Here is a 53,218-nt window from a genome sequence, read left to right on the forward strand (position 1 = left end):
GCTCAGAAGGGCTCTCTCGTTCTACGCCACGCTCATCTCGGCCACACGCCCCGGTGGATCAGGGCTCAGAAGAACGTGACGGAGTGGGACGAAGTTTTCGGCTCACCGTCTTCGATCCACCTGTAGGTGATAGTTGCTGAGCTCGACACCCCGGCGTACATCAACAGCGGAACGACGGCTTCCCCGCCGTTCGCAGCCAGGGTGAACGGCGGCGGCTTCTGCAGCGGCTGCGGCGCCGACGACCCTTCGCCATCGTCGGGTGCCTCTAAGGTAAAGGTCACGTCGACGGCGTCAGTGTCTCCGGTGTTGGTGATTGTCAGCCGCTGACGCTTCGACACCATCCGGCCCTTGTTGTTCATCTCGCGGTCCTTGGCGTAGTGAGCCTGGAGGGCCGCGCCTGACCGCTTCGGCACGCCACCAATAGCCGGTGCAGCAAGGTCTAGCGCGATGATGTCGGCCTCGATGGCCCGCCGGACCTGCTCGGTCAGCGACTCTGTCGTGTCGAATGACCCGTAGAGGCTGAGCTTCTCGATCTCGTCCTTGAACGCCTGCAGGGTGGCCAGCGCCTCAGGGTCGATGTGCGCGCGGTCGATCGGCATGGCGGAGAAGAAGACGTGGACCCGTTTGCCAGCTTCCTTGGCCTCGTGCAGCTCCTCGGCGGTTCCCGACGCATACCGCGGTGTCGCCTTTCCGAGCTTGGAATGGAAGATGCCGATAACCACGTCTGCGTCCTCGACCAGCTGACGGTTGATGACCGACTGGCCATCTTCGCCGGTGAACTCGGCGACGGCGTTCGTCTCCCAGCGACGAGGAAGAAGGATGACGGAAGACGCGGCTGCACGTTCGCCGTTCCAGACGTGGAGGGTTCGCTCGACGGCGTCACGCATCTCTGCGGTGTCCGACGGCGATGCGATCAGCACACGGACGACGTTGGCGGCGAAGGTCACTCTCCGACGCTACCGTCTCGGACCGACCGAATCCGGGAACGCTTCTCCATCACAGGATCGTGTACCTGCCCGAGCACCGGTTGAGTTGTTGCGCGGGGTTGACGTAGCGACTGGGCGGATCTGCCGCGATGCGGGCTGACGTAGGTGCGTCTAACCGCCGCGGTTCGGCATGCCATCCGGCTCGCGCTGCGGCACCGCCGTCACGAACTCACTATGCGCGGACAGGCATATGCGCGGGCCCAGATCGTTAGGCTGTACGCACAACCCGCCGCGCTTCAACATCAGGCTTGGGGTGTGTGCCTCCTGCAAGGTCACCCTCCCGGCCTCGCGAGCAACGACGTCGGCTAAGAAGTCGAAGAGCAAGGCGCCCAAGGCGGTCACGAAGTGGAAGTGCCCTAACTGTCTCCAGCGAATTCCACTCGATAAGGCCGGCTCCGCATTGGTGGAGCACCTCAATGGGCAACGTCAAAACTGTCGTGGATCCGGCTATCTCGTGCCCGCGAGAAGCAAAGATGCTCTCGACCACCGTCTGCCCGGCAGTTTCGGAAGCGGAAGTCACTGACTACAAGAGGCGCTTGGATCACGTTGTGAGAGGCGCCAGCGCCATCACCGGAACCGCCATGGAGTCGACGGCGGCGCGCGTCAATCCGCCGCGTACCGACCGATCGCGACAGCCACGTGTTGTCATCAGCCAGAATCGCATTCGCGAGTCGCCCTCGCCGCACTCTCCGCGCCAGATCGAGCTACTGATCACTCGGAGAGCGCCGTGGAGGCGCCGTCGTAGCGCTCTCTGAGTAACTCCAGTCCGCCAGCAGCATCCCCAACAGCGCGTGTCCACTGGTGACGGGCCGGGTGCGGCACTTCCAGCAGCGCGCACGTCGGCGCTGACTGGAGGGAACGCCAGAACATCTGGGCGAACTTCCCCGCTGCCGCCACCGTCGTTGCAGGCCTGATGCCCAACAGGGCGACGCGACGGCCAAGGTCAGCGAGGAGGTATTCAGCGTATTGCCTTCGGGGTGCCCTCAGCGTTTGGATCTCCCTCGCCCGGGATCGGCGTAGGCCTTCGATTGAAATCCATTGCTTGTCATCCAGAGGAGTTGCCGTCGTGATGGCCTGGCGCTGCAGTGGAACCTGGCTGACGTTGACGATTGCCACACGAAAGTCACCGCCCTTCTGTCGGCGGGCAATTTCCTCGCCAAGAGATCTATCCGCGTCAACATTCCCCGCCAAGAATGCGAGGGCGTCCCTTCCGGCGCGACCGGCGAGTGGGTGCTTTGCGTGCAGCTCGTCGACGTGAGGAGACTCAAAGAGCATCACCAGGTCGACCGGCGACCCGTGTCCACCAGTGAGATCGGGAACGAAGAAATTCGCGTAGGCACCGACTCCGGTCTCCTGCAGGTACGCCTCGACTGTCACGCGCAAAGGCTAGCCGTGGTGGGCGATGTCGAGTCGGTGAGTCGTCGCCGGACGATCCGCGCCTTACAGCTGCGACAATCGCGCGTCATAGCGCCGCGAACTACCGCGCTCCCTCGTCGGCCCTCTTCTTGCCGGACAAGCCGCACATCCAGCTCAGCTTTGGAATGCGAGGCGACGTACTGCCTTCGCCGCATGTCATGTGACGGGACCTGTCGGACACGTGTGTCAGGACTGTTCGGACAGTAGCGCTTTGGGTGGGCGGCCTCGTTTGAGGCCGCTCACCTGGTTCTTGCGGGTGGGGTCGATGGTGAGGCGTTTGATGACTTGGCCGTCGTGAAGGATGGCGACCTCGAGGTCGTCGCGGACCACGGTGACCAGGGCGTCGGTCCACTCGTGCCCGATGCGGATGCGGAACCGGTTGCCGAGGTCGACGGTGCCACCGACTCGGACGCGGCGTTCGGTGTGGCTGACCGGTGCCGGCAGCGGTCCTGGTGGCGGGGCCGCCTTGGTGGTTGCTGCGTACCGTTCGGCCGGGGTGGCGCCCTCGAGTGCCTGGTGGGGCCGGTCGGTGTTGAACAGGACGTCGTAGGCGTCGAGCAGTCGCTGGAGCTGGTCGAGGTCTTCGGCGGCGGGGTGCGCGGCCAGCCAGCGCTTGAGGGGCTGCCAGTCGCGTTCCTTCTTGCCGCAGGTCTGCGGGTGACGCGGTGAGGACACCACGGGGTTGATGCCGTGGTCGCGTAGACGTTGTTCGAAGACGCTGACGCCGCCGGTGGTTCGCCGGGAGGTGAACGCGGAACCGCCGTCGCTGAGGAGCATCACGGGGCGGCCGTGACGGGCCAGTGCGGTTTCCATCAACGCCCATGCCTCGGCAGTGTTCTCAGCCGGCGCGGCACGGCTGGCCAGGATGAGGCGGGAGTGGTCGTCGATCAGCCGCAGGATGCACACTGCGGTGCGGTCGGCCAAGACCCATTCGGTCCCGTCGAGCTGCCAGCACCCGTTGGGCGAGGGGTTCTGGAACCGTTTGAACGACGAGCGTGGGCGTTTGGCCGGCGCGGGCTCGATGAGCCCTTCACGCACCAGGACCCGGTGCACCGTCCTCGCCGAGGGGACCGGGACCCCGGCTCGCTGCAGACGGGCGTGGATCGAGCGGGCGCCGTGGTCCCACCCCTCCTTCAGCAGTTTGGCTCGCTGCTCCAGGATCGCCTGTACCACCTCGTCCGCGGTCTGGTTCGGGCTGCTCCGCGGTCGGGTCGAATGCGGGAGCAGCCCCGAGAAGCCCTCCTCCTCCAGCCGGGCCCGGTACCGGTAGTAGGTGTCGCGGGAGATGCCGAGCCGTCGGCACACCTGCGAGATGTTGTCCGAGCCATCATCGACCGCCTCGAACGCCGCGATCGCGATCCGGATATCCATAGGGACCACCTGTCTGGCCATGGCTGATCAGATCAGCCATGGCCATCGGGTGTCCGACAGGTCCCGTCACACAGGTGTCAGATAAGTCCCGTCACTTCACACTGCCTTCGCCGCACTGGACGAGTCGCTTTGATGAGCCTCGCGGACGTGGTCACGGCAGATGGGCACTCCGTGCAGCGACGTAGTCGCTGGTGCGACTGACTTCAGGGTGTTCAGGACTTCGCACACGGCACAACGCGGGGCCCAAGGCTCTGACATGTTGCTCCCCCTTCGATAACGACGTGGTCTGCACCATCTTCGCAGAGTCCCTCCAGAGGGGCGGAGCGCCGAGTGCGTCCAACCGCCGACAGTTGGCGTGGGAACTAAGCGGATTGGCCGACTACTCGGCCTCGCTGGGCCGGGTGCCCGCAGGAGGTCAACTTCCTTGCGGTCGAGTTCAACGTCTTGCGACCGCTGGCGCGATGCCTTCGGGCAAGGTCCGGAGGTCCCCTGTCGCGATTGGACCGGTGAAGGCCAACTGAGGCCGTGGCTTGTTGGTAGAGGGTCAGCCAATTCAACGAGTCGGTCAATGCCACGGGTCGCGCTGCCCGTGAGAGACGCGGCCGCGGCGGGCGCCCTCAATTCATCTTGATCGATCCGAACTCGCGCCATCTCTTGACCATTTCTCGGGCAGCCTGTTTCGCCGCCGCACGCTTTAGGCCCTGACCGCGAAACTCCCGCGTGAGGGATGCCGGAAACAGACGTTCCCACTCCTCCTCGAAACCTGTCGGTGGAAGCTCGATCACAAGTCTCGCGTTGCCCATTGTCGTAGACATCGTGTCGCCCTCGACGCCGTGTTGCAGGCAAATCGCCCTGGCCGAAATGACCTGGTCCACCAAGCCAGCCTGTCGAGGAAGTTCGAACGCCAGGCCAATGGCCAGTTCGATCGGCCGCTCGAAGCGCAGGCGCAGCACCAAACGGTTGCCCGTCTGTGCCCACTGCGAGAAGCAGTCGCCCATGCCCAGATGCTCGTGAACGCGCACCAGCTCCGCCACGTCAGGACGAGCTGTCATGTCGACCATGACGACGGGGACCAACCGCCCTCCGACTTGCCCCCTGATTGCCAGCGCACCGTCAGCCACGACTGGCATGACGATGCTGAGCGGGATGCGCTCCTTCCGCTTCTCAGTCACCTGTCTCCTCTACGTGGGATATGCGCTCCTGAACGAACTCTGACGGCAGGGTAAAGGCGGTCCCGAAGGTGTCTGTAAGGACGAGCTGCAGCCGCTCAATGGAGCGTCCCTCGACCAATGCCTGCGCCACGGTGATCTGCAAGGAACCCGCCTCGGATCCGTTCGCGGCGAGAGCAATCGGCAGAATCAACTGGCCGGAGGGCGGAGCAGATCGGCTCGGAAGCCAGGGCGCTTTGACGTTCAGCACAGAGCCACCGACGTTGTACTCAAGCCACAACTCAGCCTCGGCAATTGAGTTTGCCCTGTCCGACGGATTCCGTATCACAAGGTCGTATACGTAGGTCCGCTCATCGTCGTTGATCTCGCAGGTGGCGGAGATTAGCCGTATGTCCAGGAGCGCCTCTCGCCGTGCCTCCTGACGCTCCGCCAACGCTAAGGAACGGCGCGACGTCTTGGCACCACGACGATTCACGAGGTAGCCGAGCACGGCAAGGATGGCCACGCCGACGGGGATCAGCGCCAACTTCGGACTCGCAGCTGCGCCATCGAGGAAGTCACCCACCTGATTCAAGAGGTCGCCCATGCCACGGGATCATTGCAGGAACTAGCCTCTGACGACCGCTCCGCCCGTCGACCGAAGTCGTCGAGGGCCACGCATCGTCTAGTAGCCGCCTGTGAACTGCGAACTGACGAGGGTCAGTCGCTTCGCACCGAGCCGCCATCGCGACGGTCCAGCACATCACTCGATCGCGGTCCAAGGTCGACTGGCGCCCCACCGTCGTCGGCCCTGGCGAAGACCTCTCGGTCCAAGAACGCATCAGCCTGGTCGTCCTGGCCCAGCGCCTTCATCACCGCGGCGAGATCGAGCTTGGGCTTCTCCTCAGCAGGCGCTGCCAGCATGGCCGTCTCTGCCGCCCACCGTGCCGTTTCGACATCGCCTCCGGCCAGTGCATCGGTCGCGACGATATGAGCGACGTCGACGACGGCTGCTGCGAGCTGGTGGTCAACCGGTGTCTCGGCAAGCCAGCCGTATCCGCGCTTCCTGAGCTGGTCGAATGGTCGTCCCCGGACAAGGCGCAACGCGGCGACCAAGTCCTCCATCCCGTCCTCTCCCCGGGCCTGCGCCCGGACGCGCAGCCGACGAAAGAGATCCTCATCCGAGAGGATGCCCTCCACCTGGTAGACGCCCATCCCTCGCTTCCGAGCGGCTTCGGTCTTCGTGCAGTCCGGGATGTACGACACCCCGGTCGTGGGGTTGGTCCCCACCCACTTTCGTGCTGCCGTCACGTAGTTGTGGACGACGTTCTCCTTGACGTCGAACGCGCAGGCCAACTGCTCGGTAGTGGTGCCCTGCGGGTGGGTGGCGAGGTACACGACGACTTCTGCCGCGTACGCCCGACGGTTGCGCGCGTCCCCAGTCGGCTCCTCGGCGACCAGTAGCTCCACGGGACCGAGCACACCGATGCGCGGCCGGGTGGTCTCAGGGTCATGCCAGGCAGCCAGTTCGTCGTCCAGTGTCGGATCGAGCGCGAGGATCTGCTCTCCCACCCTTCGCGGGAGCGTAGGCGCCAGCGCGGCAAGGTCCTCCGTAGTCGTAGCTGCCACGGCCAGGTACGCCTCGTCCGGCCGCGGTAGCAGGGACTCCCCGGCCGCGTCGGGCGCGCGCTCGTCCACGACGCTCGCTCGTAGCGCACCAGCGGAATCGCTGACTTGCTCATAGGGCCGGTCGCCGGTCGCAGGCGGCATCGGTTCGTCCTCAGCTTCCCGGTGATGGCTGATGAGGGCGGCGATCTGCCCGGCACGCTCCGCGGTGAGCCGGTTGGCCTGCACCTTCACTCCCAGCGGCTCGATGCTCATCCACCCGTCTTGGTGAACAACCATCTCGAGGGAGGCTGGCACGGCCGGCTCGTCTCCGCCCACGACAACGAGGGCCACCGCCTTGCGGCCGGGCGGCCACCGCAGGGCGTCCTGGAGCCGGTCCATCTCCTGGCCGGTGAACCGCTCCTGGCCCACGACAGCGACCCTCGGCATCCACGCCTCGGCCGCCCGGCCGTCCAGTCGACCCGTGAGCACGTCCTGACCGGTGACCTGGCTGCTGTCGACCACGTCCTGCGCAGCCCGGATCAGGGCATCCGCCAACCCGTGCTCCACCCCACCGATGCGCTCAGGGTCCAGGCCTGTGAGAGCGGACGCCACACCGTCAACCTCCAGGAGCACGTCGTCGGACCAGGCGTTCACGGCCATCTCCGCCACCAGGAACCGGACCACCTCGGCCACGAGCTCTGGTTCCCCTCGAAGACGAGTGATAGCCGCGGCCTCGAGGTCGAGCAGCCACCTCGCCCCGGACTCGTCGGTACCGACGGTTACCAGCGTCGGGTAAGGCGCAAGCGAGTCACTCTCCATCACCGGAACGTTGCGGCTCCGGACCAGGACGCGACCGGAATCGTCCTCTCGCCATGGCTCTGGTGACCGAGTGGTGAACGGCGACACGAGATGCAGCTCGATGGTTTCATCGGACAGTCTGACTGCGGCGACGTCCGGAAGGCCGCTCACGCCATCCCGCTCTCCTACCAGGTCGACGAGCTCTCGCAAGGCACCGTCGAGGAACTCAGAGTCGTCCAAGCCGTCATCCGCGGCGCGGACCGCAGCCTCCACTGGCGCCAACTCGGCCGGCGTCTGCGGGACGACGCGTCCGGACCTGCGGTTTCGGTACTGCATTCGGCGCCGCACGGCGAGGAGTCCGAAGAGACCCGCTCCGAGCAGCGCGCCCCCACCACTGAGAAGGGCCGCCAAGCTCGAGCCGTCTGAGCCCTGGCCGGATACATCCTCATGGAGCTTCTCCGCAGGGTCAGCGACCACCGAGGTTTCGTCCGTCCCTGCCTGCGCTCCGTCGCGCGCCGCCTCGGGTACGCGTTCGGGCGGCGAGTGCGTGACTTCTGGCGCCGGCTCGTGAGCCGGTTCTGGCTCAACGGCCTGTCGGTCAGGCGGCTGACGGTCGGTGCGTCGCCCCGGCAGATCGAGGATCTGGCCGGGATGGATCACATCCGGATCAGCGACCTGCGCACGGTTCGCCGCGTACAGCCGACGCCACCGCTCCCCATCGCCGTACTCCTCCTCCGCGATGCTCCACAAGGTGTCACCGGGTTCGACCTCAACCCTGCGCGCACCAGCTGGCACCGGCGCCTGACCGCTCTCGCCTGGAACAAGCAGCCGCCAGCCGGGGATGATCACGCCTGCAGCGGAGAACCTCTGACCATCCGGCATCCGTCGGTCGGCGTTCAGCTCTGCTATCACCCTCCAGCGTTCGCCCGATCCGAGGTGTCGTTCGGCAAGCCCCCAGAGGGTGTCGCCCTTGGCGACGGTGATCTCCACCGGCTCCGCAGCACGAGAAGGAGTCGCTGACGCCGCCTGCCCGAAGGGAGCAGGTGCAGACTTGCTTGGCCCCGCAGCGGTTGCCGACACCTGCGTGGTCGCCGCTGACGCAAAACCTGTCACGGGAGCAGCGGTGACGCCGGCCCCCACGACCGCCGTCACGACGGCCTGTACGAGAGTCCGCGCCAACTGCTGCTGGCCGTCGAACGTTCCGGGGACTCGAGTCAGCCACGCCCCGGACTTACCGACGGCGAGCCGGATCTCGGCGCCTACCTCCACGACGACACAGAGCATCAACTGCGCCCAGACGACCCAGGCGGCGACGGCGATGACTCCCATCAGCGCACTGTCGGTGAGTCGCCCCGAGAGCGTCAGGCCCTCAGCGGGATAGGGATTGCCCACCGTGGTGACGAGCAACCACGGCAAACCAACCATGAGCGCGGCCAAGGTGAGCAGTGCTATGAGGCCGCGGAAAACCGCCAAGAACCTGCGCATCAGGGGCTCTCCTCTCCTGTGATGCCCTGGGCGGTCTCCGACTCCTCGATGGGGAAGCCGTCGATGCCGATGACGCTGAGGATGCGGGCAGGACTGGTGCCGGTCACGGTGACCGTGACGCGGTCGCCGGTGACCTGGACGGAACCGACCTGGCCGGCAGCTGCGAGGTACTCGCGTACGCGGTCAGACGCGGACTGCGCGTTCACTGCGTCACCACCGGATCGGACGCTGCTCGCGGAAAGCTGGTCGGCACCCAGGCGTGCCGCTTGCGCTGCCACCCGTGAGGCCTCGAGGCGGGCGTCGATCACCCGCCCGCCGTCCACGACGAGCCCGAGCAGCACGGTGAACGCCCCGGAGGTCAACAGGAGTGCCCAGATCGAGGCTGAGCCGCGGGCGTCATGGTCGGATCTCACGAGATCACCCGGTGGGCTTCGAGAGGCACGACGGAGGTCGCGGTGAAGCTCCTGCTGCCCGGCAGTCCGAAGCCGGTCAGATCGGAGAGGTCGGCGCGGCAGGTCACGGTGGCGCGGACGACGCCACCCGCCTCGAAGGCGCCGGGGTCAACGTGAACCGTGAGGTCCGCACAGGAACGACCTCGCTCGACGAGGGATCGCTGCGCCGCGGATCGGCCGGCGGCACCCGCCGCGGCAGCGCTCCCCTCGAGCGAGGCGGCTCGGGCTGCAACGGCAGCAGCTGCATCGACCTGGTCCGCAGCCTCCACGAAGCGGGCACCCGCGGCGATGGCGAGGATGCACCCGACGAGGACGGGCGTGAGCACGACCAGCTCCACCGACATCGCTCCGCGCTCAATGCGGCGACGCGACCTCATGGCGCTTCCTCCACGAACCGTTCTACGGGCCCCTCCACCTCGGCCGAGACCTCGACCGTGAGGAACGGAACGAACTCCTCGACCTCACCCCTGACTGTGACGCGCGCCGTCTCCGCCGACCTGGAAGCGGTAACCACGGCGTTCTCGACACCCTGCCCCAGATCATCGACGAACCGCTTCGCGGTGCGGCGTCCTTCCTCGGCGGAGCCGTCGTACGCCGCAGCGGCCGCGAGGCCCTCCTCGGCCGCGGCCGTAACGATCCGGTGGGCATGCGCGCGGACGGCGTACTGCAGCATCACGAGGAATACCACGATCAACATGCTGAGGATCAGCATGAACTCGATCCCGATCGCACCTCGCTCGCTGCGACGCCTCATGCCGCCCATAGCCTCGCCTCAGGGTGAGCCGAGCTTGTTGGTCTGGGACGTCACGTAGGCCTGCACCGCGGCAACCGCGATGCCGGCGATAGCGATGACGCCGAGGGCCACCAGCAGCCACTCGACCGCGGTGAAGCCGCGTTCCTCACGCCGGTCGAGCCTGGCTCGCAGCCAGCTCACGAGAACGGACAGCTCTTGCATGTTCTTCACTTCCTTCCCCCGCGGGTTACCCCGCGAACAACCGCACAATCGAGGGGTAGAGCTCGTAGCCGAGGAACGCGAACACCATGACGATGAGGGCGAACTTCATCGACTCCGTCGCCTGGTTCGCCTCGGCCTCGGCGTCCGCGACGCGGGCAGCCCGCAACGTGCCCGCCCTCGCGATGAGCGTGGCTTTGATCTTGGCGCCGTCCTCGTTGGCCAGCCGCAAGGAGGCATCGAGATCCACAAGTTCGGGAAGCCCGAGTCGGCGGCCAAGCGCACCGAGCGACTCCCAGGCGCTGATTCCGGAAAACCGGGCTCCGTCGATCGCGTCCTGCAGGTGGGCGAAGGTCCATCCGGTACCGATATTGGCCGCCGCCGGCAGAGCCTCGGCGTGACCGCGGCCTGCGTCGAGTGCCATCGCTACCAGGTCCAGGTAGATCGACAATGAACGCCGGAACTCCGCCCGCATCTCGGCCGCCTTGGTCTGCACCTCGCGCTGCGCGACAACCACCATCGCCCCGGCGAGCCCTACGCCGAGCAGGAGACCGATCGAGATCGGCAGGCTCAGCCCCGCAAGAGCCAAGGCACTGAGGATGAGGGGCGGCCCGAGAAACGCCACGGCGGCTAAGCCCAGGACCTTGGTGAGATGTTGTTCGAGCGTCGTCCCGGTGATGGTCAGGTCGCTCTGCAGCGACTGGCCAGCCCGCCGCTCGACCTGTTCGGCGATCCGGGTGGTCAGTCGGCCGACCCAAGACGTGCCGGCCACATCCGGGCTATCGCGTCGCTTGGTGGCTCGCGCGCGTTCGTCGTACCAGCGACCTGCGAGGACCACGTGGTCCGTCCGTGGGGGTACCGCGAGGCGCATGATCTGGATGCACCCGAGAGCAACGCACGCTGCCGCGAACAGGAACGCGATCACTGACCCCACCTCGCGGATCCGGCGACGGGCTTATAGGACGCCACCTCAGTGACCGCGTCCGCGCTGGTGAGGAATCGCGCTGGGGGTTGGGTGTTCGCCAACGAGCGCATCCGCATGAACGCGGCCAGGAAGATCGCGATGAAGACCGAGAGCGCCAGTTGTCCGGCCGGAGAGGAGTAGGGCTCGACCCAGCTGCGGGCGAAGACGGCCTGCAGGACGACGAAGCCGACCACGAGTCCGGCGATCTTTTGGGCCTGCCCTCGAAGCGCCCGGCGTTCGTGCTCGACCTTGCGACGCATCTCCAGCTCTGAGCGTGCCGACGTCGCCAGCGCGGTCAGGATCCGCTGCAGCCCACCTGCGCGCTGACGTGCATTGAGACTCAACGCCGCGACGACCATGTCTCCGGCTGGATCGTCGAGGTCGTCGGCGAAGCGAGCGAGGGCCTCCGGTAGCGGCACGCGGCCGGCCAGTCTCGCGGAGAGGTCGCGCAGCGGTTTGCGGAGCAGGTCAGGCGCCGACTGCACCGTGGCCGGTATGGCTTGCTCCAGACCCGAAGCAGCGGCGGAGGTGTCCCGCAGCGACTCAGTCCACACGGCGATGGCCTCGATCTTGCGCAGCTCTCGTCGCCCTGCGGCAGCGCCGCCGAAGACCCGCGGCCAGAGCACTGCAAGGGCACCAGCGGCGACCGCGGCGGCCGGCCAACGGGTCACAAGCAGGATGGCAAGACCCACGGCTAGACCCGTCGCGAGCCGGCGAACCTGGGCCGGATCCCGCCGAGGGCTTGCCGGCCGCGGGTCGACCGGAAGCAGCGAGCCACCGCGACCCAGGTGAAGAAGCGCCACCAGACTCGCCGCAGCGCCAGCGACGGACAGGATGAAGACCAGCATCACGCCCACTCACCTCCCGCCGGCCGCCATCCGGCCGCGACCAGGTCGTCGTGGCACTGCACCTGCACCTCTGCACGGCGGCGGACGGCGCCTGCCGCGTCTGGACCCCACAGTTCGTTGGTCGCCAGGTCGCCGTGCTCGCTGACTCCGGCAACTTCGCGAACCGACTCGATGACCCGCTCCTGCCCCTCGCCAGTTCGCAGCCTCCTCAGGAAGACGATGAAGTCGAGCCCCGTGGCCACCAGCCGCACCGTGGCCTCCCACGGGAGCCGTTCAGGCGCCTGGATCGCGTAGGTGGCGATCTTGTGCACGACGTCCCCGGAGGAGTTCGCGTGGATTGTCGACAGCGACCCGTCGTTGCCCTGGGTCATCGCGTTCAGCATGGTGACGACCTCGTCGCCGAGGACCTCGCCGACGATGACTCTCGAGGGGTTCAAGCGCAGGGTGTCGCGCACGAGCTCGGCCATGGACACGGCACCGGCCCCCTCGGAGTTCGGCAGGCGCTCCTCCAAGGCGATCGCGTTCGGGTGTGCCTCGACGTCCTCATCGAGACCGAGCTCGAGTGAGCGCTCGACGGTGAGGATGCGCTCGTCCGCGGGGATCTCCGACGCCAGAGCCCGGAGCAAGGTCGTCTTCCCGGCGCCGGTAGCCCCGGCAACCATGATGTTCCTCCGTGCGCGGACCGCGGCGGCCAAGAAGTCGGCCAGGTCCTCGTCGAGCGTCCCCAGCCGGATCAGGTCCTTGAGGCGCACCTGGGTGTGGCGGTGCTTGCGGATCGAGATCACGGGCTCACGAGAGACCGACTGCACGGCATAGAGTCGGGAGCCGTCCGGAAGTCGCAGGTTCACCCGCACGTTGGCGACGTCGAAGGCCCTGGCGGACAGCCCCTCGTGAGCGGCGAGGATCTGGACGGTCTCGATGAGCTCCTCGTTCGATGCGGCAACCGGACGCACGCGAGCGGTGCTTCCATCGGCGTACTCGACGAAGACGTTGCGGTAGCCGTTGATGTCGATGTTCTCCACGGACTCGTCATCCAGGAGGACCTGGAGGCTGCCGGCCCCGAACAACCGAGACTCGAGCGCCTCGACGAGGTCCTGCCTCTCCTCCCACGACAGTTCCTCAGCCCCGGACTCAGCGAGCATCGATTCGTGCTCGGTGACGACTCGTTGCACCAAGGTCTTGCCATGCTGCCGGGCGTCCTCTCCGGTGAGTGGCGGTAGGCCCTGCGCCCGCCGTGCGTCGATCGCGTCCTGCCGCAGCCGACCGAGCTCCGCCTGGAGTCTCTTGATGAGGGTGTAGTCGAGATCCATCGTCAACTCACCGCCTCTGACTGACGTGGCGTGACGACGTCTATCAGCTCATCTGCCGTGCGACGCGCGCTGCGCAGCAGCCTGCTCCGCGCCAACCTGCCCGTGGCCGACTGCCCATCCAGCATGTGCCCTACGCCGGTGAGGTCGTACGCGATGTGGCCGACCCCTGAGACGAGCGGCCCGGCGCTGGTTTCGTCGAGCAGTTGCCGAAGATCCCTCAGGTCACCGTCGCGGTGCCGCTCGATGCCTACGAGCACCGGGAAGAGCTGAGGTGGGTTCTCGCGGTACGACGCCAGGGCGGGCACCAACCTGGCCGCACGTTCGCGCAACCGAATCATCGACTCCGTGTCCGCACGCGCGATTGGCAGTACGACGTCCGCGCGAGCCGCCAGAGGAAGCAGCGGTGACGCTGCGTGCAGCCGTCCAACATCCACCAGGACCGGTCTTCCTGTGTCGGCGAGGCGGGCGGCCAGCGAATGCCAATCCGCTACGCCGGCCGTCTGCTCGGCCATCAACGGGCCGGGGGTGACCGACACCTGGTCGTTGATCCGATGCGTGAACCGCTCGACGAGCTCGACGCCATCCGTCGACCGCGCGGCAGCCGCAAGGGTAAGGACGGTCGGGGTCTCAGGAAGAACTCCGCCGCTGCCAGTGCGGAGTCGGATCGCCAGATCACCGCCGTACGGGTCCGCCTCCACCACCGTCGCCGGCGCAGACCAGGCCGATGCCAGAGCCAGGGCCGTGGTCGTCGTGCCGGGCGACCCCTTGTCTGAGCAGAGCGCTATCAACATCTCAGCGACCCGCCCCGGCCGGCCCCTGCACCACAGCCACGCGACCAGCCGCTCCGAACGCAGCCACCAGGTTCGCCTCTTCCTCTCGAACGACGATCGACAGCTGAGTCCCGCCGCCCTCCACGCGTCCCACCTGGAAGACCTCGGCTGTTGCAGCAAGCACCGTCGGCGACTCCAGTTCGGCTGGGTCACTCGCATCACCGGATGGTGGGACGGCGAGGACCGTGACCGCGTCCCCGGCCCTCAGGCCGAGCGGAACTCGGGTGGGTTCGAGATCGAGACCTACGACGCGCTGACCATCGGCCGGCACGGGCTGGGTGGTCAGCAGCTGATCGGTGAGCACCTGACCCGGTAGGAGGCCCACGGCCGCAGTCGACCCGACTACCCGTTCGGCCTCGTCCACGGGAATCGCTCCGTCGACGCCGGCGACGGATGCCGTGGTGAGATCGCTCCGCTCGACAACATGCCCGGCCGGCACCTGCTTCCCCACGACCAGCACTTCGACGCGGTCACCCTGCTGCTGCCACACCCACGCGGCCAGGAGCATGCTCGTCAAGACGAACAGCACGGTCGCCGCCCACTGGCCGAGCCGACGCGGACGAGTCGGCAGCCTGACCTCACGAGGCCTCGGGATCGCGCCGTTCGCCTGCGCCGTCCGTTGGGCGCGCGGCTTCGCCTGCGGTTGGGCGGTCATCGGACCACCACCGTCTGTCGCTGAACGACCCGCACTGTCGCCGACCCCGCCGGCGCGTCCACCAGCCCGAGCGAGCCAGCCGTCGACGTGCAGACGCCCGAGCAAGTCCAGTCGACGGCGTACCGGATCGTGGCGGTGACGTCGAATGCCCCGTTCGGTGGGCCCTCGGAGGTCTTGTCGTAGGTGTAGCCGCACCCGGTCATCGCATCGTCACCCATTCCGTTCGTCCACGGCCGCCCCGCGTCGAAGCAGGTCGTCTCGCCAGGTCCCATGTCCCAGACCACGCGGTCCGGTTTCGCAACGACGGTCACTGCCGTTCCACCGGCGCGGACGGTCTTCGTCAAGGGCTGCCACTGTGGCTCCGGCAGCCAGAGCCAGTTCTCGATGCCGACCACGGCCGGGTCGGGGTACGACGGCGCCATCTGCAGATCGGCGATGGCCAAGGGCAGCTGTCCCAGCGCCGACTGAGCGAGCGTCCCAGGGTCTGGTGGCCCACCGGCGGGACCACCTGGCGGGACCCAGAACAGGACTTCCGGCGAGGAGTCGTCGATGAGGGCACACATCCAGACCTCCCCGTCTGTGCGCCCTTCCCAGGCCGGATCGTCGGGCGGGACGTTGACCGGGTGAGCCCAGCACTGGTGGGCGTCCACCCAGACGCCCCAGTCGCTCACGCAGGCGACGGGCGATCCGTCCGTACGGCGGCACCCGCCGCCGTCACTGCCGCCTCCGCCGTCCGACTCACCGCCGCCCAGGCCTGGGGGCGAGCCGGGCTCCGTGACCTCGATGCAGATGACGCCTCCACCCGGCACGGGGGTAGGCCCTGTGCCGGGCGGGCAATCGCCCGATGCGCCGGTGGCCGGAGCCGCGATCGAGACCCCCGTGACGACGAGGCCCAGGAGGATCGCGGCTCGGATCAGCACTTCGCGCCAACCCTCTCCGAAAGCACCCGCCAATCGGGTTCGTCGGGCAGCTTCACCATCTGTACGCGAACGATGGTCGGCCTGGGCGACGGCTGGCTCACTGGCTCGCCGTCCTGCAGGACCTTGACGCCTTCGGAGATCCCGCAGACCCGGAGGGCAACCCGTCCACCGCCGTCTGGGTCGACACGGACGTCTGCCGGCCGCGTGTGCAGCGTCCGCCCCATACCGATGATCTGGATTCCACGGCGCTCGTTCGTTCGCAGCCGCGCCCAGTAGGTCTGCCAGGCCGCGGTTTGTTGCCTGAAGAAGGCCTTGGCCCCAGGAGTCGCCCGCCCGGCCTCGTTTATCGCGGCCAGCCGCCGCGAGAACGCGGCATAGTCATCGACCGCTTCCCTGTAGGCCTTCTGCTCCTTCTCGGAGTACTCCCTGAGGTACGCCGGCACGGTCTCCGTCGGCGACGTTGACGGGCTTGGAGACGCGCTTGTCGGGGAGCTGCTCTCTGCCGGCGGTGATGCCTCGGTCGGCTCGTTCGTGCTGCACGCCGTCACCGAGAACAGGCAGACGAAAGCTGCAAGCGACGCCACTGCGGTCCGACGCATGTCAGCTCCCCCGAGCTTCCGCACACGAATGGGACTCACCATAGGGAGCCAGCCGAGATGCCACAAGATGTGACTATGCGGACTTTGACAGACACGTCGCATCACCAGTGCTCCTCTCTGGCCGCATAGGCACCCGGCTCGCACACTTGTGGACAGCGCACCCATGACTGCAGCCAGGAGACACAGGACACCTCACCAGACCTCTCACCAGGTTCCTCACCAGTCGATCCGGAGCGCAGATCCGGGGATGTCGTTCAGCTGTCCACTTCTCCTCACGTCGTGGTGGAGCGCCGAGACGTTGTCCATGAGACGACGCAAGGCCCGCCTACTGGGGAGCAGTGTCACGCACACCAGCGAAGGACCGACTCATGAGCACGACAGCAAGTAAGGAGCCGACGGACCCTCTTCTCACCATCGACGAGGCGGCCAACTACCTGGCCATTCCCAAGGCGACGCTTTACACGTGGCGGACCCGGCGCGCCGGCTTCGGTCCGAGGGCCATCAAGATGGGCGGCTGCCTGAGGTTTCGGAGATCAGACCTGGACGACTGGATCCTGGCCCACCAGGAAGCGGTGGTTGCCTCAACCACCCCAGACGAGGGGGTGCCCGCCGGCAAGGAGCTCCAGCCAGCAGGTCACGCGCCTTCGGACGGCGAGATTCAGACCGACTCGGTCCGTGGAAGATCCCGGGATCCCCGTGCCGGTGTGGCCATGACACGCCGTCGACGGTCCTGAGCTTCCATGGCCAGACCGCCCCTTCCGCTCGGCTCTTGGGGCGCCATCTCGACCGACCGCGTGCGTCCCGGTGTCTACCGCGCCATGGCCAGGTTCCGGGACTTCGACGGTCATACGAGGCGGGTGACCGCCACGGCCAGCAGCAAGGCAGCCGCCGAGCGCGCTCTGCGTGGACTGTTGGCGGAGCGTGCGCGACCGGGAGGAGAGGAGATCACTCCAGACACCCGGCTTCACGAGCTGGCCCGCTACTGGCTCGCCCATCTCGACAGTGAGCAGCGCATCGAGGCCAGCACGATCAACGAGTACCGCCGCATACTCGAGAAGGTCGTCCTCCCCGCGCTGGGCGGCCTGCGCCTGCGGGAAGTCACGACCGGGCGACTCGACCGTTTCCTGCTGAAGACGAGGGAGCGGAGCGTCAACCGTCAACGCAAGGCGAAGCTCGTACTTGGTGCCATGCTCGACCTGGCGGTTCGCCACGACGTCCTGCCGGTCAACCCGGCGCGCTCCACGAGCAAGGTCCATAGACCGAAGAGAGAGACCAAGGCCCTACGACCGGAGCAGCTTGGCGAGATCAGAGCTGCGGTTCGACTCTGGGCGACCAGCGACCGTCCCGGTCCCAAGCCCTCGAGCGACATGGCCGACATCATCGACCTGATGCTCGCCACCGGCTGTCGGATCGGAGAAGTCCTGGCACTGCGCTGGTCCGACATCTCGCTTGATGGGACCCGTCCGACGCTCACGGTGACCGGAACGATCAAGACCGAGCGCGGAAAGGGCACCTACCGCAAGCCGACCCCGAAGTCCGACGCGAGCGTCCGGACCATCGTCCTTCCTGAGTTCGCAGTCACGATGCTGGGGCGGCGCCGCGCCGAGTCTGAGCCCAACGCGCTTGACGCGGTGTTCGTCACGAGGAACGGCACGTGGCACCAGGTAGTCAACATCGAGCGGCGCTGGCGGGCCATCCGCAGGGACACAGGCTTCGAGTGGGTCACTCCTCACACGTTCCGCAAGACGGTGGCGACCTTGATCTCCGAGCAGGTCGGTAGCGAGGAAGCCTCCCGGCAGCTCGGCCACTCTTCGAGCCAGATCACTCTCGAGCACTACATCGCCAGGCCATCGGTGGCGGCTGACCACGCAGAGCTCCTGCAGGCCTTCGCCGACGGATCCGACGGCCGACCAGAGTCCCGCCAGACAGACCGTTGAAGGCCCCAACCCACACGAAACCGAGAACGTTTACGACCAGTAAACGTCCAACAAGCCAAGAACAGGCAGAAATGGCAACCGGCCCTGACTAGCGTTTCCGCAGGTCAGAGCCGGTTTTTTGGTCGGGCTGACAGGATTTGAACCTGCGACCCCTTGACCCCTGGTAAGCGTTTGAAGACTTCTGCACTCTTTTGCGATCTTGGTCTCTCTTGGGCTTCCGCCCAGGTCAGAGGCCATTTTTGTTTGTCCGCCTCGGATCCCTTAGTACGGCTTTTGCGGTCATTTCCGTGGGGTAACCGTGGGGAGGTTCAAATCTCCCGGCCGCCCCACGCTTACGACGCGAGGTTCGCGGAGTCCACACCTACGCATGTCTCCGGTCACCACCAGCCACATGCGAAGAGGACTCTCCAGACCGTGAGCAGCATCGAGCGGGTCACCATCAAACTGCCCCAGGGCTTCAACCCTGCGAAGCACCAGCGCGCCCTGCTGAAGTTGATCACCGAGAAGTACGGGGACGGGTTCGAGGTCGACACGATCGACCCCGCCGGTGGTACCGCCACGGCGTCCCGGCAGGCCGCGGTCACCGAGGTCACCCAGAACAAGACCACCGACTCCTTCGAGGTGCGGCTCGCCCGCGGCACCAAGCCGTCGGACGGCGACAAGGTGGCGATCAAGTTGGCCGACCAGTACGACGGCTACGAGATGACCCGCTTCGAGCCGTTCCTCGGCAAGGCCACCCTGACCCGGCTCACCGAAGACGAGGCACGCTGCCGCGGCGCTGTCGCAGTGGCCCTTGGCGTCAAGCCCTGGGAGGTCCAGGTGAAGTCCTCCTCTGACGGTGGCTTCGACCTGCAACTGCCACGCACCTACGTGCCGTCGAAGCACGACGACAAGTTGGACGAGGTGGCCTCCCAGGTCGTCGGCCGCGACGGCTGGTACGTCTCGGCGAACGCCCAGCGGCTCACCGCCCGGATCATCCCGTCCGAGCCGCCGACCTTCCCCGGCGTCCTGACCTACCCCTTCAAGAAGCCGGTCCCGAAGTTCTCACTGAAGAACGCGGACTGGGCCAAGATCCCGCTCGGCATGAAGTTGCCCGAGCCCGGGCAGACCAAGGGTCCGGAGTTCTACCTCGATCTGCTCGCCGGTGCTCACGCTCAGGTCGGAGGTATCTCCGGAGGCGGCAAGACGGTCCTGATCAACGACTACATCGCGGGGTGCCTGGCCCGCGGCGCCGAACTCGTCGTTGTCGACCTGCCCAGCAAGTCCGTCGACTTCCTCTGGTGCAAGCCGTTCTGCCGTCCCGGCGGATGGGGCTGCGACAACCTCGCGGCCGCGGTCACCTCCCTGGCCCTGGTGATGGAGGAGGGCGAGCGTCGCGCCAAGGTGCTCGCCAAGCACAACGTCGTGAAGTGGACCGACTTGCCCGAGTCCATGTCGGACCAGTTCCGGCCGATCGTGGTGGTGGTCGACGAGTTGACCGGACTCTTCTTCCCCGAGAAGGTCCCGAAGTTGCCCAAGGACCACCCGCTGGTGATCGAGGCCAACGAGATCAACCTCCAGAAGGCGCTGCTGGAGAAGTACATCAAGCGAATCGCGGCCGAACTGCGCTTCGTTGGCGTGCACCTGCTGATCTCCAGCCAGGTCGCCTCGGTCGCCACCGGCATCGACCCGGCGATGCGGACCAACCTGCACCACAAGGTGCTGATGGGCTCCAAGCCGACCGAGAACAACCGGCGACTGGTGCTCTCGGACCCGCAGCGGGTCCCGAAGGTTCCCGGCAACGTGGCCTCCGACCCCGCGGCCGGTCGCGGCACCGGCGCGGCCGAGCCCGAAGGCCAGGAGCCGTGCGTCTTCAAGTCCTTCTTCGCGGCCACCGGGGAGATGGAGTCCTGGCTGCGCAGCCGCGGAGTGTCTGAGACGAAGGACCCGGCACCGACGCCATCCCAGATCGCCCGGCACACCCCCACGCTCGACGAGTACACCGACAGCGGTTCCGGTGGCAGGCAGCAGGGCGGTGGGGATCGGTCCCCGGTCAGCGGACGGTCGCTGGCCGAGATCGGGCGCGAGATGGGCGACCCCAACGTCGGCTGGGACCGTGACGAGAACGGGCAGCGGCTCACCGGCTTCGAGCGGGCCAACGCTGCCCGGCACGCCGTGGCTAACCCGGGCAAGGCGACCGGCAAGCAGAGGCGCGAGGCGGCTGAGGAGTCCGAGTGGGCGGCTCGGTCCGGCGACGTCACGGTCCGCACCGGAGGCCCCGACAGGGACGACTGGTGACCTCCGCCCCGCTGCACGCCCTGCACACCGCGCCTCGCCAGCGGCCCACCTCCACGCCCAAGGGGATCGCCACCGCCCACTTCGGGGAACTGCGCCAACCACTGCTTCGGTTCATCAACGGCTCCGACATCATCGTCGGCTGCGTCGCCTGGGTCACCGAACGAACGATCCTCGAAGCACTCGCCAAGCGCCCGGTCTGCCTGGTCGTGCAGAAGGAGAACTGGTGGAAGAAGGCCGACGTCCGCGGCCAGGCGCTCGCCAGGCGGTACGCCGCGCTGCGAGGCGGACTCCCGGCGGTCATGCTGCCCGAGCCGCTGTCGGACCTCGGTGACCTCAACCTCGCCCCCATCTCCTGCGTCGGCTACGGCGCCGGGGCTCACCATCAGCCGCTGATGCACCACAAGTTCGTCGTCCGCTGCTCGGTCATCGACGGTGTGCTCGTACCGCTGGCGGTGTGGACCGGATCGTTCAACTTCTCGGGCAACGCCAACGACTCCTTCGAGAACGCGGTCGAGATCCACGACCCGTCGATCGCCGAGGCCTACCTGGCCGAGTTCGCCCTCGTCGCCTCGGTAGCCGAGCCGATGAACTGGCGTCTCGCCAGGCCGACCCCGAAGGGCGCCGTCGCCACGAGCAGCACCCTCGTCGCCTCGCCCCGCCGCACGGCCACGAGGACGGGCAGCCGCACCGGGACCGCGAAGACGACCAAGACGAGTAAGAAGGCGGCGACCCGGAAGACGAAGGCGGCGACGAGGAAGACCGCCAACCCTGCCCGCCCCAAGAAGGCAGCGGCTCCTCTGGCCACCCGGCGGAAGGCGTCCGCGACGACTGGCCGCCCTCGCCGGGCCCGCAAGGCGGCCTGACCGCCTGCCAGGAGGGGAACGACGCACCGCGTTCCTACGCATGTCACCGCGCAAACCAACCGCGTGGAAGGGACATCGCATGGACGCAACCGAGACCGATGCTCGCCGGGGGCGCCGCCGGGCGGTCGTGGTGCCCGTGCTGATCGCCGGAGTGATGCTTTCGGGGCTGGGCGTGCTAACCAGTGGGGCGCTGTTCTCCACGGCGGACGAGAACACCGGCTCCTACACGGACGGCGTGGTCATCGTCGACGCAGAGCGACGCACCGAGTTCACCCTGGACAACAACCACATCGACCCCGGGGACACCGTCACCGGCACCGTGTCGGTGGAGAACCGGGGATCGTTGCGCCAGCGGTACACCATCACCTCACGACTGGCTGACCCCGAGCACGCCGACCGGCGCTACGCGCGTGCGCTCCAGGCGGTCCTCTCCGACGAGGCTGGCGAGGTGCTCTACACCGGACGGCTGGCGGACCTGAAGACGCTCCCCCGCCATCTCGACCCGCTGGAGGGAGAGGAACTGGCGATCGCGGTGTCGATGCCGCTGACCGCTGACGACTCCTTGCAGGGTGGTACCTCCGACTGGGTGCTGCGCTTCGACGCGGTCCAGGTCCGCGAGTAGCCCCACGCGCCGATTCCACAGCCCGGGTGACGTTTGCCGCCCGGGCTGTTGCGCGTCTGTGGGCCGTGCGTTGCCCGAGCGCAGCCGAATCTTTACCAACTTCCTCTGAGGCTGGGGGAGAAACCCGCGCGGCCTACGCATGTCCAAGTTCGGAGCCACCCAGAGCGGCAAGCCGAGGGAGCCCCACCAGCACGACCCACCTGCGGAGGCGGGTCACCCCGATAACACATCCCCGGAAGGGAATACCGTCATGGGAGCAACCCCCACCAAGGCCGACCGTCGTCGCCGCGCCATCGCACTCCCCATCGCTGTCGCTGCGATCGCCGCTGGCGGTCTCACCACGCTGACCTCGGGTGCGATCTTCACCGACGCTGACACGGTGGAGAACAACACCTTCACCAGCGGCACCATCGACCTGGTCGCGGACAAGACCGTCGACTTCGTCGCCCCGAACATGGCCCCCGGCGACGTGGTGACCGGCACCATCAACGTCAAGAACGCGGGCACGCTGGAGCAGCGCTACGCCGTGACCAGCACCTACGTCGGTGACAAGATCCTCGCCGACGCCCTGGTCGTCGACGTCACCTCCGGCGGCAAGAGCGTCTACAACGGCCCGCTGTCGGCGTTCAAGTTCGGCGACCCGACGCAGGGCGCTCAGGCCGGTGACCGGGTCCTGGCGGCTGCTGCGGCCGAGAACCTGGAGTTCAAGGTCACTCTGCCGATCGCGGCCGACAACGCCCTCCAGGGCAAGACCGTCACCGCCACGTTCGACTTCGCTGCGGAGCAGACGAAGAACAACTGAGGCACCAAGATCGGGTGGCGTCTCGGCGACCGAGGCGCCACCCGATCTGCACCAGCACGCCTCGAACTAGCGCTACGGCGCTCTCCCGGTGTGCCACCGGCGCGCCTCTCGTTGCGCGCCGCCACCAACCTCACCTCGTAGGACCGGAGGGACACCATGCGGCTCGTCAAGCCCGTACTCACCGCCACGGCTTACATCCTTCTCGCGGTCCAGTTGCTCTTCGCAGCCGGTCTGCTCCTGGCCCAGCACAACGACTACCGCCTCCTCACCATCGCTGGTGGGTCGATGGCGCCGAAGTACGCCGTCGGTGACGCCGTACTTCTCGACGTGACCAACCGGGAGAACCCGCAGTCGGGCGACATCATCACGTTCTGGACCAGCCCTGGGGAGATGACCACGCACCGGGTGGTCTCCCAGCACGACATCAAGGGCGACCTGTACCTGCGCACCCAAGGTGACGCCAACAACGCGCCGGACCCGGACCTCGTCGCCGCGTCCAATGTGGTCGGTCAGCCGACCACGCACTTCCCCAAGGGCGGCTACATCGCGCAGTTCCTGCTGTCGCCACTGGGCATGCTGGTCACCTACGGACCGACCCTCGCGCTGATCCTGGTCTCGCAGATCAACAGCGTGCGCGCCAGCCTGGCCGCACGCCGCAGCGAGGACCTTGACGACGCCTCGGAGCGTGACGCCGCCGCCGACCAGTCCGAGTCGGAGATGGACGCGGTCGCAGTCGCAGCCTGACTGTGCACGGAGGGGGACCAACGATGAAGCGCATCCGGATGGCTCGCCTCGGCTCGGTCGCGGCAGCCCTCACAGCAGCAGGCACCACGTTTGCGGCCGCGTCCGCTTCGGGTCAGGTGCCCAGCACAGCCGCGACGTTCACCGACCGCGCCGGGGCTCAGGGAGCATTCGTCGCCGACGTCCTCGCTGCGCCGACCGGCCTGGTCACGTCGCGCTCCGAGACATCGAACGTCCTCGCCTGGCAGCCCTCCCCCTCGTCCTACACCACCGGATACGCCATCCAGCGCGGCCCGTCCGCCGACGGACCGTGGACCACGATCGCGACCGTCCAGGGGCGCAGCACCCTCGCCTACTCCGACACCGAACCGGAGGCCGGAGAGACGTACTACTACCGGGTGCAGGCGATTGCCTACAACTGGGTCAGCGGCGCCACGACCCCCGGCCAGGCCACCGTTCCGGTGCCATCCCAGCCCGACCAGGCTCCTGAGGACCTGCCTCCTCCGGAGGAGCAGATCAAGACCATCGTCGTCGGCGAGGGCACCCGTGGGCTGTACCAGATCGCTTCGGACGGCGACAACTTCTACGCCGCTTCCCGCGACTACAAGCCAGCACCAGGCATCTACAAGGCCACCGTGGACCTGAAGCGGTGGACGCTGCTGGCGCAGATCCCGAAGGTGACGAGCGTCCTCTACTACGAGGGCTGGCTGTACGCGGCCAACCAAAGCACCGGCCAGTTGTATCGCGTGAACCCCGACACAGGCGCCTACCAGCAGATCGGCGACTTCGGCAGCGCGACGGGACACCTGGCCACCGACGGCCACTTTCTCTACCTCGCCCAGCCGCACCTCAACGCCATCCGCAAGATCGAGTTGAACTCGTCCGCGACCGTCGCCTACGACCGCGGTCTTATCTGGACTGGGCTCAGCGACTCCTACGCGATCATGGTCGACGCGATCGGCAACATGTACGCGGGCAACGGCTACGACGTGATGCACCGGGCACCAAACGGCACGGTGCGCAGGCTCGCCCGGCTCAACGGCCGACCCTGGGGCATGATCTCCAGCGGCACGTCGCTCTACGTCGCCGAGGAGACCGGCAACGCCAGCGCCAAGGGGCGGATCGTCAAGATCAACCTCACCACCGGCGCCGCCGAGACCGCGGTCGCGGACCTGGACACCCCGATCGGGCTCAACACCGACGGCCGCACCCTCTACTACACGCTCTGGTCCGGCAACGGCGGGCTCTGGCGGATCGAACGTCCCTGACGCGGAAGGCACCGCCGCCTTGTGGGGCGCGGAGCCACACCGTCTACGCATGTCGCAGGGTGCCCGAGCACCCGGCAGATAGGAGCGAGCAGATGCGGCTGCCACCCAGCAGCGAGTCGCCGCGCACCCCCGCGCCCCGGCACAAGAAGGCCGCGGTCAGCGCTGGCCGAAGGCCGACCGGGTCACGCCGCGCCGTTGCGCTCGCCGCCAGCGCCATCTGCACGCTGGCCATCACCGCCACACTCGGCACCAGCACCTCCCAGGCGCTGTTCACCGCCGGTGCCGTCGTCGGCAACAACTCGGTCGCCGCCGACGTCCTGGCAGCGCCGGGCAACCTCGCAGTCGAGCGCGTCGGGAAGGGACTGTCGCTGTCGTGGCAGCCGACTCCGTCGCAGTACGCGGACGGCTACAAGATCTTCCGCGCCACCGCTTCAGGCGGACCCTGGACCGAGATCGCGACCGTCACCGGCCGGAACACCACCGCCTGGTCTGACGACGCCGCACCGCAGGGCACCTCGTACTACCAGGTCAAGGCCTTCCGAGTGAACTGGATCTCCGGGACCACCAACGTCGGCGAGGGCACCAACATCGTCTCCATCTCCGACACCTTCTCCGGCACCGGTGGGCTGGGGCCAGTCGAGTCCGGCGGCTACGCGTGGACCGACGTCAACGGCACCTGGAGCCGCACCGACGGCGACGCGGCCACCACCACGGCAGCCATCTCGAACCCAATGTCGGTGGTCGAGACGGGGGTTTCCGACGTCGCCATCGACCTGGAGACCCCGGTCGGCTCAGGCGAGTCGATCTACTTCCGGGTGGCCGACGGCAACGACTGGCTGCGCGCTCGCGCACGCCGCGCCACCGAGACCTACGAGGACCCGATCTACGGCACCGAGTACCAGTGGCAGCACGCCAACTATCAGACCGAGTACCAGTACCAGCAGGCCAACTATCAGACCGAGTACCAGATCGCTGGGTACACATCCACCTACGGCATCACCGGCTACACCCCCGGCCCCTGGGGTGCCTATGGGGACGGTTACGTGTGCTTCAGCAGCACGCCGGTTGACAGGTACGAACATGGCTATCTGGTCTTCGACGTTCAGGGCCGCGGTTCGAGTTGCTCCAACCGAGGAGGGCCGGGGGCATACAACTACTACGTCCGGTCACGCTCGCTCACCGCCAACTACGGCTACACCAACACGTTCACGGGCTACTACTGGTCCACATCCTCTTACGCCCCCAGCCCCTCGTACTGGACCGGCTCCACCCGTTCGTCCTTCTCGGGCTACTCCTACTACTGGTCGACCAGCCCTTATGGGAGCGGCTGGACCGGCAGCACCCGCCAGTCCTTCACCGGCTATGACTACTACTGGGGCGCCTCGGCACAGAACTCCGGCGACACCAAGACCGGGTCGACCCGCACCGGCGTGGTCGGGTCGGAGACGAAGACCCGCACCGTCTTCGAGGTCCGGCTGGAGCAGATGGTCAACGGAGCGCTTTCCACACTGAAGTCGTTTGCCTCAGCGCAGTCGACCAGCCTGCGCGTCAACGCGAAGGGCACCACGATCAGCGTCTCGGCCAACGGCGAGGTCCTCGGCACGGCCACCACGAGCACGCATCAGGGCGCGACCAAGCACGGCGTCGGCCTGGGTGGCCCGAGCGAGGCCGCCAGCGACCGGGTCGGAGACTTCAGCCTCGTCGAGCAGTAGGCCCCGCCGCCGGGTGACCGGGGCCTACGCATGTCTCCAGGAGACTGAAGACCGCGCGAGGAAGCGACCAGATGACCCATCGACCCACCCGGCTGCGCCGGGCCCTGGCGACCCTGATCGTTATCCTCACCGCCGTCGCTGCGACCCTGGCCGGAACCGGCGCGGGGGTGTCGCAGGCGCTGTTCACCGACCACGACCTGCTGGCCGCGACCGGGCTCACCGCGACCGTCCTGGATCCGCCGAGCGACCTCGGCCTGGCTCCTGACGCCGAGGCCCGCGACATCTCGATCCGGCTGGACTGGAAGCCCTCCCCCAGCGAATGGGTCGACGGCTACCAGATCTACCGGGCCGGATCGCTCGCCGGTCCCTACACCGTGGTGCACACCGCGACCGGTCGCGCGAACGTGTCCTGGACCGACACCCGACCGCTGGCGGGGACGAACCACTACACGGTCCGGGCGTACCGGCGGCAGTGGCTGGACACGACCAGCCCGACCGCGATCCCGGACCCGACCGTGGGCACCAACTCGGCCTCCGCCGAGGCGATCCGATCCCCTCGCGTGGTCGTGATCCGCGACGCCCGCGAGAGCCAGGGCATGGGCACCGGGTTCACTGGGCAGCAGTTGGCGGCGCTCGGGTTCACCGACGTCACCTACGCGCTCGACGCGACCACGCTCGCTGACCTGGAGCCCTACGACATCGTCGTGGCTGACCAGGCCGTGTGGGCGATCACCGCCGGTGACGCGGCTCTCCTGCAACAGGCCTACGACGCTGGTAAGCGAGTGTTCACCGCGGGAAACGACTCGACCAACGCGGTCCCACTGATCACCTCCACCGGGTACATCAACAACGACGGCGGGGCCTGGGGCTACACCAGCCTCAACGCCGACACCGACCCTGAGTTCCCGAGCATCGACTCCGGTAGCACTGGCTCGTGGGACTCGATGTCGGCGATCACCGGCATCGCCCCCGACGTGATCCCGGTCGCGACCTGGCGCTACCCCAGCGGTCTGGACGCCTACATGGCGCTGACCCGGATCGACCGTGCCGGGGGCCGCTGGTTCCACATGCACCACCTCACTGCGGGCGGCGTCGAGGGCACCGTGGCCCGGGCCGGGATGATCTGGCTGACCCGCGACGGAGGCCCCGTCCCGATTGCACCGAGCGCACCGACCGGTGTCACCGCAGGGCTCAACGGCACGTCGGCCGTGGTCTCGTTCACCACCCCCGACGACGACGGCGGCAAGCCGATCAGCGGGTACACCGTGGCGTCAACCGACGGCACCCTTCAGGTCAGCGGCACCAGCAGCCCGATCACCGTGCCGGGGCTGCGGCAGGGCGTCTCCTACCGGTTCACCGTGACCGCCACGAACGAGATCGGCACGAGCGTGGAGTCGGCACCGTCGAACGCGGTCGCGCTCCCCTCGGAACCGCAGTCCTTCGGCGCCACGAGCAGCGGCCCCTCCGGGACCCTCCAGCACTACACGATCCCGGTCACCGGCTCCTACAAGATCGAGACGTGGGGCGCCCAGGGCGGCGCCGACGGCTCCCGGTTGGGCGGCAAGGGTGCCTACGCCAGCGGCACGTTCCAGTTCGACGCCGGAACGGTCCTGGCCATCCTGGTTGGCCAGCAGGGCACCGACCGGAGCACCGGTGGCGGTGGCGGTGGCGGCACGTTCGTCGTCGGCCCCGGGAACACCCCTCTGGTCATCGCAGGCGGCGGTGGCGGCGGATTCAACTCCTACACCGGTGACCCCGGCCAGGCCGGTACCAGCGGCACGAGGCCGAGCGGTGGCGGCGGGTCCGGGGGCACCAACGGCTACGGCGGTGGCTCCGTCAGTAGTGGCCAGGCGGGCTCGGGAGGCGGGTTCTACAGCGCAGGCGGAAGCGGCAGCAGCGCACCCGGCGGTGGCGCCTACCCCGGCAACGGAGGAAACGGCTCCTACGCAGACGGCGGCTACGGCGGCGGCGGTTCCGGCCGCGACGCAGACGCCGGTGGTGGTGGCGGCTACTCCGGCGGTGGCGGTGGTGAGAACAACGGTGGCGGTGGCGGTTCGTTCGTCGCGACGACCGCCTCGGGCCGGTCCACCAGCACGGGTGTGTGGAGCGGACACGGCAAGGTCGTCATCACCCCGCTGGGCTGAGCAGGGCGCTGCTCGGTGAGGCCGCGTACGGTCGCCGGACACGTGATAGACAGCAGGCACACCACCACAGCACCGGAGAGCCGATGAGCACCGAGCAGCAGCGCCACGACCCCGCCTTCGACGAGGACGCGGCTGCCGACGCCTACGACGACCTCGGAGAATACCCGGAGTCCAGGCCGCCCTTCCGCGACGGCCGCGTGCACGTGCTCCGCGAGCGATGCTCAACATGCGTGTTCCGGGCCGGGAACCTGATGCACCTGGCGCCCGGACGGCTGAAGGACATGGTCGAGTCCAGTCGGGAAGCCGACACCGCGTTCTCCTGCCACCAGACCCTCCCGTACGCCCCCGACGGTGGCGACATGGCGATCTGCCGCGGCTACCACGACGCCTACGGAGACGAGATCACACCGCTGAGGATGGCGACCGCCTTCGGCATCATCGCCGAGGTGGACCCGCCCCAGCACCACTGACCCAACGGGGACGCCACCATCTGCTGGGTTACCGGCGGGTACCGGTGAGATCGAGCGTTCTCGCCGCACACCTAGATGGCATGACCACCCATGTACTGCCACCGCTGGGCACCCAGGAACCTGCCCACACCCCCGGCCCCACCGACCTGGAGGTCTACCTCGCGCTGGTGACCCGTCCCGTCGACTCCGGCAGCACCCCCGCCCAGGTCAGCGCCACCGCCGCAGCCGTACGGATCCTCGACGCCCTCGGGAGCCACGAGGCCGCCGTCCTGTGCGACCTCGGGCACTACCCGGGCGCACGGCGCCGCAGCAGCCTCTGGCTGGAGATCGACCGGGCCGCCGCGTCCGCCTCGCCCTCGGTGCGGATGGTTGCTCGCATGGTGACCGGACACCTGGCCAGCCACGAACGGTCGCTGATGGGAACCGACCAGACGGTGCCTGCGATCGAGGTGCTGACCGGTGGTGGCGACGACACCACCCCGGACAGCCACGACGACCTCACCGCGATCCTCGACGTCGTGAGTGGCACCCGGACCTTCTTCCTCGGCGGGGACCCCGAACCGGCCTGAACCGCACCACCGGCGCTGCCCCTCTCCCCCGCGCACCCCACCGATGATCGACCCGACGAGCCGTGGGAGGCACCGATGAGCAACTACGAGTGGGAACGCGGGGAGTTCAAGTTGCCGTCCGCGGAGTTTGCCTCCTTCCGCCAGGAGATCCAGGAGGTTGACCGGGCGCACAAGGAGAAGGTCTTCAACCTCACCCAGGAGTGTTGGAAGGGCCTAACCCGCAAGCAGCAGACGGACCCGGACGCCTATCGGAAGGGCGTCTTCGAGTTCCTGGACAAGAAGCGCCGGGCGCACTCGTCGCGGGCCTTCGGCTACTACGACGAGCGGAACGCCGACGAGGCCGCCTTCGAGGACGTCCAGTGGGCGCTGGAGCGCAAGGTCTCCTCCCGGTGGGACCCCGCTGCGGGCCGTTCCATGGCTGTCGGGAGGCCGTCGCGGGTCCTCCAGTCCGAGATGGGCTACCCGACCAACCGGACCACGACCTTCCACAGCACCGACTGCTCGGTCCGGTTCGACAAGGACACCAAGACGGTCGTGTGGGAGGTCGACGAGAACAACCATGCCGTCGACCATGCCCGCGCCTCGTCACTGGGCAAGGCGTTCTTCGCCCGGCTTGACAAGGTCCGCTGGACCCACGGCACCGGCGGGGCGATCTATGGCAACAACGAGTACAACCGCGAGGACCGCTACGACGGCGGAGGCAACTACTGCTCCGGCGCCTACGGCTACCTCGGCATAGAGCAGGAACCTGCGAACTCCCGGCCGTTCACCAACGCCAAGGGTGAGCGGATCGAGGTGCAGATCAAGCAGGGCCGTCACGGGTTCGTCGGCAAGGCCGTGAAGGCGGGGGGCGGCCAACGGCGGGTCTCCCGAGGCGTCCCCACCGGGGGCCAGTTCACCTCCCGCTACCGAGGCGAGTCCGGGATCCGGCTGTGAGCGCCGCCGTCCGCGTCCCCCGGGGCACTCCCGCTGGCGGCCAGTTCGCCGCGACCGCACGGGCCGAGGCGCCCTTGGGGCTGCCTGGTTGGCAGCCGGTGGTCCGCCCCGGGGAGCCGCAGTACGGGCACCGGGTCGTCGAAGGCCTCATCAACGGGCAACTGGCCGGATGCGTCACCTACGACGTCGACGTTGACGATCCCGACGGTCCGACGATCCGGGTCGACTACATCTCCACCAGGCCGTCGTTCCGTGGACGTGGCGTGGCCGCGTCGATGCTGCGCTCGCTGGCCGAGGAGCACCCAGGGGCATGCTTCGAGACCGCCTACTTCGAGACTCCGGTGGCTCGCCGGGTCTGGGACAGGGCGCTCGGCGACAGGTCGTTGATGGGCGCCGAGTACCGGTGCGTCCAGTGCGGCCTCGACATCGACGGCGCTGCTGAGCGGTGCCGTGCGTGCGTCGGCTACCTGAGCGCACACGATCTCGGTGAGCACGCCGCGGAGCCGGTGCGCCGGTGCTGGCGATGCAACACGCCATGAGCCAGCCCAGGATCGCCGCGGGCGTCCCCCGTGGCGGACAGTTCGCACCGTCGTCCCACGCGGAGGCCGACCTGATGCTGCCCGAGCATCCGGTCGAGGTCCTCGACTCCTCCGGCAACCCCGTCGAGGTGACACCGGGCGTGCTCGACGACAACGCCGACTGGGTCTACCACAACGGACAGTGCCTCGCGCTCGCGGTCGCGATCTCCGAGCGCACCGGCTGGCCCGTACACCTGCGCACCCTCGCCGACGGCCCCACCGACCCGGCAGGCACCTACACCAGCCTGCGGCACGCCTACGTGCAAGCCCCCGACGGCAGCCTGATCGACGTGCGCGGCCAGCACGACGCCGACATCGTCGACGAGGAGTGCCGCGACCTCGACGGAGACCTTTACCAGCCAGCCCGCATCGTGCCCGCAGAGCGGGTCGCAGCGCTGCTGTCCGAGTTCGACGGCTTCCTGGAGCACCAGGACGTCGACGTGGCGCGCTCGTTCGTCGAACCGGTGCTCGCCCAGGTCGAGCCGACATCGCCGCCAGTCGGGCCACCGCCCTCCTACGACCAAGCCGCCGAATGGGCCGAGGACTACTTCGGCAGCGAGGACGGAGAGCCGTACGCCGCGTGCTGCCAGGTCTCCGAGTGGGCGTCGGGCATGTGCTGTGAGGTCTCGGAGTCGTTCGCCGACTACCTGCACTCGATCGGTGAGACCGACGCCCGCACCGTGGACCTGGACGCCACCGACGAGCACCTCTACGTCGCCGCGGGCGCTCCGCACACCGTGGTCGAGGTCCGCGGCATGGTCATCGACCTGACCCACCGGCAGTTCGACCCCGACGCCTCGGTCCCGCACGCCGTCCCGAGCGAGGAGTTCCTGGCAGGCTGGCGGGTCATCTCCTACGACTGACAAGGGCCGAGCCACTGCTGCACCGGTGCTGGTCTCGGTAAAGGAGTCGGTGGTACGGCGTCTCGGATACGAGATCGGGCGTACCGTGCCATGAATGAGGGTGTTTGTCCTGGTAGCGCTGCTGCTGTTCGTACTCGTGTCGGCCCTTCGCCACCGCCGCGCCGGAGTGCACGCGTCCCGGCTGCTCATCGCAGCGTCTCTGATCGCCGCAGGGACCGGCTTCGCTGAGGCGAAGTGGCAGATGCACCAGTGGCAGTACGCCCGCGTCGCCTCCGACCTGCTCGGACGCGATGACGTCGGGGTGCGCTGCCAGCGCTGGAGCGAGGCGCTGTTCGACGACTCAGGGACGAAGGGTGTCGTGGCCATGCCGGTCGACGGGTCGCTGCCGCATGTGGCGCACCTGTCCTACGACACCTGCAAGTCGCTGGCGTCCTACGTCATCGGCAGCAAGGCGGAACCGGCCAACGACGAGACCGTGGCGGTGCAGGTCTTCACCCACGAGATCATGCACCTGACCGGGATCCGTGACGAGGCAGCCGCCGAGTGCGCCGCGATCCAGCACTCGGCGTCGGTCGCAGCGCTGCTGGGCGCCCGGAAGGAGGAGGCGATGGGCCTCTCGCAGCACTACTACGCTGCGGGATACCCGAACATCGACCCCGCCTATGCCTCCGCGGAATGCGGCCCCGGCGGCAAACTCGATCAGGGAGTCCTGACCGCGCCCTGGTGACCTGGCCACCCGCCCGGGCTGCTCAACAGCGGACAGCAAGAAACGACGTGGCTCCCCGAGCAGGGCTCGAACCTGCGGCCTCCGCATCCAAAGTGCGGCGTGCAGCCAACTACACCGTCGGGGACCAGCCCGAACATCCAACGAAACGGCCCGTTCTGTTGGATGTTCGAGGCGAGGTGCCAAGTCTGCTTTGAGGTGCTGCCGGGACTCGAACCCGGATCTCTCGCTTTGCAGGCGAGCGCCTTGAAGACCATCTCGGCCACAGCACCGAAGGCGGGCCCGGACCACGTGGTCCGGGCCCGCCGGTGGTTCAGGACATCGCCAGCAACTGCGCCAGCGTGGGCGTCCACGGCCGGTAGCGCAACGGCATCCCGGCCTGTTCCGGGGTACGGCAGTCCTTGCGGTTGTTGCACGGGGAGCAGGCGGTCACCAGGTTGGCCCAGGTGTTCGGCCCGCCCATCGCCTGCGGCACGACGTGGTCGATCGTCTCGCCGCGCTTGCCGCAGTAGGCGCACCGGCGCCGGTCCCGGCGGAGCACGCCGGACTTCGTGCACGCAGCCGGGCGGTGCAGCCACTTCGCGGCCACGTACCGCACCAGCCGGAGTACCCGAGGCCACGGGTAGGGGCCGATGGACCGGCCCTCCTCGTGCTCCTCGACCTCGGCGACCTTGCGCACCAGCATGTTGATCGCGTGCTTGACCGAGGTCGCACCGAGCCTCTCGTAGGAGGCGTTGAGGATGATCACTTGGGTCACCGCACACACCTCCTCTCGGTCATCTAGGTGCGCGGTCGCCGCCGACCGGCGGTTCCGGTGCGGCGTATGGTGCTCTTGGCTCGCATCTGCCTGCCCAGAGCGGAGACGACGCGGGCGAGCCGCATCTTCTCCTCGGCGGTGAGGGTGTCCCGGTCGTGTCCGAGGAGGACGTGCCGGTCCGCGGTCGACAGGCCGGACCAGATCCGTTCCAGCCGGTCAGCGGGCTTGGGGGTCGTGCGTGCGCTCAGGATGCTCATGGACGTCCTCCTTCCAGGACTTTTCGGTGTCTTCTTGCTGCGTGACGTGGGCGGGAGTCGAACCCGCGTCGCTGGTCCCGGGTGAAAGCCGGGCGGCCCCTGCCGTCAGAGCAACCACGCCAGTGTGGAACGGCAGAGCCCCGGCCAGGCGACCTGACCGGGGCTCTGCTCGATGGGTGTGGGGTTTCAGCCCTTCACGCACAGCAGCGTGGTGAGCCGCGCCTCGACCTCGACGAGGTCGACCTGGGCGTCGATCACGCTCTGGAGGTCCTTGTAGGCGCCGGGGATCTCGTCGACCACGCCGGAGTCCTTGCGGCACTCCACGCCCGCGGTCTGTGCGGCGAGGTCCTCGACGGTGAAGGCCTTCTTCGCCTTCGAGCGGCTCATCTTCCGGCCCGCACCGTGCGAGGCCGAGCAGTAACCGGTCTCGTTCCCGAGGCCCTTGACCACGAACGAGCCGGTGCCCATCGAGCCGGGGATCAGCCCGTACTCGTCCCGCTTCGCGCTGATCGCTCCCTTGCGGGTGACGATCAGGTCCTCGCCGTCGTACGTCTCCTCCGAGACGTAGTTGTGGTGCGCGTTGACCTCCCGCTCCCAGGCCACCTTCGTGTCGGGGAAGAAGTCGGCGAACACCCGCTTGACGGTGGCCATCATGATCCGCCGGTTCAGCATCGCGTAGTCCTGCGCCCAGTACAGGTCGTGCAGGTAGTCGGCCATGCCGTCGGTGCCCGCGAGGAACACCGCCAGGTCCCGGTCGGGCAGGTCGAGGTTGTGGTCGAGACCCTTCGCCTTCGCGATGTGCCGCTCGGCCAGTTCCTTGCCGATGTTCCGGCTGCCCGAGTGCAGCATCAGCCACACGTTCTCGTTGTCGTCGACGGTGACTTCGATGAAGTGGTTGCCGCCGCCGAGCGAGCCGCACTGGCTGACCGCCCGGCCCTCACGGTCCGCGATCTTGTCCGCGCGCAGGTCGGTGAACCCCGCGAACAACCGGTCGAAGGCCGCGGCGAGCCGCTGGTCACGCTTGATGACCGGGGCGGTGCCGTCGTGGGCGTTGAAGCCGACCGGGACGGCCGCCTCGATCGCGGACCGCATCGGACCGAGGTCGTCGGGCAGGTCCGTCAGGGTCAGGTTGGTCTTGACCGCCATCATCCCGCAGCCGATGTCGACACCCACCGCGGATGGGGACACCGCCTGCTTCATCGCCACCACGCTGCCGACGACAGCACCCTTGCCGCTGTGGCAGTCCGGCATGATCTTGATGCCGTGGACCCAGGGCAGGGCAGCCATGTTGCGGATCTGCAACTGGGCGCTTGCCTCCACCTCGTGTTCGGGCAGCCACATGTCGACTGGGGCGACGGTGCCCCGCATGGTGTAGGGCATCATCGCCCTCCTTCCGTTTCGGCGACCCGATCCACGATGGCTCGGGCGAGATCTTCGACGCTGTCGCCATATCGGTGCGACAACTGGACGAGCCGCTCGTGGACGAGGGGCAGGTCCGACAGCGCATGGTTGCTCTGCTCGCGGACTCGCACGACGACAAACCCGGCGTTGAGCAGCGCACGGGTCTTGGCGGCGTCTCGTTCCAGAGCGTCAGCACCCCGGTGGAAGTAACTCCCGTCGTACTCGACGACGAGATCGCGGTGCCGGATGTCGACCTCGAACGGCCTGACCCGCTCTGGCACACGAACTCGGACTCGATGCTCCGCCTCGGGCCAGCGCACAAGCAGGGCCTCGTGAAGGCTCTGCTCGGTCCTGGACGTACCTGCCAGCGCGCATTCGGGACATCCGCGCGTCTTGCGACTGTGGACCGACGCCACCCAACGATGCCCCTTCGAGCAGCGCCAGGGGGCCCGGTAGTTCGATCCCGCGGTCACCTGCTGCGGCGATTTGCCAGCCACGGTCGTGTCCCACTCTGCTGCCAGGTCAGGATCTACCGTGGCGAGGTCGTTGTATCCGGCCAGCACCTTGACGCCCGAGCAATAAGGGCAGCCGGTGCCCGAGACACGGGTCTTCGTCGATGCCTTCCATCGGTGACCGAGGGAGCACTCCCACGTGCGACGACGATGGTTCCCGGCAGGAATCGTGCTCGGGTCAGCGTCGACGAGTTGCGACGCGAGTCTCGGATGAACCGTTGCGAGGTCGGTTACGCCCGAGAGAACGGTGTACCCGGAGCAGACTGTGCAGCCCAGTCCACGTCTGCGTCGACGGACCTCCATCGCGTAGGGGTGCCCGGCCGGGCAGATCCATGAGGCTCTGTAACTGGACCACTCCGTGACCTCGGACGGAGTCTTGTCGTTCGCAGTTGGGTCCCACTCGGACGCGATAGTTGGCTGGCGTGACGCCAGGTCGTTGAACCCGGCCAACACTCGAACGCTCGCGCAGAACGGGCAGCCCTGCCCGCGCGACCGCTTCGCCGCAGGCATGTCGTACGAGTGGCCCAGGGGACACCGCCACCAGAATGTCTTGTTGGACCAGCGGGCGATGCTTGCCGGACAGACCGAGGGGCCGTTGCGGGCGACATCGAACTCCGCCACCAGGGCGGTGTCGAGTCGCGGTGAGCCCTTCACTGTCACAGGTGACAGGTGTGCGGCGGGTTACCAACCACTCCCCGGCTAGTCGAAGTAGCGGACGCTGATGACCTTCTCGGCGTCAATGTGGATTTGCGAATAGACGGTCTGAGCGACGAACCGGCGCCGACCACGTTCGTCTAGGGACTCCAGGATTGCGATGATGAACTTGCGGTCCGAGGTGAGTTCTCCGACGCACTGGCGGTAGTTCGTGCCGTTGTGGTGGCTAACCACTTCGTGGACGCGCTTCGCGGTGAAGGACGACGCTGGCCAATAGGACAGGTCGATGGCCCCGGGACGGAGCCATTCTTCGTATTGCGCGACGGGGATGCAGCCGCCGTCGCCATCTGGCAGGAAGAACTGAGTCATCGGGTCGCCATTGAAACGAGACATGACTCAGCGCCCAGTGCGGCGGCGTACCCGGCACGGCGGGAACGGGCGATAGCAGTGATGTCGCAGGTGGTCATGCCTGTCCTATGCCGTCATTACGCCGGTCGGCGCACCCGCAGGATCTTGTCGGCGCGAACCACCCAGCGCTTCGGCCTCGGTCCACGACGTCGGTTGCAGAAGAAGAGGTCGACGGTGCCGGTGCTCCACGGTGACTCGCGGGCGACCACGACCGCGAGGTAGCCGTCGCGGTCCTCGTCGTAGACCCACATGCCCGCCCTCACGTCGCGAGCCGGGATCTCCTCGTCTGGAGTGTCCGGTGGCCGGTGCGCGGGGTTCTTGGTGCTCACCGGTGCCAGCCGTTCGGCCCGTGGTGCCGGTCCAGGACCGCCAGGTCGCCGCAGAGGCATTCGTCGTGCAGGTCGTCGCGGTCGGGGGCCGCCAGCGGGCAGCGCAGGTCGTGGTCGAGCAGCAGCGGGTTGCCCACAGGGTCAGCCGTTGTTCGGGCCGACGACCAGCGACTTGCGACGGACCCCGATCAGCCGCGGCCGGTCCCCGTACGGGTACCCGGTCAGCGCGATGTCGTAGCGGGTCTGCCCGTCGACCTCGTAGGACCGCTCGACCCAGCCGTAGACGCCGCGGAACTCGGCGATCGAGCCCTCGTAGCGGACCGTGGTCAGGTCGGGGATGATCTCGACGCTGTTGGGGTCGGTGGCGGTGTCGACGGCTGCGGCGGGGGCCTGGCTGGCGATGTTCTCGGTCATGCCACCCAGGTGTGCGGACATCGCCGGTTCGCTCCCCGTCCCATGCCTACAGCGCCTTCACCGCCTGGATCCACTTCGACAGCCGGGTGCGGGTGGTCCGGCGCTCGCGTTCCCCGCGGCTGTTGCGGACCCACACGAAGTCGGGGGTGAGGGCCGACTCGCCCAGGCCCACTACGCGGGAGGCCACGTGGGTCTGGCCGGACTCGTAGACGCCGACGATCTCGCCGTCGCGGACCGCGACCTTGGTGACGTCGGTGCCGAACCCGTTGCCGCCCCACACCGAGCGGGTGTAGACGGTGACGCCGTTGCGGTACGGCTTCTGCGCGGTGTAGAGCCGGTTGCCGACCACGTCGGTCAGGTCGGTGTGCAGGCCGGTGGTGTCCATGCCGGGAGCCGGTGCGGGGATGGGCGGGGTGGTCATGACGCCTCCGCGTACTCGGTGTCGGCACGGCAGAGCGCGGCCATCAGGTTGCCCAGGTGTGCCAGGTAACCGTCGACAGCGCCGTCGTCGCCGCCGGTCGCGTGCACGGGCAGCGGTGCGGTTGCCTCCCCGAACGGGGCACGGACCAGCCGGGCCAGTGCGAGTGCGTCGAGGCCGTCCCCGATGCGGCGGTGCAGAGCACGGAAGCCGAGCCCAGTCTGGAGAGCGGCGTGGACGACCAATGGGACGCCGAGCGGGTTCGCGGCCAGCAGGTAGGCGCTCGGGCGGCCGGGGGTCTGGGCGGCGACGGTGACCGGCACCGCGGAGACGAAGCGTCCCTCCTCGTCGACCGAGGTGAGGAGCACCAGCGCGGTGTCGACCGGGCCGAAGTCGTCGGATCCGATGGAGGCGACCCACAGGTCGCCGGGGATCGGCGGGTCACCGGCCAGCACACCACGGCCGTCGGGCCCGCCAGTGTCGTCACCGTGCCGCCACAGCCGCTGGGCTGCCGGGTCGAGGTCGTGCGGCATGGCCAGGCGCAGGTCGTCGAGGAGGTTCATAGGCGCCATGTGTGCGGCACAACCGGCGGGGCTCCCCGGATGGGCCTTCACGCGTCGGTCGTCGCGTGCCACGATGCCCAGATGATCACGAACCGGGGGAAGGCGGCATGGGCGGCGGCGGCCCTCGTGCTCGCGACGGCGACGGGCTGCGAGATGCCTGCCGAGACGTCCGCCGAACAGGCTGACGCGCCCGAGCAGGCGACGGAGTCGCCCACCGAGGAGCCGACGAGCAGCGATTCCGAGACCAGCGAGGCACCCGAGGACGACAGCACCACGCCCTCGATGGAGCCATCGAAGGCCCAGCAGTCGAAGCCGTCGCCCCTCCCGGCTCCGGTCCGGTGCCAGAACCGCAAGTCGAACCAGGGCGAGATCTTCGTCCGCGACACCTACGGCGCCGACGAGCCACCCACCGCGATGCGGCTTGGCGCGGGATGGGTCTGGGACTTCGGGGAGGAGGAGTGCATCACCTCCATCGAGTTCGCGCTGCGGGCGAACCCGGGGCTGCCCGGGTACTGCACCGAGGTGGGCCTGGTTCGTGAGAACCGCGGCTACCCGGTGGACCAGCGTCCTGCTCCGCCGCTGCCGCGGCCGATCGGGTTCGCGGGAGACTGCTGAGCACGGCAGTCACGCGCCGCGCAGGACGGGCTCGTCCGGGTCCGGCCGCGAGCCGCTGGCCGGGGCCGTCGTCTCCACCAGTAGCCCGGCGAGCGTCTGCCGCAGGCCGGTGCGCCGACGCGCTACCTCCGCGTAGTCGACCCGAGCCTGGGAGGCACTGAGGAACGCGGAGAGATCGGCGCTGGAGTTGCTGCGGACGGTGTGCATGTGACCCTCATCTTGCGGTCCCCACTCTCGCATGTTCGTTGGTGGCTTGACGTACTCCCCCGTCAGGGCGGCAACCGCACCCTGGCCCGGTCGTGGGCCGAAGCCCTCAACCGCTGCGAAGGTCTGAACAGCGGCCCGTCCTTGCCACTGTCCGACCCTCACGAAGCCCGTGGGTGCGGTGGTGCGCCGTCCAAGACGACGGGGCAATCAGACGTCACAACCGGGTGCGGTGTGGGCAACTTTCGTGAAACCGGACGCATGTGGCCATTCCGGTTGACAACCTGGCAAGCCCAAGCGTCAATAGTCCGGTGACCAATCTCCGAAGGGCTCTCGTAGCCGCTGCTGTCCTACTGTCCCTGACCGCAACCACCTTCGCTCCGGCCAACGCCGTGTCTGAGCGCAGCAAGCGACCGACGACCGATGACTCGTCGACGATCGTCTCTCCGCAGAGGATGCGGGACGTGTGGTGCTGCTAGCCCCTGGCTAGGCCGTCACCGGAGCGGCAACCGGCTTCGCCCGGAGTCCGGTCGAAGCCCCCGCCCTCTGGAAGGCGTCCAGCGCCTCCTCGGGGCATCCCACCGACATCCACAGGCCGCCCAACTCGAACCAGAGTTGGGCGGCACTTCTGTCTGCGCCGATCCCGCTGAGCAGCAGGATCGCCTCGCGGTAACGGGCCTGTGCGCCGTCGTTGTCGCCGCGCTGGAACGCGATCTGGCCGAGCAGCACGCGCGCCTCGGCCGCGACCAGCGGCGCGCCGTTAGCCGTGGACTCCAGGCACTCGGTGGCCTCGGCCTGCGCGGCTCGGAGGTCGCCGATCAGGAACCGGGCCTTGGCCTGCGCGAGCCGGTTGCTGGCCAGGTCCGCAGGGCTGGCGTCGCTGGTGAGGAGTTCCTGCTCGGCCCGCGCGAGGTGGCCCAGAGCCTCGGTGACCTGGGGCGGGTCCAGGCGCAGGTGCAGGATGCCCAACTGGGTTCGCAGCCGTGCGGTGTTGCGGGTGGAGTCGGCCTCGTCGAGGACGTGCAGCGCCTTCTGGCCGAGCGCGACGGCTTCGGTGTGGTTGCCGCGGCGGGACTCGATGATGCTGGCGTTCCAGTAGCAGCCAGCCCGTTCGCTGGGGTTCTGGAGTGCCTCGGCGTTCTGGAGAGCCTTCTGGCACAGCCTGGCCGCGTAGCCGACGTCGCCGCCTTCGCAGTGTGCGGCCGCGACCGTCAGGGTGAGTTTCACGGCCTCGGGGCTTCCGTCCAGGCCGAGGTCGGCGATGCGCTGCTCGGCGCGGTCGCCGACCTTGATGGCACGCCCGAGTTCCCCGGCCTGCCGGTAGACCCGGCTGAGCGCGGTGAGCGCCTCCAGGGCCGGAGCGCCGTCCATCTCGCCGTCGACGAGTTGCTCCAGGCGGGCCGCTGCCTGCTCGTAGTCACCGGTCGCCTCCAGGGCGCCTGCGTGGATCACCAACGCACGCCGGTACAGACGGGAGTCGTCCGGAAGTTCCTGGAGCAGGGCCGTGGTCTGCTCCAGCGCCTTGGCGGCGTCGCCGGTGCGCAGGGACAGTTGTGCCCAGTCCAGTTCGGCGCGGCGTGCCGACCACTGCCGCGGGGTGAGGCCGAGGAGCAGTTCGTGGGTCGTAGTGCCAACTCGTTCGGCGATCACGCGCAGGACCTTCAGGTCGGGCCGCCGCGACCCGGACTCGATCCGGGACAGGTATGCCGCCGAGATCGTCCCGGCCGCGACGTCGCCCTGGGTCATGGACTTGGCGCGGCGTGCCGCCTTGATGCGGGCCCCGAGTTCGACGGCATCGACGACGGCGATGGCTTCGTTGAGGTCAGCGACATCGGGGGCATGGGCGGGATTGACCTGGATGCTCGGCTCGGACCGACCCGGACGGTTTGAGGGCATGCGAGGAGTGTGCCCCATGCCGGGAGGATCTGCGCAAAAATGACAGGATCTGCCAGCCGTCGTGGCAAGATTCCCACGGCGACTTCGACGGGCGGAGGACGCCCGTCTGCGGCCCGGTCTCATCCAACACCGGCGCGAGGTCGATTGTCACGGCACCCCGCCGACTTCTGCATGTTTGTGCAGTGCACAACCATGACCCGCGCAGGATTCGATGTTCGATCTGCCCGTATTGCACAGTTATGCAGCGGGTTGGCGGACCAGTCCCCCACACCGGTTCCGAACCCGCGCGGGCCTGCGTCCTCAGGCCTTCCCACCGCCGACCCGGCTCGCACCCCCGCAATCCGGGTCGGCGGGAGAATCTCCCTCCGCCTCCGTTAGGCAGTCCCTCGCGGAGAGAGGAGGAGTCGAACCCCTGCGGTTGCCCGCCCACCGTTTTCGAGACGGCTGCCCGGCCACCCAGGCATCACTCTCCTACGCACCGTGACGTGGTGCGGACGGCCCTGTCGGGCAGCGCGGAGAGCGGCAGAGTCGAACTGCCCGGCCGGAGCCGCGACCCGGTTAGCAGCCGGGCACCCAGCCACCCGGGTGTCACCCTCCCGTGCCCCCGGCAGGACTCGAACCTGCGACCTCCGCTGCCGGAGAGCGGCGCGCTGCTCCACTGCGCTACGAGGGCAAGAGAGCGGATGACGGGACTCGAACCCGCAGCAACCTGCTTGGAAGGCAGGCGTTCAACCAGTCGAACTCCATCCGCAAGGACCCGTCAGGGTCAGAGCCAGCGACAGGTCTCGAACCTGCTCCCTCCCGATTACGAGTCGGGTGCACGGCCGGTCGTGCTCCGCTGGCGTGGTCGTGTTCACGGTCGGACCGGACCTGGGGTGAGTGACGGGGATCGAACCCGCGGCCTCCTGAGTCACATTCAGGCGCGCTACCACTGCGCCACACCCACCAAGAGCCCCGCCTGACGGCCGGGCCGTGACACCGCGCTCCCCCCACGGCCACGATGTCCGTGCTCGTCGTTAGCCTGGTCTTCCGTGACCGAAAGCAACGGCGAGACCGAGCAGACCCTCTTCGCAGTCGACGCCCCCTGGCCTTGGCCGGACCGGGCCGAACTCATCGCGCAGGAGGGGTTCGGCTGGCACCCCGACGCAGGCAACATGCTGCTGGTGGTCCACGACAACGTCACCGAGCAGATGCGCGAGGACTTCGCTGGCCCGGCCGACCTCGCCCTCCTCACCCACGGTCCGCTCGTCGGGCTCATGATGCGCCTCGGCGGCGGCTGGACGTGGATGGAGACGATGGCGTGGCGCGGGCCGGGGCAGGGCATCCCCGAGGCGCTGCGCGGTCCAGCCGAGGGCGGCCACCTGCTGTTCCGTGCCGTGCTCGTCGACCGCACGTCCGGCACGGTCGCGGCGATGCGCGCGTTCACCGTCTCCGCGCACTTCACCAAGATGCTGCTGCGCGAGGTCGCCGACCGGTGGGGCAACGAGGTCACGGTCGAGGAAGGGATGGCGGCACGCGAGGAGTGGAACCGCCGAAACCCGACCCTGAACGCTGCCTTGAAGGCGTCCCTGGCCCGCTCGCACGGCGGCGACTGACCGTTCCTTCAGTCGGATACCTCTGGGCGCGCCCTCGGGAGGACTCGAACCTCCAACTTCCCGATTCGTAGTCGGGGCCTCTGTCCCGTTGAGATACGAGGGCTGGTGTCCCTGTGTCGCCGGGACTCGCGCCGGGCTCTCACCGGAGGCTCGACACGTCGACACGCGTCCGAGCCTGCTCAGGCCGCGGTCGCCACCTGCTGGCCGCCCGCGCTCTTGCGGGGACGTCCGGGCCGACGCGGCACCGCGCAGGGCCTGCCCTCGTCGAGAAGGACCCCGCCCCACACACCCGACTCGGCACGGGCCAACGCGATCTCCAGGCACAGCCCGCGGATCTCGCACCGTCCGCACAGCGACGCGGCGGCGGCGAGGTCCTCCTGGGTCTGCGGGAAGAACTGCTCGGGGTTACGGTGCCCGGCACACGCCGGGGTCAGCGACTCCTCCCGCGGCCACGGGTAGCGGTGTGCTGCGACCACGCCCTTGGTGTTGAACTCCTTCTCGTCCTGCATGTGCCTTCACCTCCCGGCTCCTCTTCTCAGGTCCATGCGTGCCCTCGGCAGGAGTCGAACCTGCGACCTACCGCTTAGGAGGCGGCTGCTCTGTCCATCTGAGCCACGAGGGCGTGCGTGTGCTGGAGTGGCCCCGGCAGGGCTCGAACCTGCGACCTCCTCGGTGTGAACGAGGCGCGCTACCAACTGCGCTACGGGACCGAGATGAAGCGGGTAGCCTGCGGCGTGCCACCAAGCGAAGACCAGGAGGACCCCTGATGGGCAACCGCCGCAAGAGCCGGGCCGAGAGGCGCGCGAAGGCCGGGGAGATCACCGGCTTGGAGTTCGGCCGGGTGGATCCGGCCGGGCACGCCGTCACCCTGGGCGGGTTCAACCAGATGGCCCGCAGCAACTGCGACGAATGCGGCGCGCCGGTCGAGTGGCTCACCAGGGCGGAAGCCGAAGCCCGAGGCGTCGACCTGTCCGGCGGCATGGAGTTCCTCGGCGTCGACGAGATCCCCGGCAAGGACGTGTGGGCGTGCACCCGGTGCGACAACTTCGGGATCATGGGCCCGGCTCACGGTTTCCTCTAGCCCGATCAGTGCCCCGCGAGGGACTCGAACCCCCGACCCGACGGGTAAAAGCCGCCTGTTCTGCCGCTGAACTAGCGAGGCCGGTACCGCACTGGAGCGGTGCTGGTGCCCCCGGCAGGAGTCGAACCTGCGCGGCGCTTTCGCGCTCCCGAGTAAGAGTCGGGTGTCAGCCACTAGACGACGGAGGCAAGGCGGTGCCCCAAGGGCACCAGTAGCGAGGCCGAGAATCGAACTCGGGGCTCGGGGCTTATGAGACCCCTGCCGCACCGCGCACCCGCTTCGTGCTGCGCTTCCCGGGCAGGGCTCGAACCTGCGTCCCCCTGAGTCAGAGTCAGGGCGCGTAGCCATCAACGCACCGGGAATCGGCTGCCGACCGCAGGCGCACTGCGGCAGCATGGCTCCCCCACCAGGGCTCGAACCTGGAACCTGCCGGGTAACAACCGGCCGCGCTGCCTGTTGCGCCATGAGGGATCGCGGGACACCTGGGTGTCCTGGTGGGACCGGCTGGGATCGAACCAGCGACCTCCGCAGTTTCAGTGCGGCGCTCTACCAACTGAGCCACAGCCCCATGCGGTGGCGGGGAGACGACGCGACGCCAAGACGTCGCAGGGCCCGCCCCCGCGTCACCTCGCGGAAAGGATGAACTCCCGCGGCCGCGTGCGGTCACTGGCCGCCGCCGGACTTCGGTCGGCTCGGGTGGAGTTGAACCACCGTCCTTCCCGTTATCAGCGGGCTGCCCCAACCACCTGGGCCACGAGCCGGGTGCCATGTGGTGCCGCTCGGCGACATGGCCGCGCCGTGGTGCTTGTGCATGGTCCGGCTGGAGGGACTCGAACCCCCGATCTCCTGCCCCCAAAGCAGGCGGCATGGCCACTAGCCGACAGCCGGTCGTGCCCGGGCCGTGCTCAGACCCGGTAGTTCGCGTACTTCACGTCGAGCACGAGCGACCCGGACCCGTTCGTGGTCTCCCACGGGATCAGGTAGCGCGACCCGTCGCCGCAGACGATGAAGAAGTAGTCGACGGTGCCTTCCTCGTACGGACAGGTCTCCACGCTCCACTTGCGTCGCCCGTTGCCGGGCCGGAACTTCTTCTGCGAGATCGTCACCTTCCACCGGCTGGTGGTCCGCTCGCGCACGTTCGTGCTCTTGACCTGGATCCGGTGCATGCCGTCGGCGGACTCCGCGACCAGGTCGTAGGGCGCCACGTCCATCGGGATGCTCACCATGTAGCCACGGGAGAGGAACCACTCGCTGGCTTGGGCGATCGCGGCCCGGCGCAGGTTCTCTGGCTCCGGTTCGTCGATGAACGGGTGCTCCTCTGGGGGCAGCGGCGTGCCCAGTCGGCCGTTGAGGTGCGAGGCGTCGAGCCGGTACTCGGCGATCCAGCCCTGCGCCCACCGGTAGCCGTGCCCGGTCGCGGGCTCGTCCAGCGCACGGAGCAGCCCCGCCCAGGAGGTGTGCTCGTCCAGCAAGCGCTGTGCCTCCTCGCGTGTCGGCTGGTGCCTGCTGTTCGCGTCTCGCTGGGCGCGGGGTGCGACGATCGTGTGCGTCTCAGGCAGGTGCGAGATGTCCAGGCCCAGTTCCCGGCAGCGACGCAGGACCGTCCTGTGGTTCTGTCCGCTGACCGCGATGCCGATGCCACGCATCACCTCGGTCCACGTCGTGCTGGCCTCGACGGCCTCGATCAGCGAGTCGTCGGTCCAGATCCGCGGTCTGCCCATGTCAGTCCCTCCCGGCGGGCGAAATGCCTGCCAAGTGCGGTCCCGAGATGGGGAGCGGGGGACACCTGATTGTGCGGCCAGATTTGCGGGAAAGCCAAGCCCCGCTTGATGAAAACCGCCCCACCCAAGCAACCACGAGGTACGTTCCGGGCACCCCAAACTGCTGCTAGGGCGCGGTTTCAAGCCCCTGATGGAACGGGTAGACCCGTCGACGAGGCCGCTCTGGCGACACCTTGGATGGTGAAGATCTTTCGGATCGGCCGCCGCTGGTGGCCAGTCGCGGGAACCGGCCGAACTGACCTTGGTCCGCACGTCCCAGTCAGTCGGATCGGACCGTCTCATGTCATCTCGACACGCCGGGTGCCCGCCCCCGGAGTTGAACCGGGACGCCATTCGCGTGGCACAGCGACCTCAACGCTGCGCGTCTACCAAGTTCCGCCAGGCGGGCAGGACGCCAGCACCGGAGACCTTCGATCATCGAGTGGTGGCGAAGCGGTCCGCGACGGACCGTGGTGGAGCCACGGGGACTCGAACCCCGAACCCTCTGCTTGCAAAGCAGATGCGCTACCAGTTGCGCCATAGCCCCAAGTCGGAACGACGTCGACCCGGTGAGGTTCCCTCGCCGAGTCCGCGGTCGTTCCTGGTGCCCACCGGGAGAGTTGAACTCCCACGCCCTCACGGGCACACGGACCTGAGCCGTGCGCGTCTACCAAGTTCCGCCAGGCGGGCAAGCGAGCAGGGCGCGTTCCCTTCCGTTGACCCCCATCGCTGGGTGACCCCAGGGGGTCTCACCCTGGTACGCGGTCCTGCTCAGGTGTTGCGGTGCAGCATTCGGTCCTGTGCTCACCGTTGCCCGGCTCCTCGAAAGAGGCCCCGGGACGGGTGTTGCGGTGCCGGTATCAGCGTCAGTGTCAGGGGTGGCCACCCCGCCGTTTCTGCTCCAGACGAGCCGTGCTGCGCGGCTCCCGGTTGTTCTCCAGATGTACGGCACCTGGACGTTCTGTCCCCACGTCGCGGCGCTCTGCCTGCGAGTCGGGGCGTGGTGCGCCCGGTGGGAGTTGAACCCACATGTCCTGCGGACCAACGGGTTTGAGCCGTCGCTGTATGCCAGTTCCAGCACGGGCGCCGGTGTGTTGAGCAGCCTCGACGGGACTCGAACCCGCAGTCCCCGGATTGAGGGTCCGGTGAGATCTCCAGTTACTCCACGAGGCCAGGCGCAGGGTTGGGTCCGGCCCCCGCTGGCCGGTCGTGCCGCGTCAGTCGTAGTCGGCAGCGCAGTCGTGGTTGACGTTGTGGTACCCGCCGCAGCCCGCGCACGAGTCCCAGGGCTCGTCGGCGGTCACCTCGATCCGACCGTCCGCCACGGCGTCGGCGATCGCGTCGACCAGGCTGGTGATGAGCGCAGTGACCGTGGCCGGGTTGGCGAAGTCGTCGTTGAACAACGGCTGCGCGGCCACGTCCTCGTACTGGTCGTGCTCGCCGTCGAAGAACCGGCGCAGCGCCCTGTCCAGGTCGGCCCGGACGATGTCGGGGTCCTCCCCGTGCTCAGGGTCGTGGTGGAAGTCGACGCCGCCGCACCAGACCTGGGTCTGGACGAAAGAGGAGACCATGGCGATCCGCTGCTCGTTGGCTGCGGCCTCGGGGCCGGTGAACGCGGCGACGATGACCGGCTCTACGACGGGCCGGATCGCGTGCTCGGAGGCGAAGAACTCCCAGTGCTTGCCGCGGCTGTGCGGCTGGACGTACATCGCGGTGCCTCTCGTCTGGGAGCCGTAGGCGGCCTTCGAGTCCCGATGTGTGCGGCGTCAGGAAGGGCTCTCCCCCGCTGCACGGGAACAGGTGCCCCGGCAGGTGCACGAGGGGGCGCCCTCCTCGCTTCACCGGGTCATGCTCGCAACCTGAGACCCGCACCCGGCGGCTGCGAACCTGGGCCCGCGGTGTCGGGAGTCGAACCCGCTCCATCTCAGGGCACCCCGTCGCTCTGGGTGCGTCGCCTTGCGAACTGACGGACGACGGCCTCGTTACACGAGCACGGCGGACTTGCACCGCTGCCGTCATCCAGCGACCCTGACCGGGCTTGAACCGGCGACCTCCGCGCTGACAACGCGGCGCGCTACCAACTGCGCCACAGGGCCTTGCTGAGTTGTTCCTCGACGTGGGCGGACTCGAACCACCGACCCTCCGGCCTACCTGCGCTCCCCGGTCATGGCTCCGGATCTGCGTGGCAGCCGACGTGCACCTCCGGCGCGGGTGGCAGCACCCGCTCAGGCGACCTGCACGTCCAGGCGGTTCCCGTTCGGCTCGACACGGGGCGACCGTCTCCACGGCCTGGGTCGTCCTGCTGTTCGCCCTCAGCGTGCGTACGTCACGCGTCGGTACCGTCGACAGACTCGGCGGGGCCCATCCCCTTGCTCAGGCCCGGGAGCAACAACCACCGGGTCAACATCCGGTGGTGGGGAGGTCTGCGGGTGAGCACCCTGGACCGGGTGGCGGCCGGACGCCCCGGCGCACCGGGTTCGGCCCTGGTCCTTCCGGACGTCTGCCGCTCGTGCGACCCAGGGACGGCGTTGGCCGGTCTGGCACAGGCTCGTGTGGGTTCGAGGGACGGCTACATGGTCCTTGGACGCGCAGGCTGTTTCCCTGACGTCGCCCCCCAGACCAGGGTGCTCACTCATCGAGAAGGTGTCCGGCGGTGCGGAGAAGTCTCCTCATCGACGCCTGAGTGGTCAGAGCGCGCCGAGAGCGGCCCACTCCTCGTCGGTGAAGACGACCGCCGAGTCTCGCCTGTTGTGGTCGGAACGGAAGTCGACGCCCTCCATGTCGCCCACGTGCTCGATGTACTTGGCGAGGAGCGCCTTGTAGTCCACGGTTCCGGTCATCTCGTCCATGACGATCACGTGTACGGCCCGAGGCCGAGGTCTCCCCACCGGCGCGGGCGATCTGCTGGTGCGTCGGGCAGGAGTCGAACCTGCGGTGTGCCTGGATAGCCGTGCCTGGTTTACAGCCAGGGCCCTTCGCCTCTCGGGTCACCGACGCAAGATGATGGCTCCGGGAGGCCGCGCCCCGGCCGGACCTGTCCCTCTCCGTCGTCGTGACGAGGTCATCGGGCAGGCGCAGGACGGGCCGGATGGCTCGCCTGCGTGGGCGGAGCGTGGCGCCCCGGAGTGTGGTCGCAGCGTTGGCTCCACCGCCGCGCTGTTGCGACGGTGCGTCTGCGACCGTTCTTGCTGTCCACTGTTGAGTTAGCCCCCATCAGCGTGACCACCGCCTGTGGTGTTCACCTGGATAGGTCGGGAGAGATGCCCCCACGGCCCTGTGACCGTTAGCCCGGTGCCTCTTGGACCGGCCTTTTGAGCCAGCCCGGGTCCGGTGCCCGTGGGATCTTCCGCGATATCGCAGGGACGGAGGGAATCGAACCCCCTACGCCGGTTTTGGAGACCGGTGCCTCGACCAGTCGGCCTCGCCCCTATGCGGGTACTGCTGTTGAGTTGTTCTGCTGGTGTTGCTGGGGACCGACCGGCGTACGGGCCGGACATGCAAAAAGGGCCGCTCCCTCGGCTGTCTGCCTGCCAGGAGCGGCCCTTCGTGTCGGGTACGACTAGGTACCTACACGGGTGCTCCTCGCCCAGCGATCGACAGCCACTGCTGGCCTTCGCCGCGCTCATTCCCGAACTTGGGCAGCGAGGACGGGACGAGGGTGTGGGCGGGCTTCAAGGCAGCATCCATCGCACGGCGCGCCGCGGGGGCGGTCGTGGCGTGGAGGCTGCAATACCTGCGCACGTCTCGGTCCTTACTCGTTGCGGCCACCGCGGGTGCGGCAGCACTTCTCTGTTCGGTGAACCAGGAGCGGTTCCCGTGTGTTCCTGACGGTAGAGCACCCCTCCGACAACGGCCTAACGAGTTTCCGCGATCGTCCCGGTTCGGGGTGTTCGCGCGCTCGCTCGGCGCTGCCGCAGCAGTGTCCTGACCTACAGGTGCGCGGCGGATCGGAGAGGTCTCACCGTCCGTCGCAGGCATCCCTATGCCACACCCCTGGCGACCGGCGACTAGAAGCCTTCGCGGGTGATCGTGCGGGTGGCCGGGTCGACCAGGAGCATCGGACGACCGATCCTGCGGATCTTCGTCACCGCGCTGAACGTGCCGCCCTTGGTGACGTCGGACTTCCACACCGCGACCATCAGGTCGGCGTCGTCGATCATGCAGTCGTTGCGCTGGTGGAGCAGTTCGACCCGATAGTGCTCGCCGAGCACGATCTCCTTCTCGGCGCGGGCACGCAGCGTCCGCCACAGCGCCCGGTCGGCCTCGGGCCACTTGACCGGCTGGTCGGTGAACGGGATGTAGGCGTGCAGCCGCATCCCGGCGGCCAACCCGGCCAGCGCCCACCAGGTGTCCGCACCGAGCGCCATCCCGGAGATCGCCGTCGTGGTGCCGTACTTGCTGCGCAGCGTCCACGCGGCACGGGCCAGCGCCACCTGAGCCCACGCGGCCTCGTCGGGGGTGTAGTAGGTGGGCCGGTGGCCGGTGACGGCGACCTTGCGGTAGGCGACCAGCGGCGTCTCGATGCCGCGCGGCTCGGTGAACGGGCTGGCGACGACGGGGCTCTGGCTGGTCACGGGGCCGCCTATGCCGCGCTGCGGCCCGCTTGCGCCGCCTCGATGGCGGAGCGCACCAGTGCCGAGAAGAGCGGGTGGGCGTCGTGCGGGCGCGACTTGAACTCCGGGTGCGCCTGGGTGCCCACGTAGAACGGGTGCACCTCGACGGGCAGTTCGACGAACTCGACCAGGGTGCCGTCGGGGCTGGTGCCGGAGACCACGAGCCCGGCCGCCTGGAGCGCCTCGCAGTACGCCGAGTTGACCTCGTAGCGGTGCCGGTGCCTCTCGGCGACGTGGGTCTTGCCGTAGGCGTGTGCGGTGACGCTGCCGGGAAGCAGGTCGGCCGGGTAGGACCCGAGGCGCATGGTGCCACCCAGGTCGCCGTCACCGGAGATGATCGCGCCCTGTTCGGCCATCGTGGCGATCACCGGGTGCTCGGTCTCAGGGTCGAACTCGGTGGAGGTCGCGTCGTGGTGCCCGAGCACGGTGCGGGCGTACTCGATGACCATCGACTGCATCCCCAGGCACAGACCCAGGGTCGGGATCTTCTGCTCGCGGGCATGGCGCAGGGCGCCGACCTTCCCGTCGATGCCGCGTATCCCGAACCCTCCCGGGACGCAGATGGCGTCCACGTCGGTCAGGGCCCGCTTGGCGCCTTCGGGGGTCGCGCAGTCGTCGGCGGCCACCCAGCGGATGTCGACCCGGGCGTCGTTGGCGAACCCTCCCGCGCGGAGGGCCTCGGTGACCGACAGGTAGGCGTCGGGCAGGTCGATGTACTTGCCGACCAGCGCGACGGTGACCTCGTGGTCCGGGGCGTGCACAGCCCGCAGCAGGCCGTCCCAGGACGACCAGTCGACGTCGCGGAACGGCACCCGCAGGCGGCGGATCAGGTAAGCGTCGAGGCCCTCGGCGTGCAGGACCTTCGGGATGTCGTAGATGGACGGCGCGTCGGAGGCGGCCACCACCGCGTCGGCGTCGACGTCGCAGGTGAAGGCGATCTTGGTCTTGATCGACTCGGGCACCGCCCGGTCGCAGCGGAGCACGATGGCGTCCGGGGTGATCCCGACGCCGCGTAACGCGGCCACCGAGTGCTGGGTGGGCTTGGTCTTCAACTCCGCGGCCGGGCCCATGTAGGGCAGCAGCGAGATGTGGACGAAGAGTGCGTTGTCGCGACCGACCTCGTGGCGGACCTGTCGGGCGGCCTCCAGGAAGGGCAGGCTCTCGATGTCCCCGACGGTCCCGCCGATCTCGGTGATGACGACGTCGATACCCGGCGCAGCCATCGACGTGATCCGGGCCTTGATCTCGTCGGTGATGTGCGGGATGACCTGGACGGTGGCGCCCAGGTAGTCGCCGCGCCGCTCGTTCGCGATCACGGTGGAGTACACCTGGCCGGTGGTCACGTTGGCCGAACCGGCGAGGTCCCGGCGCAGGAACCGCTCGTAGTGGCCGACGTCCAAGTCGGTCTCCGTGCCGTCCTCGGTGACGAAGACCTCCCCGTGCTGGAACGGGTTCATGGTGCCGGGGTCGACGTTGAGGTAGGGATCCAACTTCTGCATCACGACGTTCAGCCCGCGAGCGGTGAGCAGCATTCCGAGGCTGGAGGCGGTCAGCCCCTTACCCAACGAGGAGGCGACTCCCCCGGTGACGAAGATGTGCTTGGCAGGGCGGGGCGTAACAGTCATGGCTGCCCTATGCCATCGAACCGGCATCCGGCGGCCGTCCCCGGCCGTAGCCTCGACCCGTGTCGTATCGCGCCGTCCTCGCTCTCGCCGTCACGGTGCTGGTGACCGCGGGCTGCGCGACGAAGGCGGTACTGGAACCAGCGCCTCCGGAGCCGTCGGGCAGCCAGCAGGTCACCCCCGCGGACGCAGCCGCCTACCTGCGAGAGGTGCGTAGAACGACCACCGACCCGGTCGCGTCGCGGTACGGGGATCGGCGCACGTTGGAGATCGGCCGGTCCGTTTGCGAGGCGCTGCGCTCGGGGTTCGACCCGTCCACGCTGCGACGTGAGGTGCTCCCCGAGGTCGGGTACACCGGAGACGACTCGATGTGGGTGCTGCACTGGGTCGACCAGTACCTGTGCCCGGGGGCGCAGGGCTAGGCGGGGGCTCAGACCGCGACGAGTTCTGGCACTGCGCCGTCTCGTCGCAGGTCGGCAGGCAGGGCCGCGGTCGAAGCGGCGCCGGGAAGCCGACGATCGCCGGTCCATTCGATCTCGATGCACACGGCAGCCGTGTTCGTGTCCTGCCTTCAGCGCGGCAGCCCGGCCTCGGCCAGCGCCGCGTCGCGGTGGTCGCGGACGATGTCGGTCGGGTCGTCGAGGAACTGGCGGCGGGTCACCTCGTACCGGTGCCGGTCGCGGGTGCCACCGGGGTGCAGCACCGTCACCGTGGTGAAGGTGGCGAGCACGGTGCCCTCGATGTCGTACCGATGGGTCTCATCCACCCCGACCACGAACGCGCCGGAGGGCAGGTCGAGCGCGTCCGCCACAGCCGAGAAATCCTCCGCTGCGTCAGGCGCGGGGAACAGGTCAATGTCGGCGAGGTCGTCGAAACCGACGTAGGCCAACCGCTCCGCTTCGGCCTCGACGCGCGCAGCGTGCCGAACACGGCGAGCCCTGGCCTTCCGCCCCACCTGGTCGGCGCACCGGGAGCAGCCGCAGCCGTTGGCGCGGTTCGCCCAGAACTCACGTGTGGCCGCCCAGGTGCAGGCGCCGCGCTCGGTGGAGCCGAACGGGGAGGTCATCCTCCGGGGGCGTTCGGGCAGGTCGCACACGCCGTTGCGGTGGTCGTGCACCTCGACCAGCCAGGACGGGTCGTCGAGGCACTTCACGTCCCAGGGGCGGGTCTTGTCGGTGCGGCTCATGCGACCCAGGTGTGCGGCGACGGCTCGGGTGCTCCCCGCGCACCTGCCCGGCATGAACACGACCCAGGCTCGCCAGCCACGGGGA

Annotated in this window: 57 protein-coding genes, 28 tRNA genes and 1 pseudogene (1 of these 86 cut by a window edge); 21 read left to right on the forward strand and 65 right to left on the reverse strand. The window is 68.4% G+C overall.

Annotated features, from left to right (window positions below; genetic code table 11):
- Window positions 1-65: 65 nt before the first annotated feature.
- The 17 genes from ACYVIH_RS04155 to ACYVIH_RS04235 all read right to left on the reverse strand — a co-directional run bounded on the left by ACYVIH_RS04155 (window position 66) and on the right by ACYVIH_RS04235 (window position 16,342).
- Entirely contained in the window at window positions 66-947 is an 882-nt protein-coding gene (locus tag ACYVIH_RS04155; protein WP_460866356.1) for a hypothetical protein, read from the reverse strand.
- A 750-nt stretch (window positions 948-1,697) separates the two neighbouring features.
- On the reverse strand, window positions 1,698-2,363 hold the full coding sequence (locus ACYVIH_RS04160; protein ID WP_460866358.1) for a hypothetical protein: 666 nt from the start codon (window positions 2,361-2,363) through the stop codon (window positions 1,698-1,700).
- Window positions 2,364-2,588: 225 nt separating this feature from the next.
- Complete coding sequence (locus ACYVIH_RS04165) at window positions 2,589-3,773, reverse strand: IS481 family transposase (protein WP_460866360.1); 1,185 nt, start codon at window positions 3,771-3,773, stop codon at window positions 2,589-2,591.
- A gap of 617 nt (window positions 3,774-4,390) precedes the next feature.
- Window positions 4,391-4,945 (reverse strand): hypothetical protein, encoded by a 555-nt coding sequence (locus tag ACYVIH_RS04170; RefSeq protein WP_460866362.1) that lies wholly within the window; start codon window positions 4,943-4,945, stop codon window positions 4,391-4,393.
- On the reverse strand, window positions 4,938-5,528 hold the full coding sequence (locus ACYVIH_RS04175; RefSeq protein WP_460866364.1) for a hypothetical protein: 591 nt from the start codon (window positions 5,526-5,528) through the stop codon (window positions 4,938-4,940). The genes ACYVIH_RS04170 and ACYVIH_RS04175 overlap by 8 nt, the downstream gene beginning before the upstream one ends.
- Before the next feature lie 113 nt (window positions 5,529-5,641).
- Entirely contained in the window at window positions 5,642-8,812 is a 3,171-nt protein-coding gene (locus ACYVIH_RS04180) for a LysM peptidoglycan-binding domain-containing protein (RefSeq protein WP_460866366.1), read from the reverse strand.
- Entirely contained in the window at window positions 8,812-9,225 is a 414-nt protein-coding gene (locus tag ACYVIH_RS04185) for a pilus assembly protein TadG-related protein (protein ID WP_460866368.1), read from the reverse strand. Before ACYVIH_RS04185 ends, ACYVIH_RS04180 begins: the two co-directional genes overlap by 1 nt.
- The gene (locus ACYVIH_RS04190) at window positions 9,222-9,641 is read right to left on the reverse strand and encodes a TadE/TadG family type IV pilus assembly protein (RefSeq protein ID WP_460866370.1); all 420 of its coding nucleotides are present in this window, start codon (window positions 9,639-9,641) and stop codon (window positions 9,222-9,224) included. The genes ACYVIH_RS04185 and ACYVIH_RS04190 overlap by 4 nt, the downstream gene beginning before the upstream one ends.
- Window positions 9,638-9,976, reverse strand: coding sequence for a hypothetical protein (locus ACYVIH_RS04195; RefSeq protein ID WP_460866372.1), 339 nt, complete (start codon window positions 9,974-9,976; stop codon window positions 9,638-9,640). Before ACYVIH_RS04195 ends, ACYVIH_RS04190 begins: the two co-directional genes overlap by 4 nt.
- Before the next feature lie 60 nt (window positions 9,977-10,036).
- Window positions 10,037-10,219 (reverse strand): hypothetical protein, encoded by a 183-nt coding sequence (locus ACYVIH_RS04200; protein WP_460866374.1) that lies wholly within the window; start codon window positions 10,217-10,219, stop codon window positions 10,037-10,039.
- 25 nt (window positions 10,220-10,244) lie between these two features.
- Window positions 10,245-11,141, reverse strand: coding sequence for a hypothetical protein (locus ACYVIH_RS04205; protein ID WP_460866377.1), 897 nt, complete (start codon window positions 11,139-11,141; stop codon window positions 10,245-10,247).
- Complete coding sequence (locus ACYVIH_RS04210) at window positions 11,138-12,037, reverse strand: type II secretion system F family protein (RefSeq protein ID WP_460866379.1); 900 nt, start codon at window positions 12,035-12,037, stop codon at window positions 11,138-11,140. The genes ACYVIH_RS04205 and ACYVIH_RS04210 overlap by 4 nt, the downstream gene beginning before the upstream one ends.
- A complete protein-coding gene (locus ACYVIH_RS04215; protein WP_460866381.1) occupies window positions 12,028-13,338 on the reverse strand; it encodes a CpaF family protein in 1,311 nt (436 codons plus the stop codon). Before ACYVIH_RS04215 ends, ACYVIH_RS04210 begins: the two co-directional genes overlap by 10 nt.
- Window positions 13,339-13,340: 2 nt before the next feature.
- Entirely contained in the window at window positions 13,341-14,129 is a 789-nt protein-coding gene (locus ACYVIH_RS04220) for a hypothetical protein (protein ID WP_460866384.1), read from the reverse strand.
- A gap of 1 nt (window position 14,130) precedes the next feature.
- Window positions 14,131-14,823 (reverse strand): SAF domain-containing protein, encoded by a 693-nt coding sequence (locus tag ACYVIH_RS04225; protein WP_460866386.1) that lies wholly within the window; start codon window positions 14,821-14,823, stop codon window positions 14,131-14,133.
- Complete coding sequence (locus tag ACYVIH_RS04230) at window positions 14,820-15,386, reverse strand: hypothetical protein (protein ID WP_460866387.1); 567 nt, start codon at window positions 15,384-15,386, stop codon at window positions 14,820-14,822. Before ACYVIH_RS04230 ends, ACYVIH_RS04225 begins: the two co-directional genes overlap by 4 nt.
- Window positions 15,387-15,736: 350 nt before the next feature.
- Complete coding sequence (locus ACYVIH_RS04235; protein ID WP_460866389.1) at window positions 15,737-16,342, reverse strand: hypothetical protein; 606 nt, start codon at window positions 16,340-16,342, stop codon at window positions 15,737-15,739.
- Window positions 16,343-16,710: 368 nt separating this feature from the next.
- Here ACYVIH_RS04235 and ACYVIH_RS04240 point away from each other — a divergent pair, with 368 nt between their 5' ends.
- The 16 genes from ACYVIH_RS04240 (at window position 16,711) to ACYVIH_RS04315 (ending at window position 32,851) form a co-directional block, all read left to right on the forward strand.
- Window positions 16,711-17,076 (forward strand): helix-turn-helix transcriptional regulator, encoded by a 366-nt coding sequence (locus tag ACYVIH_RS04240; RefSeq protein ID WP_460866392.1) that lies wholly within the window; start codon window positions 16,711-16,713, stop codon window positions 17,074-17,076.
- Between the two features lie 123 nt (window positions 17,077-17,199).
- A complete protein-coding gene (locus tag ACYVIH_RS04245; RefSeq protein ID WP_460866395.1) occupies window positions 17,200-18,279 on the forward strand; it encodes a tyrosine-type recombinase/integrase in 1,080 nt (359 codons plus the stop codon).
- Window positions 18,280-18,693: 414 nt separating this feature from the next.
- Complete coding sequence (locus ACYVIH_RS04250; RefSeq protein WP_460866397.1) at window positions 18,694-20,556, forward strand: hypothetical protein; 1,863 nt, start codon at window positions 18,694-18,696, stop codon at window positions 20,554-20,556.
- On the forward strand, window positions 20,553-21,419 hold the full coding sequence (locus tag ACYVIH_RS04255) for a phospholipase D-like domain-containing protein (RefSeq protein ID WP_460866399.1): 867 nt from the start codon (window positions 20,553-20,555) through the stop codon (window positions 21,417-21,419). The genes ACYVIH_RS04250 and ACYVIH_RS04255 overlap by 4 nt, the downstream gene beginning before the upstream one ends.
- A 79-nt stretch (window positions 21,420-21,498) precedes the next feature.
- Entirely contained in the window at window positions 21,499-22,041 is a 543-nt protein-coding gene (locus ACYVIH_RS04260) for a hypothetical protein (protein ID WP_460866401.1), read from the forward strand.
- Window positions 22,042-22,291: 250 nt separating this feature from the next.
- Window positions 22,292-22,843 (forward strand): TasA family protein, encoded by a 552-nt coding sequence (locus ACYVIH_RS04265; protein WP_460866403.1) that lies wholly within the window; start codon window positions 22,292-22,294, stop codon window positions 22,841-22,843.
- Between the two features lie 156 nt (window positions 22,844-22,999).
- Entirely contained in the window at window positions 23,000-23,587 is a 588-nt protein-coding gene (locus ACYVIH_RS04270) for a signal peptidase I (RefSeq protein WP_460866405.1), read from the forward strand.
- A 23-nt stretch (window positions 23,588-23,610) separates the two neighbouring features.
- Complete coding sequence (locus ACYVIH_RS04275; RefSeq protein WP_460866408.1) at window positions 23,611-24,852, forward strand: SMP-30/gluconolactonase/LRE family protein; 1,242 nt, start codon at window positions 23,611-23,613, stop codon at window positions 24,850-24,852.
- Window positions 24,853-24,944: 92 nt separating this feature from the next.
- Window positions 24,945-26,564 (forward strand): hypothetical protein, encoded by a 1,620-nt coding sequence (locus ACYVIH_RS04280; protein ID WP_460866409.1) that lies wholly within the window; start codon window positions 24,945-24,947, stop codon window positions 26,562-26,564.
- Between the two features lie 71 nt (window positions 26,565-26,635).
- Window positions 26,636-28,708: a fibronectin type III domain-containing protein gene (locus tag ACYVIH_RS04285; RefSeq protein ID WP_460866412.1), complete on the forward strand. Its 2,073-nt coding sequence runs from the start codon at window positions 26,636-26,638 to the stop codon at window positions 28,706-28,708.
- 83 nt (window positions 28,709-28,791) lie between these two features.
- Entirely contained in the window at window positions 28,792-29,178 is a 387-nt protein-coding gene (locus ACYVIH_RS04290) for a hypothetical protein (RefSeq protein ID WP_460866414.1), read from the forward strand.
- A gap of 80 nt (window positions 29,179-29,258) precedes the next feature.
- Complete coding sequence (locus ACYVIH_RS04295) at window positions 29,259-29,747, forward strand: hypothetical protein (protein ID WP_460866416.1); 489 nt, start codon at window positions 29,259-29,261, stop codon at window positions 29,745-29,747.
- 75 nt (window positions 29,748-29,822) lie between these two features.
- Window positions 29,823-30,683, forward strand: a complete 861-nt coding sequence (locus ACYVIH_RS04300; RefSeq protein WP_460866419.1) for a hypothetical protein — start codon at window positions 29,823-29,825, stop codon at window positions 30,681-30,683.
- Entirely contained in the window at window positions 30,680-31,222 is a 543-nt protein-coding gene (locus ACYVIH_RS04305) for a GNAT family N-acetyltransferase (protein ID WP_460866421.1), read from the forward strand. The genes ACYVIH_RS04300 and ACYVIH_RS04305 overlap by 4 nt, the downstream gene beginning before the upstream one ends.
- The gene (locus tag ACYVIH_RS04310; RefSeq protein ID WP_460866423.1) at window positions 31,219-32,124 is read left to right on the forward strand and encodes a hypothetical protein; all 906 of its coding nucleotides are present in this window, start codon (window positions 31,219-31,221) and stop codon (window positions 32,122-32,124) included. Before ACYVIH_RS04305 ends, ACYVIH_RS04310 begins: the two co-directional genes overlap by 4 nt.
- Window positions 32,125-32,218: 94 nt before the next feature.
- Window positions 32,219-32,851: a hypothetical protein gene (locus ACYVIH_RS04315; RefSeq protein WP_460866426.1), complete on the forward strand. Its 633-nt coding sequence runs from the start codon at window positions 32,219-32,221 to the stop codon at window positions 32,849-32,851.
- Between the two features lie 48 nt (window positions 32,852-32,899).
- Here the strand turns inward: ACYVIH_RS04315 and ACYVIH_RS04320 are convergent.
- The 14 genes and pseudogenes from ACYVIH_RS04320 to ACYVIH_RS04385 form a co-directional block, all read right to left on the reverse strand.
- Window positions 32,900-32,975 (reverse strand) — tRNA-Gln (locus tag ACYVIH_RS04320).
- 69 nt (window positions 32,976-33,044) lie between these two features.
- Window positions 33,045-33,120 (reverse strand) — tRNA-Cys (locus ACYVIH_RS04325).
- 41 nt (window positions 33,121-33,161) lie between these two features.
- Window positions 33,162-33,605 (reverse strand): HNH endonuclease, encoded by a 444-nt coding sequence (locus tag ACYVIH_RS04330; protein WP_460866428.1) that lies wholly within the window; start codon window positions 33,603-33,605, stop codon window positions 33,162-33,164.
- Window positions 33,606-33,628: 23 nt separating this feature from the next.
- Window positions 33,629-33,862 (reverse strand): hypothetical protein, encoded by a 234-nt coding sequence (locus ACYVIH_RS04335; protein WP_460866429.1) that lies wholly within the window; start codon window positions 33,860-33,862, stop codon window positions 33,629-33,631.
- Between the two features lie 42 nt (window positions 33,863-33,904).
- A tRNA-Glu gene (locus ACYVIH_RS04340) sits at window positions 33,905-33,983 on the reverse strand.
- 65 nt (window positions 33,984-34,048) lie between these two features.
- On the reverse strand, window positions 34,049-35,245 hold the full coding sequence (locus tag ACYVIH_RS04345; RefSeq protein ID WP_460866431.1) for an RtcB family protein: 1,197 nt from the start codon (window positions 35,243-35,245) through the stop codon (window positions 34,049-34,051).
- The gene (locus ACYVIH_RS04350) at window positions 35,242-35,826 is read right to left on the reverse strand and encodes a zinc-ribbon domain-containing protein (RefSeq protein ID WP_460867217.1); all 585 of its coding nucleotides are present in this window, start codon (window positions 35,824-35,826) and stop codon (window positions 35,242-35,244) included. The genes ACYVIH_RS04345 and ACYVIH_RS04350 overlap by 4 nt, the downstream gene beginning before the upstream one ends.
- Before the next feature lie 18 nt (window positions 35,827-35,844).
- Window positions 35,845-36,435: pseudogene (locus tag ACYVIH_RS04355) on the reverse strand (zinc-ribbon domain-containing protein); the annotation flags it as partial.
- 39 nt (window positions 36,436-36,474) lie between these two features.
- The gene (locus tag ACYVIH_RS04360; protein WP_460866433.1) at window positions 36,475-36,798 is read right to left on the reverse strand and encodes a hypothetical protein; all 324 of its coding nucleotides are present in this window, start codon (window positions 36,796-36,798) and stop codon (window positions 36,475-36,477) included.
- A gap of 116 nt (window positions 36,799-36,914) precedes the next feature.
- A complete protein-coding gene (locus ACYVIH_RS04365) occupies window positions 36,915-37,166 on the reverse strand; it encodes a hypothetical protein (protein WP_460866436.1) in 252 nt (83 codons plus the stop codon).
- Entirely contained in the window at window positions 37,163-37,303 is a 141-nt protein-coding gene (locus ACYVIH_RS04370; RefSeq protein WP_460866439.1) for a hypothetical protein, read from the reverse strand. Before ACYVIH_RS04370 ends, ACYVIH_RS04365 begins: the two co-directional genes overlap by 4 nt.
- Window positions 37,304-37,307: 4 nt before the next feature.
- A complete protein-coding gene (locus ACYVIH_RS04375) occupies window positions 37,308-37,580 on the reverse strand; it encodes a hypothetical protein (RefSeq protein ID WP_460866441.1) in 273 nt (90 codons plus the stop codon).
- A 46-nt stretch (window positions 37,581-37,626) separates the two neighbouring features.
- Entirely contained in the window at window positions 37,627-38,001 is a 375-nt protein-coding gene (locus ACYVIH_RS04380; protein ID WP_460866443.1) for a hypothetical protein, read from the reverse strand.
- Window positions 37,998-38,561 carry a hypothetical protein gene (locus ACYVIH_RS04385; RefSeq protein WP_460866445.1) on the reverse strand — a complete coding sequence of 188 codons (564 nt, stop codon included), beginning with the start codon at window positions 38,559-38,561 and terminating at the stop codon, window positions 37,998-38,000. The genes ACYVIH_RS04380 and ACYVIH_RS04385 overlap by 4 nt, the downstream gene beginning before the upstream one ends.
- An 81-nt stretch (window positions 38,562-38,642) precedes the next feature.
- On the opposite strand from ACYVIH_RS04385, the gene ACYVIH_RS04390 reads away from it, so the two are divergent.
- On the forward strand, window positions 38,643-39,176 hold the full coding sequence (locus ACYVIH_RS04390) for a hypothetical protein (RefSeq protein WP_460866446.1): 534 nt from the start codon (window positions 38,643-38,645) through the stop codon (window positions 39,174-39,176).
- 9 nt (window positions 39,177-39,185) lie between these two features.
- Here ACYVIH_RS04390 and ACYVIH_RS04395 read toward each other — a convergent pair whose 3' ends face one another.
- The 8 genes from ACYVIH_RS04395 to ACYVIH_RS04430 form a co-directional block, all read right to left on the reverse strand.
- Window positions 39,186-39,383 carry a hypothetical protein gene (locus ACYVIH_RS04395; protein ID WP_460866448.1) on the reverse strand — a complete coding sequence of 66 codons (198 nt, stop codon included), beginning with the start codon at window positions 39,381-39,383 and terminating at the stop codon, window positions 39,186-39,188.
- A 483-nt stretch (window positions 39,384-39,866) separates the two neighbouring features.
- The gene (locus ACYVIH_RS04400) at window positions 39,867-41,276 is read right to left on the reverse strand and encodes a helix-turn-helix domain-containing protein (protein WP_460866450.1); all 1,410 of its coding nucleotides are present in this window, start codon (window positions 41,274-41,276) and stop codon (window positions 39,867-39,869) included.
- A gap of 389 nt (window positions 41,277-41,665) precedes the next feature.
- Window positions 41,666-41,748 (reverse strand) — tRNA-Ser (locus ACYVIH_RS04405).
- A 41-nt stretch (window positions 41,749-41,789) separates the two neighbouring features.
- A tRNA-Ser gene (locus ACYVIH_RS04410) sits at window positions 41,790-41,873 on the reverse strand.
- A 2-nt stretch (window positions 41,874-41,875) separates the two neighbouring features.
- Window positions 41,876-41,949, reverse strand: a tRNA-Arg gene (locus ACYVIH_RS04415).
- Window positions 41,950-41,954: 5 nt separating this feature from the next.
- A tRNA-Gly gene (locus ACYVIH_RS04420) sits at window positions 41,955-42,027 on the reverse strand.
- Between the two features lie 19 nt (window positions 42,028-42,046).
- A tRNA-Thr gene (locus tag ACYVIH_RS04425) sits at window positions 42,047-42,119 on the reverse strand.
- 28 nt (window positions 42,120-42,147) lie between these two features.
- Window positions 42,148-42,222: transfer RNA gene (locus ACYVIH_RS04430), tRNA-His, on the reverse strand.
- Window positions 42,223-42,307: 85 nt separating this feature from the next.
- Between ACYVIH_RS04430 and ACYVIH_RS04435 the strand changes: the two genes are divergently transcribed.
- On the forward strand, window positions 42,308-42,871 hold the full coding sequence (locus ACYVIH_RS04435; RefSeq protein ID WP_460866452.1) for a hypothetical protein: 564 nt from the start codon (window positions 42,308-42,310) through the stop codon (window positions 42,869-42,871).
- A gap of 29 nt (window positions 42,872-42,900) precedes the next feature.
- Here the strand turns inward: ACYVIH_RS04435 and ACYVIH_RS04440 are convergent.
- The 4 genes from ACYVIH_RS04440 to ACYVIH_RS04455 form a co-directional block, all read right to left on the reverse strand.
- Window positions 42,901-42,974 (reverse strand) — tRNA-Arg (locus tag ACYVIH_RS04440).
- 76 nt (window positions 42,975-43,050) lie between these two features.
- Window positions 43,051-43,380 (reverse strand): WhiB family transcriptional regulator, encoded by a 330-nt coding sequence (locus tag ACYVIH_RS04445; protein WP_460866453.1) that lies wholly within the window; start codon window positions 43,378-43,380, stop codon window positions 43,051-43,053.
- Window positions 43,381-43,419: 39 nt separating this feature from the next.
- Window positions 43,420-43,493, reverse strand: a tRNA-Arg gene (locus ACYVIH_RS04450).
- Between the two features lie 15 nt (window positions 43,494-43,508).
- Window positions 43,509-43,581 (reverse strand) — tRNA-Val (locus tag ACYVIH_RS04455).
- A 56-nt stretch (window positions 43,582-43,637) separates the two neighbouring features.
- Between ACYVIH_RS04455 and ACYVIH_RS04460 the strand changes: the two genes are divergently transcribed.
- A complete protein-coding gene (locus ACYVIH_RS04460; RefSeq protein WP_460866456.1) occupies window positions 43,638-43,952 on the forward strand; it encodes a hypothetical protein in 315 nt (104 codons plus the stop codon).
- A 9-nt stretch (window positions 43,953-43,961) separates the two neighbouring features.
- On the opposite strand, the gene ACYVIH_RS04465 is transcribed toward ACYVIH_RS04460, so the two are convergent.
- The 21 genes from ACYVIH_RS04465 to ACYVIH_RS04565 form a co-directional block, all read right to left on the reverse strand.
- Window positions 43,962-44,033: transfer RNA gene (locus ACYVIH_RS04465), tRNA-Lys, on the reverse strand.
- 22 nt (window positions 44,034-44,055) lie between these two features.
- Window positions 44,056-44,140: transfer RNA gene (locus tag ACYVIH_RS04470), tRNA-Lys, on the reverse strand.
- A gap of 24 nt (window positions 44,141-44,164) precedes the next feature.
- Window positions 44,165-44,231, reverse strand: a tRNA-Met gene (locus ACYVIH_RS04475).
- 10 nt (window positions 44,232-44,241) lie between these two features.
- Window positions 44,242-44,314 (reverse strand) — tRNA-Gln (locus ACYVIH_RS04480).
- 33 nt (window positions 44,315-44,347) lie between these two features.
- Window positions 44,348-44,423: transfer RNA gene (locus ACYVIH_RS04485), tRNA-Asn, on the reverse strand.
- A 21-nt stretch (window positions 44,424-44,444) separates the two neighbouring features.
- Window positions 44,445-44,520, reverse strand: a tRNA-Phe gene (locus ACYVIH_RS04490).
- 119 nt (window positions 44,521-44,639) lie between these two features.
- Window positions 44,640-44,713, reverse strand: a tRNA-Ile gene (locus ACYVIH_RS04495).
- A gap of 51 nt (window positions 44,714-44,764) precedes the next feature.
- A tRNA-Pro gene (locus ACYVIH_RS04500) sits at window positions 44,765-44,840 on the reverse strand.
- A gap of 17 nt (window positions 44,841-44,857) precedes the next feature.
- The gene (locus tag ACYVIH_RS04505; protein ID WP_460866458.1) at window positions 44,858-45,673 is read right to left on the reverse strand and encodes a group I intron-associated PD-(D/E)XK endonuclease; all 816 of its coding nucleotides are present in this window, start codon (window positions 45,671-45,673) and stop codon (window positions 44,858-44,860) included.
- Window positions 45,674-46,034: 361 nt separating this feature from the next.
- Window positions 46,035-46,121: transfer RNA gene (locus ACYVIH_RS04510), tRNA-Leu, on the reverse strand.
- A 62-nt stretch (window positions 46,122-46,183) separates the two neighbouring features.
- Window positions 46,184-46,259: transfer RNA gene (locus ACYVIH_RS04515), tRNA-Ala, on the reverse strand.
- A 55-nt stretch (window positions 46,260-46,314) separates the two neighbouring features.
- Window positions 46,315-46,402 (reverse strand) — tRNA-Leu (locus ACYVIH_RS04520).
- Window positions 46,403-46,713: 311 nt separating this feature from the next.
- Window positions 46,714-46,799, reverse strand: a tRNA-Leu gene (locus ACYVIH_RS04525).
- A 12-nt stretch (window positions 46,800-46,811) separates the two neighbouring features.
- Window positions 46,812-46,885 (reverse strand) — tRNA-Glu (locus ACYVIH_RS04530).
- A 44-nt stretch (window positions 46,886-46,929) separates the two neighbouring features.
- Window positions 46,930-47,421: a hypothetical protein gene (locus ACYVIH_RS04535; protein ID WP_460866460.1), complete on the reverse strand. Its 492-nt coding sequence runs from the start codon at window positions 47,419-47,421 to the stop codon at window positions 46,930-46,932.
- 314 nt (window positions 47,422-47,735) lie between these two features.
- Window positions 47,736-47,808 (reverse strand) — tRNA-Asp (locus ACYVIH_RS04540).
- Between the two features lie 591 nt (window positions 47,809-48,399).
- On the reverse strand, window positions 48,400-48,561 hold the full coding sequence (locus tag ACYVIH_RS04545; RefSeq protein WP_460866461.1) for a hypothetical protein: 162 nt from the start codon (window positions 48,559-48,561) through the stop codon (window positions 48,400-48,402).
- Between the two features lie 56 nt (window positions 48,562-48,617).
- Window positions 48,618-48,709: transfer RNA gene (locus ACYVIH_RS04550), tRNA-Tyr, on the reverse strand.
- A 360-nt stretch (window positions 48,710-49,069) separates the two neighbouring features.
- A tRNA-Trp gene (locus tag ACYVIH_RS04555) sits at window positions 49,070-49,141 on the reverse strand.
- Between the two features lie 578 nt (window positions 49,142-49,719).
- The gene (locus ACYVIH_RS04560) at window positions 49,720-50,286 is read right to left on the reverse strand and encodes a hypothetical protein (RefSeq protein ID WP_460866463.1); all 567 of its coding nucleotides are present in this window, start codon (window positions 50,284-50,286) and stop codon (window positions 49,720-49,722) included.
- An 8-nt stretch (window positions 50,287-50,294) separates the two neighbouring features.
- A complete protein-coding gene (locus ACYVIH_RS04565) occupies window positions 50,295-51,950 on the reverse strand; it encodes a CTP synthase (RefSeq protein ID WP_460866466.1) in 1,656 nt (551 codons plus the stop codon).
- Between the two features lie 59 nt (window positions 51,951-52,009).
- Between ACYVIH_RS04565 and ACYVIH_RS04570 the strand changes: the two genes are divergently transcribed.
- On the forward strand, window positions 52,010-52,369 hold the full coding sequence (locus ACYVIH_RS04570; RefSeq protein ID WP_460866467.1) for a DUF732 domain-containing protein: 360 nt from the start codon (window positions 52,010-52,012) through the stop codon (window positions 52,367-52,369).
- A gap of 149 nt (window positions 52,370-52,518) precedes the next feature.
- Here the strand turns inward: ACYVIH_RS04570 and ACYVIH_RS04575 are convergent, their stop codons facing one another.
- Window positions 52,519-53,133 (reverse strand): hypothetical protein, encoded by a 615-nt coding sequence (locus tag ACYVIH_RS04575; RefSeq protein ID WP_460866469.1) that lies wholly within the window; start codon window positions 53,131-53,133, stop codon window positions 52,519-52,521.
- Between the two features lie 52 nt (window positions 53,134-53,185).
- On the opposite strand from ACYVIH_RS04575, the gene ACYVIH_RS04580 reads away from it, so the two are divergent.
- Window positions 53,186-53,218, forward strand: partial view of a hypothetical protein gene (locus ACYVIH_RS04580; protein WP_460866471.1) — the 5' end (the start) only. The gene runs 1,287 nt beyond the window's last position; the window shows 33 of its 1,320 coding nt (coding positions 1-33); it begins with the start codon at window positions 53,186-53,188; its stop codon lies off the right edge, out of view.

Source organism: Nocardioides pakistanensis (genome assembly GCF_054781215.1).

Coding starts and splice junctions, on each gene's coding strand:
- ACYVIH_RS04165 (WP_460866360.1), bottom strand. CDS start 3,773: ATGGATATCCGGATCGCGATCGCGGCGTTCGAGGCGGTCGATGATGGC.
- ACYVIH_RS04175 (WP_460866364.1), bottom strand. CDS start 5,528: ATGGGCGACCTCTTGAATCAGGTGGGTGACTTCCTCGATGGCGCAGCT.
- ACYVIH_RS04180 (WP_460866366.1), bottom strand. CDS start 8,812: ATGCGCAGGTTCTTGGCGGTTTTCCGCGGCCTCATAGCACTGCTCACC.
- ACYVIH_RS04190 (WP_460866370.1), bottom strand. CDS start 9,641: ATGAGGTCGCGTCGCCGCATTGAGCGCGGAGCGATGTCGGTGGAGCTG.
- ACYVIH_RS04195 (WP_460866372.1), bottom strand. CDS start 9,976: ATGCTGATCCTCAGCATGTTGATCGTGGTATTCCTCGTGATGCTGCAG.
- ACYVIH_RS04200 (WP_460866374.1), bottom strand. CDS start 10,219: ATGCAAGAGCTGTCCGTTCTCGTGAGCTGGCTGCGAGCCAGGCTCGAC.
- ACYVIH_RS04215 (WP_460866381.1), bottom strand. CDS start 13,338: ATGGATCTCGACTACACCCTCATCAAGAGACTCCAGGCGGAGCTCGGT.
- ACYVIH_RS04220 (WP_460866384.1), bottom strand. CDS start 14,129: ATGTTGATAGCGCTCTGCTCAGACAAGGGGTCGCCCGGCACGACGACC.
- ACYVIH_RS04225 (WP_460866386.1), bottom strand. CDS start 14,823: ATGACCGCCCAACCGCAGGCGAAGCCGCGCGCCCAACGGACGGCGCAG.
- ACYVIH_RS04230 (WP_460866387.1), bottom strand. CDS start 15,386: ATGTGTGCCCTCATCGACGACTCCTCGCCGGAAGTCCTGTTCTGGGTC.
- ACYVIH_RS04235 (WP_460866389.1), bottom strand. CDS start 16,342: ATGCGTCGGACCGCAGTGGCGTCGCTTGCAGCTTTCGTCTGCCTGTTC.
- ACYVIH_RS04240 (WP_460866392.1), top strand. CDS start 16,711: ATGAGCACGACAGCAAGTAAGGAGCCGACGGACCCTCTTCTCACCATC.
- ACYVIH_RS04260 (WP_460866401.1), top strand. CDS start 21,499: ATGGACGCAACCGAGACCGATGCTCGCCGGGGGCGCCGCCGGGCGGTC.
- ACYVIH_RS04265 (WP_460866403.1), top strand. CDS start 22,292: ATGGGAGCAACCCCCACCAAGGCCGACCGTCGTCGCCGCGCCATCGCA.
- ACYVIH_RS04270 (WP_460866405.1), top strand. CDS start 23,000: ATGCGGCTCGTCAAGCCCGTACTCACCGCCACGGCTTACATCCTTCTC.
- ACYVIH_RS04275 (WP_460866408.1), top strand. CDS start 23,611: ATGAAGCGCATCCGGATGGCTCGCCTCGGCTCGGTCGCGGCAGCCCTC.
- ACYVIH_RS04280 (WP_460866409.1), top strand. CDS start 24,945: ATGCGGCTGCCACCCAGCAGCGAGTCGCCGCGCACCCCCGCGCCCCGG.
- ACYVIH_RS04285 (WP_460866412.1), top strand. CDS start 26,636: ATGACCCATCGACCCACCCGGCTGCGCCGGGCCCTGGCGACCCTGATC.
- ACYVIH_RS04290 (WP_460866414.1), top strand. CDS start 28,792: ATGAGCACCGAGCAGCAGCGCCACGACCCCGCCTTCGACGAGGACGCG.
- ACYVIH_RS04295 (WP_460866416.1), top strand. CDS start 29,259: ATGACCACCCATGTACTGCCACCGCTGGGCACCCAGGAACCTGCCCAC.
- ACYVIH_RS04300 (WP_460866419.1), top strand. CDS start 29,823: ATGAGCAACTACGAGTGGGAACGCGGGGAGTTCAAGTTGCCGTCCGCG.
- ACYVIH_RS04310 (WP_460866423.1), top strand. CDS start 31,219: ATGAGCCAGCCCAGGATCGCCGCGGGCGTCCCCCGTGGCGGACAGTTC.
- ACYVIH_RS04315 (WP_460866426.1), top strand. CDS start 32,219: ATGAGGGTGTTTGTCCTGGTAGCGCTGCTGCTGTTCGTACTCGTGTCG.
- ACYVIH_RS04335 (WP_460866429.1), bottom strand. CDS start 33,862: ATGAGCATCCTGAGCGCACGCACGACCCCCAAGCCCGCTGACCGGCTG.
- ACYVIH_RS04345 (WP_460866431.1), bottom strand. CDS start 35,245: ATGATGCCCTACACCATGCGGGGCACCGTCGCCCCAGTCGACATGTGG.
- ACYVIH_RS04360 (WP_460866433.1), bottom strand. CDS start 36,798: ATGACTCAGTTCTTCCTGCCAGATGGCGACGGCGGCTGCATCCCCGTC.
- ACYVIH_RS04375 (WP_460866441.1), bottom strand. CDS start 37,580: ATGACCGAGAACATCGCCAGCCAGGCCCCCGCCGCAGCCGTCGACACC.
- ACYVIH_RS04380 (WP_460866443.1), bottom strand. CDS start 38,001: ATGACCACCCCGCCCATCCCCGCACCGGCTCCCGGCATGGACACCACC.
- ACYVIH_RS04385 (WP_460866445.1), bottom strand. CDS start 38,561: ATGAACCTCCTCGACGACCTGCGCCTGGCCATGCCGCACGACCTCGAC.
- ACYVIH_RS04390 (WP_460866446.1), top strand. CDS start 38,643: ATGATCACGAACCGGGGGAAGGCGGCATGGGCGGCGGCGGCCCTCGTG.
- ACYVIH_RS04395 (WP_460866448.1), bottom strand. CDS start 39,383: ATGCACACCGTCCGCAGCAACTCCAGCGCCGATCTCTCCGCGTTCCTC.
- ACYVIH_RS04400 (WP_460866450.1), bottom strand. CDS start 41,276: ATGCCCTCAAACCGTCCGGGTCGGTCCGAGCCGAGCATCCAGGTCAAT.
- ACYVIH_RS04445 (WP_460866453.1), bottom strand. CDS start 43,380: ATGCAGGACGAGAAGGAGTTCAACACCAAGGGCGTGGTCGCAGCACAC.
- ACYVIH_RS04460 (WP_460866456.1), top strand. CDS start 43,638: ATGGGCAACCGCCGCAAGAGCCGGGCCGAGAGGCGCGCGAAGGCCGGG.
- ACYVIH_RS04505 (WP_460866458.1), bottom strand. CDS start 45,673: ATGGGCAGACCGCGGATCTGGACCGACGACTCGCTGATCGAGGCCGTC.
- ACYVIH_RS04535 (WP_460866460.1), bottom strand. CDS start 47,421: ATGTACGTCCAGCCGCACAGCCGCGGCAAGCACTGGGAGTTCTTCGCC.
- ACYVIH_RS04545 (WP_460866461.1), bottom strand. CDS start 48,561: ATGGACGAGATGACCGGAACCGTGGACTACAAGGCGCTCCTCGCCAAG.
- ACYVIH_RS04565 (WP_460866466.1), bottom strand. CDS start 51,950: ATGACTGTTACGCCCCGCCCTGCCAAGCACATCTTCGTCACCGGGGGA.
- ACYVIH_RS04575 (WP_460866469.1), bottom strand. CDS start 53,133: ATGAGCCGCACCGACAAGACCCGCCCCTGGGACGTGAAGTGCCTCGAC.